The organism is Paenibacillus sp. FSL H8-0457 (genome assembly GCF_038051935.1).
Taxonomy (GTDB): domain Bacteria; phylum Bacillota; class Bacilli; order Paenibacillales; family Paenibacillaceae; genus Paenibacillus_AQ; species Paenibacillus_AQ lautus_A.
Genome location: NZ_CP150293.1, coordinates 1060001 through 1117671 on the forward strand (window position 1 = coordinate 1060001; position 57671 = coordinate 1117671).

Here is a 57671-nt window from a genome sequence, read left to right on the forward strand (position 1 = left end):
AAGAGTGCAAAGGCATAAGGGAGCTTGACTGCGAGACCTACAAGTCGAGCAGGGACGAAAGTCGGGCTTAGTGATCCGGTGGTACCGCATGGAAGGGCCATCGCTCAACGGATAAAAGCTACCCTGGGGATAACAGGCTTATCTCCCCCAAGAGTCCACATCGACGGGGAGGTTTGGCACCTCGATGTCGGCTCATCGCATCCTGGGGCTGAAGTAGGTCCCAAGGGTTGGGCTGTTCGCCCATTAAAGCGGTACGCGAGCTGGGTTCAGAACGTCGTGAGACAGTTCGGTCCCTATCTGTCGTGGGCGTAGGAAATTTGAGAGGAGCTGTCCTTAGTACGAGAGGACCGGGATGGACGTACCGCTGGTGCACCAGTTGTTCCGCCAGGAGCATGGCTGGGTAGCTACGTACGGACGGGATAAGCGCTGAAAGCATCTAAGCGTGAAGCCCCCCTCAAGATGAGATTTCCCAATTCGTAAGACCCCTTGAAGACGACGAGGTAGATAGGTTGGAGGTGGAAGTGCAGCAATGCATGGAGCTGACCAATACTAATCGGTCGAGGGCTTATCCAAAAACACCCCAAAAAGTGAAGCGAAGCTTTTGTAGCAACGCCGAATACTTTCTGGGGACCCCGATACCACATCGGGTGAATGCTACGGATTCTAATGTGCTGCAAATATCGTTTCGTATCTAGTTTTCAGGTGATCAAGCATCTGAACCGTTTGGTGGCGATGGCGGAAGGGTTCCACGCGTTCCCATACCGAACACGACCGTTAAGCCTTCCAGCGCCGATGGTACTTGGACCGAAGGGTCCCGGGAGAGTAGGACGTCGCCAAGCGAACAACCATAAAGACCGTTATCGAGTAATCGATAGCGGTCTTTTTTGTTATACAATCATGAATCATTAGAAAGTAAAATTGCGGGATCCCCACATCCAGATATATTCCATGTCGATTGGTGAGGAAGTCTGTTTCTGATTCTAATTAGAGAACCTTTATCGCTTCAGCGATAAAGGTTTTTTCATGTAAGAGGGACCACGTGTTTAGATGGGGGCGAAGATGGTGAAGGCTGTAATAATCATATATAAAAATAAATTAGTACCAAGTCCTAATACTTGGTGTTATAATGGTTATAAAATTGGAGGTGGGAATGATGAGCCAATCGAAGTCGAGAATAACGGCAATCGGGACGTACGTTCCTGAACGGATCTTAACGAATGCGGATTTAGAGAAGATGGTGGAAACGAGCGATGAGTGGATCGTCCAGCGAACAGGCATGCGGGAACGCCGGATTGCGGCTCCCGATCAGTACGTGTCCGATCTTGCCATTAAAGCTGTGGAGGATATGGTTGAACGGTATGGCGTTACCGTGCAGGATGCAGATATGATTCTTGTGGCCACGAGCACGCCGGAGTACTCTTTTCCCAGTACCGCTTCCCGAGTGCAATCAAAGCTGGGCATCGCAAGCACGGGTGCGATGGATCTGAATGCCGCCTGTGCGGGATTCGTATATGCGCTGCAGATGGCTGACGGATTGATATCCGGGGGAGCCTACCGTAAAATTCTGGTTATCGGCGCGGAAACGTTATCGAAGATTACGGATTACACCGACCGAACGACATGCGTATTGTTTGGGGATGGCGCAGGTGCCGTATTGTTGGAGAGAGACGAGTCTTCGGCTGGGATCATCGCTTCCGTCTCGGGCACTTTTGGCGAAGGCGGCATTCATCTGTATAAAACCGCGCTCTCCGAGCAAATGGACGGTACGGAATTAAAGAGCGGATGCCTTGTCCAAAATGGCCGCGAGATTTATAAGTGGGCCATTCGGAACATTCCGGACGGCGTCCGGGCCCTTTTGTCCAAAGGGGGCATGACCGCGGACGAAGTCGATTGGTTTGTTCCGCATAGCGCCAATCTCCGCATGATCGAGGCGATTAACGAGCGGGGGCCGTTTACAATGGACCGCACCTTGACCAGCGTCGAGTACCGGGGGAATACGTCGGCAGCTTCCATTCCGCTTGCGCTTCAGCTGGCCGTCGACGAAGGGCGCCTGAAAGCGGGAGACCACGCACTGCTCTACGGATTCGGCGGAGGCATGACCTACGCGGGTTCCATCGTCAAATGGACGATATGACAAATCTAAGCTATTTAAACCGCTATCGATAATCGATATGCGGTTTTTTAGTGCTGCGATTTTTCGAGATGTACGTGAATCGTAATATATTCAACTCAAATTCGAAAGTTTGCCTCCTCAAAATTTGGCTCCGCTTTCATTAGACTAAAGAAGAAAAATACGTTCCATGGAAGAGGGGTAGAAGAATGAAAAGGTTTAAATCATGGAGCTTGCTGCTCCTGAGTGTCATCATGGTATTCACGCTGGCCGCATGTGGAGGCGGTGGCGGGAACGGAAGCAGTACGGCTGAATCTCCGGGGGGAGGCAGCAGCAATGAAGGGACGGACAATACGAAAGAAGGAACCGAATCCACAGAGAAAATCGAGCTCTCCTTCTGGTCGCTCGGAACGACCAACTATGAAGATCTAGCGAAGGAATATACGAAAGAGCATCCAAACATCACGTTCAAATTCCAGAATACGTCGGACCAAACGGCGCACCACAACAATCTGACGACGGCGTTGTCCGCGGGCTCTGGCGCACCCGACATTTTCCAGCTGGAAATTGCCTTCATGGAGCGCTTCATTAATAACCAGGATAAGTTCTATAACCTGTACGACCTCGGCGCCAAAGACTTAGAGGGCAACTACCTGGAGTGGAAATGGAAGCAGGCCACATCGGTTGACGGCACCTTCCAACTCGGGCTGCCAACAGACATCGGCCCTACGGTCGTCTATTACCGTACGGATCTGGCAGAGCAAGCAGGACTGCCAACCGATCCGGACGGCTTCAGCGCTGCGATCGATTCATGGGACAAATTCGCCAGCGTGGCCAAGGATTTCACAAGCAAAACAGGAAAGCCTTTCGCCGATTTGACGGACCTGGTCTACAACGGGGTGCGTGACCAATCCCCGGATCAAATCTACTTCAACAAAGAGGACGGCTCTTTTATCGGAGATACGAACCCGCAAGTGAGAAAAGCTTACGACTTTACGGTAAAAGGAATTCAGGAAGGCTGGATCGGCAACTGGATTCTATGGTCTCCTGAATGGCAAAAAGCGATCAATGACGGCGACTTCGGCGTCATGCTCGGCCCGGCTTGGATTGCCGGTACCATCCGCAATGCGAAAGACACTTCAGGCAAATGGCAGATTGCCCAGCTTCCTGAAGGAGCAGGCAACTGGGGCGGTTCGTTCCTGACCCTGCCGAAGGAAGGCAAGCATTCGAAGGAAGCTTACGAATTCATCTCGTGGGTGCTGAACAAGGAGAATCAGCTGAAATCGTTTAAGGACAGCGGTTTGTTCCCGTCCATCCCGGCGGTGTACAGCGAGCCTTCGTTCACGGAAGAGAAGGACGAATTCTTCGGCGGCCAGGTCATTTCCGAAGCGTATGCCAAATCGGCGGAACGCATCAAGCCGGTTTACTACGGACCGCTTCATGACCAGACCGACACGATCATCAAAAACGCGCTCAAAAACGTGCTGGAGAAAAAGGCCGACCCGCAAAAAGAATGGGAAAGCGCAATGAAGCAAATCAAGACGCTGGTCGATCGCAGCTAGCTTAAACAGACGGATCATTCCAGCTAGCCCGTTCATATCCAATAACCGTCCGAACCCGAGAAGGGATAAAGCGCCCTTCGCGCGGGTTCGGATTTATCCTTACCTACCTGGAGGTGCATCATGGCTGACACAGCAACGGCAGAATCGCCGCAGCCGGTGCCGCAAAGGCGGCGCTTGTTGACGGAGACCGTGCGAAGCCGGTTTACGGCTTATACGTTTATATCGCCATTCTTTATATTGTTCGCAATCTTCGGTCTGTATCCGATCCTGTTTACCATCTATTTGTCCTTCTTCAAATGGGATGCGCTCGGACCGATGAAATACGTCGGCTTCAAGAATTACGAGCTTATTACAAGCGACCCGACCTTCTGGATCGCATTTAGCAACACGCTCATAATGGCTCTGATGGGAACCGTGCCGCAGCTGATTGTGGCATTATTTGTTGCGGTTATGCTCAACTCGGCCTTGAACAGATTCAAGAACACGTTCCGCATCCTGTATTTCATGCCGAACATCACCTCCATCGTTGCGGTGACGCTGGTGTTCAGTACGATGTTCGGAAACAACGGGATGGTCAACTGGCTGCTGAACACCTTTGGTGCGGAAAGCGTGCCGTTCAACTCCGGCTGGTGGGGAGTCAAAATCGCAATATCGTCCATGGTCATGTGGCGGTGGATGGGCTATAACGCCATTATTTTTCTGTCGGGGCTGCAGAGCATTCCGACCGATATTTATGAAGCGGCCAAAATCGACGGGGCCACCCGAGGCCAGCAGCTGCTCTATATCACGCTGCCGCTTCTTCGCCCATTCATTCTGTTCGTCACCTTGGTATCGACGATCGGCGCGCTCCAATTGTTTACGGAGCCTTATGTATTCCTCGGTCAGTCCGGCACGGGTTCTACGCGTCAGGAAGGGGTCACGATGGTCACCTATTTGTATAACGAAGCATTTAAGAACGGATTCTTCGGTACGGCTGCGGCAACGGCGGTTCTCTTATTCATCGCCACCATTCTGTTCTCGGTATTAAATATGATATTGGGCCGCGAAGGCAAAGATTCGGGAGGTAAAAAAGCATGAGCACAGTCGCCATAAGCCGAAAAAAGCCGGATGAACCCGGTGTTGTCGCGAAATTCTTTTTCTATCTTTTCATGGTCCTTGGCGCGCTGGTCTCGGTCTTCCCGTTCTACTGGATGTTCGTCGTGGCTACCAATGACAAGGATGCGGCATTTCACATTCCGCCGCTGCTTACGCCCGGCACGCAGTTTTTCGATAACTTCGCGCGCGTGCTGGAGCGGACGGATTTTTTCAGGGCCTTGTTGAACTCGGTGGTGGTGTCTACGGCCGTGACCTTGTCCGTTGTGTTCCTCTGCACGCTGGCGGGTTATGCTTTTGCCAAGTATGAGTTTCCTCTGAAAAAGACGCTGTTTGTTTTTGTCATTGCCACGATGCTGGTGCCTGCCCAGCTGGGCGTGCTTCCACAATACGTCATCATGGCCAAGCTGCACTGGATCGACAGCTACAAAGCGCTGATCGTGCCGGCCATGGTCAATGCCTTCGGCATCTTCTGGATGCGGCAGTACATCGCCTCTGCCGTTCATACCGAGCTCATCGAAGCGGGGCGGATCGACGGCGGCGGACATTTCCGGATCTTCTGGAACATTGCCATTCCCGTTGTTACCCCGGCGATGGCCACGCTCGGGATTCTGAACTTCATGAACGTGTGGAACGATTTCTTCTGGCCGCTCGTCGTATTGAAAAACAGGGAGAATTACACCATTCAAATTGCGCTGCAGCAATTGTTCACCAATAAGGACGGCCTTGATTTCGGCATGATCATGTCGGCCACCTTCACGGCGACGCTGCCGCTTCTCATCGTATTTCTGTTGTTCAGCCGATGGGTGATCGCCGGATTGACATCAGGCGCCATAAAAAGTTAACAAGCAAGGTGAAGTCGACAAGGAATGCGGCCTGTCATGAAGAATAATAGACATAGTAGAGTGGAGGGAGGAAGGATCCATGAAACTCCGCCGAAAGATATTGCTGGCTATTATTCTTCTGGTCTTCATTCCGGTCATCGCGCTGGGCGGGGTATCCTATTACAGCTTTTCGGAAGCGATGGAGAAGAAGTCGAATGATTTCTACTGGATTTCGCTCCTGGAAACGGATCGGAAACTGAAGTTCGCCTTGAACGAAATCACGACGATTTCGAACTCGGCGATTACCCAGCAATCGGTTCAGCAGATGCTGAAACAGCCGGAATACGCGGTTACCTATGAACGGCGGCAGGAGATCAACAATCTGATCAATCATCCGATGATTGCGTCGTTTGCTTTTTATTCGAATGACCGGTTGATGTATAACACGAATGGCGGAATGGAGCTTCAGGAACTGAGGCAGCAGGCATGGTATGAAGCGGTGGAGAAGGCGGAGGGGCGTCCCGTATGGGTCGGACCCGGCGAGAACGGCTCCGCGGCTGACGGCGCTCCCGTTTTGATTCAATCCAGGGTCATCAAGGACTATTACTCGCTGGAGGATATCGGAACCGTGGTGATCTACGTGAAGCCGGATCTCCTGGATCAGGTGTTCTGGGAGGCGGCAACGCTGAAGCAGGGAGATATTTTGCTGGTCAACCAGCAGGGGCACATCGTGTTCAGCAAGTCAGGCGGGCATATCGGGGAGCGGACGGAATTCCCGTTTCTCTCGGATAGTTATAAGACGAATGGAAAAGGCTACTACATCGATCAATATGCAGGCGAAAAATCGCTGATCACATATTCACCTTCCCATAATAAAGATTGGTTTCTGGTCGCCATCACGCCAAGCAAACTGATTTCGGCCGAATCGGTCCCGATTCGCAACCTGGCCTTGATCCTGGGACTGATCTCGCTCGTGTCGGCGTTCCTGTTCGACCGTTTTTTTGTGCGCAGAATGGTGCGCAGCATCATTAGCGCGGTGAACGGGATGAAGCGCGTCAAGCAGGGCATCTTCGTTCCGATCCCGTCGCATAACGTGGCGGAGGACGAGACGGATTTGTTAATCGACGGCTTTAACCGGATGAGCACCCAGATCCAGGAGCTGATTGGGCAGGTCGAGACGGAGCAAGCACGAAAAAAGGAAGCGGAGCTGCAGGCGCTGGTCGCTCAGATCAATCCGCACTTCATCTATAATTCACTGGAATCGATCAATTCGATGGCCGTGCTTCAGGGCAATAAGGATATCAGCAAGATGGTAGTTTCGCTTGGAAAGCTGCTGCGTATCAGCATCAGCGAGCATCATGAGCTTATCCCCCTCAGCATGGAGCTGGAGCATGTCCAGCATTACATGCGGATACAGAAATTCAGGTTCGAGGAAAAATTCGATTACGGCATTGAGCTTCCGAATGAACTGAGGCACTACGTTACGCAAAAGCTGATCGTTCAGCCGATTGTTGAGAACGCTTTATATCACGGGATCGAGCCGATGGAGGAGAGCGGACTCATCTCCATCCGGGTGTCCGAGAACGGCGAGGATATCGTGATTGACGTGGAGGACAACGGTCCGGGCTTCGATCCGGAAACGCTGATGAAGCTGTGGAATTCGGATCCGGGACAGCTCAAAAAGTACCGCGAGAACGGGGTCGGATTGAAGAATGTCCATGAAAGGCTGCGGATCCGGTTTGGCAGCCGTTACGGCCTGATGATCTGTTCCTCCCCGGGTTACGGCTCCTTGATACGAATTCGAATACCGAAAATACTGACATGACAGGGGGGGCTGCAGGGTGAGATGGTTTTGGAATTGGGGCTGGATCGTCGGATATGCCGCTCTGTTGGCGCTGTCTGTCGTGTGGGTGACGGTACAGAATCAGGGACCGGCCCAGGAGGAACAGCCCGAGAAAATCACGCTAACGTTCCGGCATTTCTGGAACAAAGAGCATGACAAGCCGGTGCTGGCCGTATTCGAGAGCATCGTCCGCACTTATGAGAAAGCGCATCCAAACGTAAAGGTGAACTTCGAGAGCATCGATCAGACGATTCACCGGGAACAAAAGCTGAAGAGCGAGATGGTGACCGGCACGCCGCCGGATATGTTTGTTTTGTTCGGAGGGGCCGAGATCGTGCCTTATGCCAGATCCAACCGGTTGATGGATTTAACGGATTTTTTGCAGGATACCGGATTGAAGGAGCAGTTCAAGGATCTGCACCATTGGACCTTCGAGGACCGGATCTATGGCCTGCCCTTCGAGGGACACGCAGAGCCGATCTATTATAACCGAGCTTTATTCCGGCAGCTGAAGCTGGAACCTCCAAAGACGCTGGGAGAGATGGACGAAGCTATTCGTGTCCTTCGGGAGAACGACATCATCCCCTTTGCGGTCGGCAACGAAGACAGGTGGCCGGCGGGAATTTTTGCCCATTATTTCATGGATCGCTACGCCGGGCCGGAACTGATTGACCGCCTGGTTGAAGGCGATGATCAGGCCAGCTTTGTGCAAGAGTCGTATTTGGAGGCGTTTGAGCACTTGGAGCTGTGGATCGAAGAAGGGGCGTTCAGTCCGAACGCAAACGATCTTTCCACGGAAGAAGCGATTGCCCAGTTCACGGAAGGAAAAGCGGCGATGTATATGAACGGCAGCTGGGATATCACGCTGCTGCAGAATGAGGATTACCCGGATTTTCAGAATGAGATCGGCGTCATTCCCTTTCCGTCGCTTTTTCCCGGCGAAGAACGCTCCTTGGCAGGGGGATATACGATCGGCATCGGGCTGTCATCGGACTTGGATGAAACGAAAAAGCAATCGGCTCTGGAGCTGCTGGGCATGTTCTATACCACGGAGGTGCAGACTCGGCTGGTGTATGAAGGGCTGCGCGTCCCTTCGATGAAGATTGACTATGATTCGAAGAAAACCGGGCCGGTTTTTGCCCAAGTCACGGAATTGATGGAGGAATCCGCGAGCACCTTTCTGCCTTACGACAACACGTTATCACCCGAGGTGAACAGTTCGTTCCTTAAGGTGATCGAGGATATGATTGGAGGACGGATCGATGCTGCCGGCGCATTGGAGCAAATTCAGAAGTCCTCGGTAAGGTATTGGAAGCTTAGGCGGAATACGGCAGCAGAGTAAACAGGAGACAGGGGGGAACGTCATGGGCGGATCGGAAGGCAAATTCAGAGTCATGCTGGTCGATGATGAGCCGATCATTCTGCGCAGCCTGAAGGCGGCTATTCCATGGGATGAGCTCGATCTGGAGGTCGTTGGGGAGGCCAAGAGCGGAGACGGCGCATTGAAGCTGGCGCGCGAAGTATCGCCGCATATCATTATCAGCGATATTCGGATGCCGGGGATGGACGGCATTACGCTCATGAAGGAACTGAAGGCGGATCAGGCAAGGCGAATCATTATTTTCATCAGCGGGTACGGCGAATTCGAATACGCGAGGGAAGCGCTGCGCGAAGGGGCTTTCGATTATTTGCTGAAGCCGATCGACCACGATGAACTGACCGAAACGATTGCCAGGGCGGCCAGAACCCTGGAGAAGCAGATTGCGGATGACCAGATGCTCCACTCGATCAAGGTTCTGTCGCTGCTCGCCCGGGAGCGGATGCTGACCGAATTCATCGAAGGGAACCGTAGTCCCCTGCAGCATATGCAGTGGCTGGAGGACAGCGAGCTGGAGCATGGATACACGATGGCCGTCATTCAATTGGATCAATATTTGCGGCTTAACGAGCTGTGGAGCATGGACGAGAAGCGCCTGTGGCTGTTTGCCGTACGGAACGTCCTCGAGGAGTGGTCCTTGCAGCATGGCGGGCTGACGGTATTTCCTTTCCGCAGCGGGGAATGGGTGCTGCTGTTTCCGAACCTGACGAAGGAGCGGCAGGAGGATATCGGCCGGGATCTGGTGCAATTGATCAAGCGGAACACGAAGCTTTCCTGCTCGGTCGGCTTCAGTCCCAGCATGGCCGGGATCGACCGACTGGGAACGGCTTACGAGACGGCCGTGCGCGCATTGTACCAGCGGTTTTATTCCGGGGAAGAGGGCGTGTTTCTCGGGACGCCCGATTCGGTGCTGGAAACGGCCAGCGAAGCGAAGTATCCGAAGCATCTCGAGTCGCTCATGGTGGAAAGCATCCGCACGCTTCATAAGGAGCGGCTTTTGGAGCTTTTTGACGAAACCAAGGCTTATATCGAGGAGCATGCGTTCAGCAGGGAGATGACCGAGCGGGTGCTGCTGGAGATGAGCGTCGTGCTGTATCGGCAGTTTGAGCATATGAAGGTGCTGTTTGAGTGGTCGCTGGAGGAACTGCTGCAGGAGCTTCATGCATCCGGCACGCTTCAGCAGCTGATGGACGTCATCAAGAGCCACTTTAGCAAGTGGATTGCCGAAAGCCGGTCCGGGCAGGCCAAAGACAATGTTCAAGCCGTGATGGGCAAAGCCAAGGAGTATATCGCGGAGAATTACCAGAAGGATCTGACCATCGAAGAGGTTTCGGAGCTGGCGGACTTAAGCATCAGTCATTTCTGCACGCTGTTTAAGGGAACGACGGGCTATACGTTTCTGGAGTACCTAACGGAGTGCCGGATCGAGAAGGCCAAGAGCATTCTGCTGAATACGGACGTGAAGGTGTACCAGGTAGCGCCGCTGGTAGGATATCAGGATCCGCGATATTTCACCCAGGTATTTAAGAAAATCACGGGGAAAACGCCATCCGAGTATCGGGAAGAGGCGGTCTCCAAGACATAGAATGAACCTTGATCCCATGATATCGAAATCGGATATTTTGCGGATAGGGTTTAACATAGGAGGGAATGAATAACAGATCATTTTTCCGGGTTCGATCGGGGAAAAGGAGTTCTGTTATTTTTATTTTAAATATCTTAATATTAAGACTTGACGATTTAAGGTTTAAATACTAAACTGAGATTAAGCAAACGTAAAGAAGCCAGCGAAGAACGAAGCTGCTCCCGAATCAGACGGCAAATATGAATATTGAAGATGGTTAACATGCTATTAATAACGAAAAAAACGATAAATGGAGGTTGAAGTCATGAAGTTTAAAGGAATTCATCACGTATCCGCCTTAACGGCTGCGGCTTCGCGGAACTTCGAATTTTATACAAAGGTTCTGGGCATGCGATTGGTCAAGAAAACGGTGAACCAGGACGATGTGTCGGTGTACCATCTGTTTTACGGCGATGAAAAAGGAAATCCCGGCACGGAGCTTACCTTCTTCGAAATTCCGATGGCCGGCCGGACCCGTGAGGGAAACAACAGCATATCGGCGACATCCCTGCGCGTGCCGAACGACCGCGCCTTGGAATATTGGACCCGGCGGCTGGACGAGCACGGCGTAGAACGCGAGGAGATCAAGGAACGTGCGGGCCGATTGACCCTTCTCTTCAGGGATTTCGAGGGCCAGCGCATCATTCTCGTTTCGGATGAACATAACGAGGGAGTTCCAGGCGGCGTTCCATGGGAAAAGGGGCCGGTTCCGGCGGAATACGCCATCATCGGTTTAGGCCCGGTGCAGCTGACCGTGCCTAATCCCGTGCAGACCGTGAAGGTATTGACGGAGCTGATGGGCTTCCGCTACAAAGGGCACTATGCTTCGCCAGTGGACGGGCAGCCGGATATCCTGGTCTTCGAGACGGGAGAAGGCGGTACGGGAGCGGAAGTGCACGTGGAGGAACGAACGGATCTTCCGCAGGAGCGGCTTGGCCGCGGCGGCGTTCATCACGTTGCATTCCGCGTCGAGGACGAGGAAGAGCTTCGGTCCTGGATTGACCGGATCGGCGATGTGGGCTTTTCGAATTCGGGATTTGTCGATCGCTTCTACTTCCGTTCCTTGTATTTCCGGGAGCCTAACGGTATTTTGTTCGAGGTAGCTACCGATGGTCCGGGCTTTGACACGGATGAGCATATCGACCATCTCGGCGAGTCCCTTGCGCTGCCGCCGTTTCTGGAGCCGAAGCGGGAACAGATCGAAGCCAGCCTGAAGCCTCTCCATACGATTCAATGAAGATGGCGCACATCGCGCAGGCAATACACACGACACCGGGTAATCCTCTGTTTTTGGGGCGATTGCCCGGTGTTTTACTTTGATCTATTCATATAGCCGCGATATGGCATTTGCCGCCATGCTGACATGCTCCCTAAGCTCTTGGGGAGCCATCACCTCGATTTCCGCACCGCAGCTTAGAAGAAATGCCGAAGCCGATTCCAGGGTGTTGAACTCCAAATCGGCCGTTATCCACCCGTCGTGCTGGTTATCCGTATCGCATCGGAGTATTTTTACGTACCGCTCCCGCTCAAAGCGTTTGATCAGATCGACGGTCATGCGAACCTGTGCGGGATACTGCGGGAGATTTTGCATGAACCGTGCCAGCGACTCCTCCCAATACTCGGCTAGATTAAAACCGGCCGGACGCTGGAATGTATCCTCGGACATGACGGCATCCACGATTCTCGATACGCGATAGGTTCGCAGCTCGCCTTGGGATTCGGCCACCACATACCAGGTGCTCCGTTTGGCAACCAGCCCGAGCGGATGAATCCTTCTTTCGACTCGTTCCTCTCCCTTCATGTATTGGATATCCATGATGCGATCCAACCACAGCGCCTCCTGCAAAACCGTAAGATACGGATGCGATTCGCGGTAGGAGTGCCAGCCTGCGCCATCGATATGGATCTTCTCCCGAATGATTTCGGCATCCTGCCGAATGGAGCGCGGGGAGGAAGCCAATAATTTTTGATAGGCAGCATCAAACTGTTTACGGATCCCCAAATCCCCGATCAGCGGGCTGTGGCTGGAAACCAGCAGGGAGATGATCTCGTCCGGCTTCATGCCGGTCAGGTTCGTTCGATAGCTCTCCTCCAGCACCCACCCGCCCTGGGATCCTCTTTCCGCATACACGGGGATGCCCGCCGAGCTCAAGCTTTCCATATCGCGTATAATCGTTCGCTCCGATACCTCAAGCTGCTCCGCCAGATAACGGGTGTTCTTCTTCCCCCCGTTCTGAAGCATCAGCATAATGGATAATAGACGATCCGCCCTCAAGTTATGTCACCTCTCTGTATCTATAGAAGTTAATTGTATTGTAGCATGGATATAAGACAACGGATGTCATATATGTCTGATACGATGAAGGCGTTGAGATACTTCAGTATATAGTTGGAGGTAGCGCTATGAATAAGAATGATCCTAAGCCATTGCAAGGAAAAATCGCCGTCGTGGCCGGAGCGACCCGGGGAGCAGGCCGCGCCATTGCGGTGATGCTGGGTGCCGCGGGGGCAACGGTGTATTGCACGGGACGGAGCGTACGCGGCCAAGCGTCGGATATCAAGCGTACGGAGACGATTGACGACACGGCGGAGATGGTGACGGACCGGGGCGGCACCGGCATTGCCGTGCAATGCGACCATACCGTGGAAGAGCAAGTGAAAGCGTTGTTTGAACGCATTCGTGAAGAGCAGCAAGGCCGGCTGGACATCCTCGTCAATGATATATGGGGCGGCGAGAACCTGACGCATTGGAATATTCCGTTCTGGGAGCAATTTCTGTCCGATGGACTGCTGATGCAGGAGCGAGCAGTGACAACGCACATGATCACCAGTTATTACGGCGTTCCGCTGATGGTGGAGAACGGCGGCGGATTGGTCATTGAGGTCACGGACGGCTCGACGTACCGGTATCGCGGGAATTTGTATTACAGCCTGGCAAAAATTTCGGCGATTCATCTGGCGGCAGCCATGGCGGAAGAGCTGCGTCCCTATCAGGTAACCGCACTATCCGTGACGCCGGGATTTCTGCGCTCGGAGCAAATGCTGGATCACTTCGGCGTTACGGAAGAAAATTGGCGGGATGCCACGGCACAAGAACCGCATTTCATCGAATCGGAGACCCCATATTTTCTTGGGCAGGCGGTTGCGGCGCTGGCAGCCGATCCGGATGTAGCCGACAAGAGCGGGAAGGCGCTGACCAGCTGGGACTTATCGGATGAATACGGGTTTAGCGACATTGACGGGCGTAAGCCGCATTGGGGCAATTACGCGAAGAAGCAGGGACTTCCCATTACTTAAACATGTAAAACAGGGTGACCTATGCCATGATGGCGAATAGGTCACCCTCTTTGGTTACGGAAATTGTCCGTTGCACTTGCGAATACCGCTGTAAGTACGTCTAAACCATGTCATAGCGGAACATCGCAGAAACTACGCATCAACGTTCAATTTCAAGTGGTTATGAGCGGCCGCGTCTCATCGAACCCATAATCAGGCTGACGATAAAGACCAGGATGACGGCACCGATCAATGCAGGCAGGATGTAGAATCCACCCATTTCCGGTCCCCAGGATCCAAGCAGAAGACCGCCCAGCCAAGCACCGACGAAACCAGCAATGATGTTACCGATGATACCGCCGGGGATGTCTCTGCCCATAATCAAACCAGCAATCCATCCAATGATACCGCCAACGATTAATGACCAAAGAAAACTCATGTTAATCACCTCGTATAAGTTATAGTTGTTTGTGCCTTACTATTAACCAAAGACGTGACTTTTAAACCGGGTTGACCAGCAACTTGGATAAAATCATTATTTTCCATTGCAATGATATGCCTCTTCGTTCTTTGATAAATGCGATTTTTTTGATTATGCTTGAAGAGAGTGGTTAGGTTGAGAAAATAAAGGAGCTGGCATGGAACTCATGATAGACAAATGGACAGAAGAATATACAATTCAATCCGTTGACGCAGACTTTAAGGGAGACTGCCGATGGTCTTCGCTGCTCAGTATTTTGCAGAGAGCGGCTGACCGGCATATTGAGGCGCTGGGGATCAGCCGCGAGGAAATGATCGAGCGTGGCATGGGCTGGATGCTGATTACGCTGGAGCTTGAGATGCGGCGGATGCCAAGGGATATGGAAAACGTATATGTGGACACCTGGAGCCGCGGGTCCAAAGGGGCGCTGTGGCATCGGGATTATCGGATCAAGAACGGCGATGGGGAATTGCTGGGCGAGGGCCGCTCGGTATGGGCGCTGGTGGACATTCATAAAAGGAAAATTCTGCGTCCGTCCATGTTTCCGTACGAGGTGCCGATCGGTCAGGAAACGGTTGGAGAGCTGCCAAGCAAAGCCGTATTGCCGGAAGGGGTACAGCTTGATGATGCGTATACGTATTCGGTCCGGTATAGTGGAATCGATACGAACGGCCATTTGAATAACGCCCGGTATGCGGATCTGTGCTTTGACGTGCTGGATGAGCAGGAACTTCGGGAAGGGCTAGTGACCGGCTTCAAGATTACATACCTTAACGAGGCCAGACTGAAGGATACGATGCTGATCAAGCGTTCGGCCGAGGAGAACAATCGGGTGTACGTGCAGGGCACATCGCCGGACGGAACCAACTTTTTTGAAGCGGCTATCGTTAGGGAATCATAAACCATCAGGTTGTTCTTTCGGAGGGGAAAGAGCGGCCTGACGCTTCATGGAGGGTGAACGGATGTACAAAATCATGATCGTTGAGGATGACCCCAAGCTGGCGGGGCTGCTGCAATCGCATATCGAACGGTACGGAAATGAAGGAAACATCGTCGAGGATTTCGATCATGTGCTGGAGCAGTTCCATAAGATGAAGCCGCATCTCGTTCTGCTCGACGTGAACCTGCCAAGCTTTGACGGATATTATTGGTGCCGCCAGATCCGGTCGGTATCGACCTGCCCGATTATTTTCATCTCGGCCCGTAACGGGACGCCGGATCAGCTCCGGGCCTTGGAGAACGGCGCGGATGATTATATCACCAAGCCGTTTGCTTACGATATCGTCATCGCCAAAATCCACAGCCAGCTGCGCCGCGTATACGGCGACTATGCGGCAGCATCCGCCGAGCGTACGGTGGAGAAGGACGGGCTTGTCCTCTATCCCGAACGGATGGAGCTGACTCTTCACGATCAGACATCCGTGCTCACGAAAAAAGAAACGGTCCTTCTGGAAACGCTGCTGAGCCGGAGCCCCCGGCTTGTGACGCGCGAGACGATTCTGGAGAAGCTGTGGGACGATACGTTCGTGGACGATAATACGCTCAGCGTGAATATTAACCGGGTGAGGAAACGGTTAGGGGAGTTAGGGATTGAGAATGCGCTGGAAACGATTCGCGGTTCGGGGTACAGGCTGCATACCGTATGGAAGAGGTAGGTTATGAAGAAGCTGTTTTGGCGTGAGCATTTGCCCCTCATTCTGTTTGTAACCGCGGCCTTGTTCGTGGTGCTGCTCGTTTTCTGGTATGACGGCTATGATCATCCGGTGACAGCGGCTTATGCCGTTTTCCTCGGTCTGACTATTCTTGGCGGGTACTTGGCATTCCGGTATTTCACGCACCGGGATTTCTATGAGCGGCTGTCGCAGCCCATCAGGTCGTTGGAGGAATCGATCAAGCATAACGAGTCGGCCCCGCTGCCTACGGCCCTTAGCGAACTTATGGAAGAGCAGTACCGTCAATACCGCACGGTCATGGAAGAGTGGGAGCGCCGGCGGAAAGAGCATATGATCTTCATGAATCAGTGGGTGCACCAGATGAAAACGCCGCTGTCCGTCATTGAGATGATCACGCAGGAGGATGACAACGACGCCTTCAAGAGTTTATCCGAGGAATCCGACCGGATTCGGCGCGGGCTGGAGATGGTGCTCTACATGTCCAGGCTCGAAACCTTCGAGCAGGATTTCAGCGTGGAGCCCGTGAAGCTTCAGGAGGCGGCAGTCGAGGCGGTGCACGAGAACAAGCGTTATTTTATTCACAGTCATGTGTATCCGGAGGTCCGGATCGATTCATATCTCACCGTTCAGACGGATGCCAAATGGCTTCGGTTCATCATGCTGCAGCTGCTGTCCAACGCCATTAAATATTCTGCCGGAACCGGGCTTAAGGTGACGATGCAGGCCCGCCGGACGGAGGACCACCGCCATGTGGTACTGGAGATCACGGACCGGGGAATGGGCATACCGCCATCCGACATGAAGCGGGTGTTCGACCCGTTCTATACCGGGGAAAACGGCCGCAAGCTGAAGGAATCCACCGGCATGGGCTTGTATCTCGTCAAAGAAGTGGTCCATAAAATGAACCACCAAATCGAGCTGGAATCCGAGCCGGGAAGAGGAACGACGGTGAGGCTGATTTTCTCGGGGTGAGATCTGCTTTGTACAGACGTCTCATGGAGGCAGAGTTCAATTATGGCTGTTGTAGGTGACATTCACGACATTGAAATTATATAAGGCAGTAAAGCATGGGCTGGTAAGATTTGGTTTAATCTCTTATTGAACTTTGGATTGAATCACCTAAATACGTTACCGAAAGCACCTTATCACGGGCTTCATGATGGATGTTGACCCATCATGAAGCCCTGAGGTAAGGTTCTTTCTTTTGTTTTAAATAATGAGTAGGTATCGGCACGCACCAGCGAAAGAGGACGAAACGATTCCGAAGAAGCGAAGCGGTCGCCTTTGCCCCCGAATTTTCACCTCGGTGTAATCGTTCAGAAAATTTGGGGGCAACAGCGATCGTAGGAACGTTACGTACTCGTAGCGGCCTGAGAATCGCAACAGTGACATACTCGTAGCGGCCTCTAGAATCGCAATCGTGACGTACACGGAGGACCTTTAGAATAGCAACAATGACGTACACGGAGCACCTCTGGAATCGCAACAATGACGTACACGGAGCACCTCTGGAATCGCAACCGTTACGCACTCGAAGCGCCCTTTAGATTGCGACCGTGACGTACCAAGAGCGGGTCTGCGCATGAATCTTACACCGATGTAAGGTTGGCGAAAGAGTGATCGATAGGAGATGGCCCGCCGGATGCTATACACTAACCTTACAGGAACGAAATAACGAAAGTGAGGTTTACAACAAGATGGAAATACTAAACGTGCGCAATCTGGGCAAAGTCTATAAGGCCGCAGTGTCCCACGAGGCGCTTTCCAATATCAATCTGAGCATCAACCAAGGGGAATTCGTCGGCATCATGGGCCCCTCCGGCAGCGGAAAAACGACGCTGCTCAACATGATCTCCACCATCGACCGACCTACGTCCGGGGAGATCACCATCGGCGGGGAGGACCCGTTCCGATTATCCCAGGATAAACTCGCCATGTTCCGCCGGCGTGAGCTGGGGTTTGTCTTCCAGTCCTTTAACCTGCTGAATACGCTGACGGTGAAAGAGAATATCCTGCTCCCCCTGGCGCTGGACGGCGTGGATCTGGATGAGATGAACCGCCGGGTCGGTATTTTGGCCGATAAACTGGGCATCACATCGATACTGGATAAGCGGACTTATGAAATATCGGGGGGACAGGCGCAGCGGACGGCGATAGCGCGGGCCATGATCCACGTACCGAAGCTGGTTCTGGCCGATGAGCCGACAGGCAACCTGGACTCCAAGTCGGCCCGCGACGTCATGGAAATGATGGACCGGAGAAACAAGGAAGACCAAGTGACGATGCTGCTGGTCACCCATGACCCGGTTGCCGCAAGCTACTGCAATCGGGTGGTGTTTATCAAGGACGGGCAGTTGTACAACGAAATCACGTACGGCGACAGCCAATCGGCCTTTTATCAAAAAATCATCAATGTGTTATCGCTGCTGGGAGGTTCGGGACATGAATTTTCGCCAGTTCGCCATTAACAATGTCCTGCGCAGCAAGCGCACATATATTGCCCACTTCCTGAGCAGTGCTTTTTCAGTCATGATTTTCTTTACCTACGGGCTGCTATCGTTTCACCCACAGCTGAAGGACGGCCTGGTCTCCTCCAGCGGTACCATGTCCATGCTGGGTACGATGGGCATGACGGTATCCCAGTACATCGTATTCGTTTTTTCATTTTTCTTTCTGCTGTATTCGGTGGGGGCTTTCATCAAGGTCCGGAAAAAGGAGTTCGGCATTCTGCTGATCCTCGGCATGTCCCGCAAGCAATTGAACCGGATGCTGTTCATCGAGAATATCCTGATTGGCGCTGCAGCGATTGTAGTCGGCATCGGAACGGGATTGCTGTTCTCCAAGCTGATTCTGCTAATCAGCGCCAAGCTGCTGGCCGTGGATAAGGGACTTCCGTTTTATTTTCCGCTCGAATCGCTGATCATTACGGCTGCGGCTTATGCCGTTTTGTTCCTGCTGATTGCGTTGTTTTCCTCGTTCATGCTGCGGAAGGGCACGCTGCTCGCCCTGGTGAAAGCAGAGGAAAGCCCGAAGCCGCAGCCCAAAGCATCGCCTTGGCTGGCCGTGCTGGCTGTCCTGCTGATTGGAACCGGATACGGCATGGTGATGGCTTTTGCGATTCTCCAAATTTTCAATCTGTTCCTGTTGCTTGGAGGCGTTGTATTCGTCATCATCGGCACTTATTTTCTCTTCACCCAGTTCAGCGTGTTTTTCATGCGGTATCTGCAGAGGAAAGAACGGTTCTTCTTCCGCCGAACCAATCTGCTGACGATCTCGGAGCTGCTGTACAGAATCAAGGACAATGCGGTGATGTTCTTCCTCGTATCGGTCATCTCGGCATCCGCCTTTACCGGGATCGGAACCACGCTTGCGATCGGAGATCCGGGCCTGTCGGCCATGGAAAATCCTTATGCCTATACGTACACCATGTATGAGGAGGACGCTGATAAAGGGAATCGTCATCTTGATATGATCAGGGAGGAGCTCAAGAAAGGCGGATTTCAGTACAAGGAGGCGGAGGTTACTCCGATATTCTCGGATAACGGGGTGAAGCTGATCAAGCTTAGCGAATATAACAGTCTCATTCAGTCGCTGGGTTACCCGGCAGAAGCATTAGACGACCTGGAAGGGATCTTGACTCCGGGAACGGTCTCGGAGAAGAACAGCTACCGAATAGACGGTCCCTTAAATGATCAGTTCGAGGTAGTAAACGGCAAGAAATCGGAAATCGTCAAGGTGCTCAAAGCCGAAACGTTTATTGCCGTACCCGCGACCTACGGCGATACGCTGGTCGTATCCGACCGCTTGTACGAGGATGTGTTCCAGACACAACAGGATCAGGAATACGGTTATGCGGCATTCCATACGTTTTACGTTCAGGATTGGAAGAATACAGGGGATGTGTCCAGATCGATTCAGGAACGTCTTAAAGAGCCGGAAGACTACAGCTATTATCTCAAGTCATTGTACTTGGATTGGAAAAGCGCTCAGCAGCAGAACGGCATTCTGCTTATGGTTAGCGGCCTGGTCGGCATCGTGTTTTTTACCTTCGCGGCAAGCTTTGTATATTTCCGGCTATACGCGGATCTTGCCCGGGACGAACAGCAGTATCGCATGATTGCCAAGGTGGGACTCAGCAAAAAAGAGCTTGGCACCATCATTACCAAGCAGCTTGTCATTATGTTCTTTTTGCCGATGTTAATCGCACTCATCCATAGCGGCGTTGCCTTTGTTGCGCTTCAGCAGCTGGTAGACTTCTCGATCGTAGGGCATAGTTTGAAGATCTTCATCTTCTTCCTGAGCATCCAGATCATGTATTTCTTTATTACTCGCTGGCGTTATCTGGAGCGTCTCAACAAAATCATTCAGTAAAAACCGCCATTTCTTCGTTGAAAAGGGCCAAAACGGGTATGTTATTACAAGAAGCACTTCACAACGAGAAATGGGGGCGATTCCATAATGAATGATCACAGCATGTTAAAGACGGGTGCCGTAGAGACCGAAGAGGTTACGACCGATATTCTTTCCTTGCGTACCGTCATGGTGAACGTCCAAATGATCGGTACGCCGGGAACCGGTGACTGGGTGCTGATTGATACGGGACTCGGAAATTTCGAAGGTTCCATTGCGGAAGAAGCGGAGAACCGATTCGGCAAGCCGCCGGTGGCCATCGTGCTGACGCATGGCCATTTCGACCATGTGGGCAATGTGAAGGAATTGGCCGATCGCTGGAACGTTCCCGTCTACGCACACCCGAGCGAACTGCCGTTTCTTACGGGACAAGAAGACTATCCTCCGGGGGATCCGAGCGTAGGCGGGGGATTGATGGCCCGCGTTGCTCCCATGTATCCGAACAAAGCCATCGATCTGGGATCGAGGATACGACCGCTGCCGGAGGACGGAAGCGTGCCCGGTCTTCCCGAATTCAAATGGCTGCCGACGCCGGGTCATAGCCCCGGACATATCTCCCTGTACCGCGAACGGGACCGGGTCCTCGTAGCGGGAGACGCGGTCATTACGGTGAAGCAGGAGTCGGCGCTTGCCGTCATCGGGCAGGAGAAGGAGCTTCACGGTCCGCCGATGTATTTTACTCCGGATTGGGATCTGGCGCGTGAATCGGTTCGCCGCCTGGCAAGCCTGAATCCCGAAATTCTGGTCACGGGGCACGGCGTCTCCATGCGCGGTGAAGAGCTAACGACTTCGCTTTCGCGGTTGGGCCGGGACTTTGACCGTTTGGCCGTTCCCGAGCAAGGTCGGTATGTGGATAAGGAACCAAATTGAATGAGAACGGATCAATCATCCGTTTCATGATATGATCGTTTTATAGGCTGAACGAGACACCGTGAGGGCGATGACCTTGCGGTGTTTTTTATATGAGACAGATGAACAGACCGGCAAAGTTAATCGCGTATTTTTTATTTTATCGATATAATTCTTATACTAGGCATGCGAGAAGATCTTATATTCATAGCTACGGAGCTTAAGAACTTGTAATACTATATGACCGTATTACAGGGTTTGAACTCGGCGCGGATGATTATATTATTAAACCTTTTGAAATTTTGGAGCTGCTTGCACGCATAAATGTGGTTTTACGTCGAAACACACAAACAACGTTTGGTGATTTATCACAACCACTAGCCTCGGGATCTATGGCTAAGTTGGATGTTAGTGGTCAACCCAATGTATCGGAAGTGAGATATTCGTTATTTAATCGTGATCCAGATCAAATCAGAATCGTCATTGAAATGAATCGAGATAGTATAATTCAAGTTAATCATGAGTTTATCGGTGATCAACTGATTATTGATTTAAATGATACATGCGATTTCGATTCTCCTATTCAAGAACCCTTGGCAGGTGAGCGGGGGAAAAGGATTGTAGTGATCGATCCTGGACATGGAGGGAGTGATCCGGGAACGACAAGTATTTCTAATAAATATGAATAAGATTTTAACCTTGCTTTATCTCTAAAAGTGCAAGAACTCCTGTTGAAGGAGCCTGAAATCGAAGTATTGATGACCCGCGATAGTGATGTGTACCCTACCCGAACAGAACGTGTGCAGCTTGCCAATACATTAAATGCCGACGTATTTGTATCTATACATGGAAACAGTGTTCTTGAGTCACCTCAAGCCAATGGTACAGAGACTTATCAGCGAAGCAGCAGTAAACAGCTGGCTAACGCTACTCACAAGCGCTTAATCAAAGCAATGGGGCTGAAAGACCGCGGTGTGAAAGATAAAATAAAAGTTTCCAAGTCATTAGAGAAACGAAAATGGCTGCGGTCCTATTGGAAATTGGATTCCTGAGTAATATCTCCGATTAAAAAAGCAATGCTATCCAATACCGTACAATACAAAGCTGCTCAAGCTATTGTCGATGGAATTAAAGAATATCTGAGCCTCAAGTAAGGAAAACTGACGGGCTGCCATGGATCATTCAGTAAGGAGTGATACACATTAAGGAGTTTATTTCTTTACAGTATAAGAAGTTTGGACATCCTCTTGAAGTGTTGGAATTAGAACAACGAGTAGACGATAAACAACTTCAGCACGACGAAATAGTGGTTCGAATGATTCTTAGTCCAATTAATCCTTCTGACCTAATTCCGATTCGGGGTGCCTATAAACATCGAATTCAGCTGCCAGCAGTACCAGGATATGAAGGGGTTGGTGTTGTTGAAGCTGTTGGTTCATCCGTAACAGCATCCCTTTTAGGTAAACGGGTACTGCCTCTACGTGGTGAAGGAACTTGGCAACAGTACGTGAAAACGAAAGCCAATCTTGCAATTCGGGTTCCCGTTGAAATTGATAACGAAACAGCAAGCCAAATGTACATTAACCCTATGACAGCGTGGCTTATTTGTGCAGAAGAATTGCGGTTAAAGTCTGATGATGTGTTGATTGTAAATGCTTGCGGTTCTGCTATAGGACGTATTTTTGCACAGTTTTCAAAGGTGTTTGGATACAGATTGATTGCGGTGGTAAGAAATGATAGCCATACCCAGGAACTGTATTCGCTTGGTGCTTGGGCGGTAATTGACACGTCTAAAGAATTGCTTGTCCATCGAGTTTTGGAATTGACCTGTGAGATGGGGGCGACGGCGGGTATTGATAGCATTGGCGGGCAAGATGGACACGACCTGATTGAGTGTATCCGTCCAGGTGGCACAGTATTAAATATTGGTCTTATGTCAGGAACTCAATTGAATTGGGCTCGGATACACCATAAACATTCTAATATCAGAGTGAAACCATATTGGCTTAGGAGATGGATTGAAGGTATCTCCGATGTTCGGTGGCATGAAACTTTTGGTGATGTATTCCAATTGGTGATAGATGGGGAATTGACTATTCAAGCACCAAGAACGCGTTTTAGTCTACGGGAATATGAGAAAGCAATTATAGAAACACAACAAAGTGGTCACACAGGGAAAGTGATTTTGGAACCATTTTCATTCAACTAACGTGCGAATGGTCTTCGAACGTTTCGGCTGTCAATATGGAAATTAACGGATTTGTGCGAAAATGAAAGTGATGGAAACACCAGATTTTTTAAAAAAAGATGAACTGGCGTGAACCTAAGCACGCTCTCAGGCATCTAACTTATGTAAGGCCAAGGAAGTGCTGCAAAGGAGGTCTCCCAATGTGAACAAGAAATCCAATATAGAAGGCGATGTCCAGCTTGCCAAGCATGGGGATCGCGAAGCCTTTAGCAGGCTGATCCACGCTTGCGAGCGTAATTTGTATGGCTTAGCCCGTTTGTATCTGAGGCGGGAAGAGGATTGCGCGGATGCCGTACAGGAAGCGATCGTTAAATCCTTCGCAGCGATGTCGACCTTAAAGCAGCCTGCTTATTTTAAAACATGGCTGTCCCGTATCCTTATTCATGAATGCCTGCAACTGCTGCGCTCCCAGCAGCGGCTGCGGACGGTTGAACTTGCCAATGGGGGTGCCGATGCACTGCCGTATGAAGCGATCGAACTCAACGAAGCCGTGACCCATCTGGAAGACGATTTACGCAGAGTTATTCAGCTTCACTATTATCGGGATATACCGATCAACCATATCGCCAAGATGATAGGTATACCGGAAGGAACGGTGAAATCCCGGCTGTACCGGGCGCGTGCCATATTGGCGGAAAAATTGGATCCTTCCACGGAAAGGAACGTGAGCCATGACCCGATAGTATGTAAGGAGCCGAGTCTGAAGAACTTTGCTCCTATACGTATGGCGATTCCGGCGGGAAGGCTTGCCGACTTCAACATGATGCAAGGATCATGGGGGGCAGCCGCTTAATGGGAAAGAATCCGAATGTCAGATGGATGGACGAATCCGATCTTGTGCCATGCTCCGAGCTGATGCTCAAGGTGTTTAACGGCGAACCCTGGTTCGACCAGTGGGACTCCGTGCTGCATGTACAGCAATACCTCAAGGAATTTATGGACAATTCGGTGTTCCTGGGATTCGTTATCGAACAGGAGGGCAGCATCCTGGGAGCCTCCTTTGGCCATACAAAGAGCTGGTACAGCGGCAAGGAGTACCATATCCAGGAATATTTCATCGATACCGGTTTGCAGCGCAGCGGTTTAGGCTCGGCGCTCATGAATGGAATGAAGGCCTACTTACATTCGATGAACATTCATTGCATGGTGCTGCTAACGGGAAAGGGGCTTCCGGCCGAAGATTTTTATCGGAAGCATGGTTTTGAAGTGAAGCAGGACATTATTTTTATGTCCAACAAGTTTTAAGCGGTTTGATATTTCGATTGAAATAGGGGAGTTGTCTTGATGTCGGTGCGTGTTCTTAACTAACCAAATTTTATAGGACTCTGGCAAGCGCTTTGCGAAAAAACCTTACTTATGCGAGGTTTATTTGCGATGGCTCGAGCTGGAGTCCACCTGGTTAAGAACACAACAGCCATCCATAATCATATTGACTGTACATAACCGTACCCTTGGTACGGCTTCCCGCTGAAGGGGCAGAAGGTGGACGATGGTTCATGGACTTCTGTCCCTTTTTCATGTCGGTTTATCAGCACGCAGGGGGTCATGTGTGTTCTTTTCCAGGGAAATGCAACCCATACTCAGGAAGAGAGCGTGATTTCACATGATCCAATATATAGAAGAGGTAAAAAAGAAGGTTTCCCTGCAAGAAGGTACCCAGGTGATCGAACAGCTGCTGACAGCAAGTTATATGCGCCCGGGCATATCCACCAAAGAGCTGGCACGCCATACCTGTCTGCCGATTCCGGTCGCTGCGGCGATCAAGAAGGAGCTCATCAAAGCCGGAGCACTCGTTCAAGAGCGGGGAGTACGCTGCACCTCTGCCGGAAAGCTCTATGTCGAACGAAAGCTGGGATACGAAGGCATCGATATCGATCTGTATCATACGCTGCTGGCCGGCGAAGCCGATTGGCGGACGGAGCTTTCCGATGTGCTGGCGAGGCTCACGGAGATTCTGAACCAGCGCCCGCAGGTCGATGTTCAAATCGACCAATCCCAATGCACGGTCGAGACGAGTCTCCGGAGGGCGATTCTGTGCCTGAGGGAGCACAGCCTGATCGGAAAAAACATCCTGTGCGTGGGCGACGACGATCTCGTGAGCATTTCGCTCGGCCTGCTGCTGAAACGGCTCTTCCCGAACGCGAAGGAGCAGAGAGCGGGCCTTACCGTGATGGATATCGATGAACGCTTCCTGCGGTTTATCGGTGACGTGGCTGCAAGGGAAGATGTATCGGTTACATGCAGGCATGTCGACCTCAGACAGCCTCTGCCCCAGGAATGGAAAGGGCAATACGATTGCTTTTTCACGGATCCGCCGTATACGCTCCAAGGCTTGACCTTGTTCTTGTCCCGTGGCCTCAGCGCGTTGAAGCCTGAGAAGGGCTGCCCCATCTTTCTCTCGTTTGCGCATAAATCACCCGACTTCACATGGTCCATGCAGCGCGAATTCGTCCGCATGGGGTTGTCGGTCAGACAGGTGCAGCTTCATTTCAATCAATATATCGGAGCGCAGATGATCGGCAATAGCGGCCAAATGATCGTGCTGACAACGACGGAATATACGGATCCGCCGATGAAGGGTTCTTTTGAGGATGAGCTTTATACAGGCGAGGTTCGGCGGACCGTCCGAACTTACCGATGCACCCAATGTCAGAGCGAGCTGCAGGTAGGCGTGCAGGGCGATTTTACCACGATTGAGGATTTGAAGAAGCAGGGCTGTCCGGCATGTGCCCATCATGCGTTCACCCGGCTGGCGAAGAAAATGATCTGATTCGTTTTTGTGGAATCAATCGCTGGGAGGTTATAATAGGGGAACAGAGGAAGGGGAGGGCTATGAAAGTATTAGTATTGGCTGAGAAGCCGTCCGTTGCGAAGGAAATTGCGAGAGTGATGGGCAGCCGCGAGAAGCAGAAGAATTATTTTGAAGGACCGAAATATATTGTGACCTGGGCGCTTGGACATTTGGTGGGGCTTGCCGAACCCGAGGATTATGATAAGAAGTATCAGACCTGGGCGCTGGAGGATCTGCCGATCCTGCCGGACAACACGAGGCTTAAGGTGTTGAAGGAAACAAGTCACCAGTTCAAGACGGTGCAGCATCTGATGAAGCGTTCGGACGTCGGCGAGATGATTATTGCCACCGATGCCGCCCGCGAAGGGGAACTGCTTGCGCGCTGGATCCTGAAAATGGCGAAGTGGAACAAGCCGTTCAAACGGTTATGGATTTCTTCCCAGACGGATAAGGCAATCAAGGAAGGTTTCGCATCCCTCAAGCCGGGGCAGCAGTTCGACAGGCTGTACGAGTCCGCACGCTGCCGGGCTGAAGCGGATTGGATGGTTGGACTGAACGTGACGCGCGCGCTGACGACCAAATTCAATGCGCAGCTGTCCGCAGGCCGGGTTCAGACGCCGACGCTCGGAATGATCATGGACCGCGAGAGGGAGATCGTGAATTTCCGCTCACAGGAATATGAGACGCTGCAGGCGGATCTCGGAAGCTTTGAGGTTTCGTGGCGTCCGGCCGGCGGAGACGGCCGTTTATTCGAGAAGGACAAGGCCGCCAAGCTGAAGCAGAAGCTGGAAGGCAGCACGGGAAAAATCGTGAGCGTGAAAAAGAGCGAGAAAACCGAACCGCATCCGCTGGCATACGATTTGACCGAGCTTCAGCGGGATGCCAACCGCCGATTCGGGTTCTCGGCCAAGCAGACCTCGAATGTGCTGCAGCGCCTGTACGAGCAGCATAAGCTGGTCACCTATCCGCGCACGGACAGCCGTTACCTGACATCCGATATGGTCGGGACGTTGAAGGAAAGGCTGTCGAGCATTGCGATCGGACCCTATGCGTCCATTGCACGCCCGCTGCTTCGCAAGAATTTGTCGCCAAGCAAACGGGTCGTGGACGACAGCAAGGTTACGGATCACCATGCCATCATTCCTACCGAACAGACCGTGCTGCTGAATCAGTTGTCGGTCGATGAACGCAAGCTGTACGATCTCATCGTGCGCCGGTTCATCAGCTTGTTCTATCCTCCTGCCCGTTACGATAACGTATCGGTAACCGTGCAGATTGAAGGTGAGCAGCTCTATGCGAAAGGGACAACGATCAAGGACAGCGGATGGCGCGAGGTGTATGGCGGCGACTATGAGGATGACACGGACGACGAGAGTGACGATGGTCAGGGCCCATCTTCTTCGGGCAAGCTCCTGCCGGAGCTGAAGGAAGGAGAATCGGTGAAGGTGGTCCGCTGCGTGCTGAAGCCGGGACGGACCCAGCCGCCGAAGCGGTATAACGAGGCGGCGCTGCTCTCCCAGATGGAGAAGCACGGCCTTGGAACCCCGGCAACCCGGGCCGACATCATCGAGAAGCTGGTCAGCTCCGACACGATCGAACGGCAGGGGCAAACCCTCCATCCGACAGGCAAAGGCAAGCAGCTGATCGAGCTGGTTGCTCCGGAGTTGCGGACGCCGGAGCTCACGGCGCGGTGGGAAGCCGAGCTCGAGCGGATCGCGAAGGGGCAGGGCAAGCCGGAACCGTTCCTGCGAGGCATACGGGATATGACCAAGAAGCTGGTCACGGACGTGAAGGGAAGCGAAGCGGAATATAAGCCGCATAATGTTTCGAACAGCCACTGTCCGGATTGCGGCACACGGCTGCTCGAGAAGAAGACCAAGCGCGGCAAGCTGCTTGTCTGCCCGAGTGACGATTGCGGGTACAAGCGCTCAGGCGAGAAACGCCTGTCCAACCGCCGTTGTCCGCAGTGCCATAAGAAGATGGAGATGAAGGAAGGCAAGGCGGGGCTGTTCGTGCAGTGCCTCGGCTGCGGCATTACGGAAACGCTGAAGAAGGATGCCAAGCACGTGAACAAACGCGAGGAGCGGAAGCTCGTGCAGCAGTACAGCAAGCAGGAGTCGATCGGTTCCAATCTGGGTGATCTGTTGAAGGCAGCGCTCGAGCAGAAGGGGAAGGAATAGTCTCTCGAGCGTTAATCTCATAGAGCTAAGATGGATTGCGTTTTTCTTGCCGTTGTTAGCATAACCTCGGGTGCAATGGCCCATTCTACGGACAGGGGGTGATTTGCATGCCGAACCATAAAGCGAGAAAGACCGAAAACCAGCAGAATAAATCAAGCATTCTGGAGGAGAGCAAAACCCTCAAGCCGAAAAAGGCTGCAGACTATGTTCCGAGCCTGAACGAAATATCCAAGAACGAATCTTGATGGCTCGTGGCGGTTAAGAAATGTTTGGGTTGTCATTATGCCGGGCACGGGCCCGTCGGATCTTACGACCGCCGGCCGGTGTCCTCGTAATGGCATCAAGGACAGCGCTTGTCGTCATGCCCCTAGGGCATGGCCGGGCATTGTCTTCATCAGCCTGCGGTTTTATAATAGCGGTAGAACGTATAGCTAATGGCTGATTGGCAAGATCGATCAGTTGAAATGGGGGTGCGTGAACCAACGTGAGACCTGCACTGATCGTTTGGTTTATTTTTATCAATGCGGTAGCCTATCTGGTCATGTCCGAGGATAAGCGGCGTGCCCGGCTGGGACGGGATCGCGTTCCGGAGAGGACGCTTTTTCTGTTGGCCGCCATAGGCGGGGCTTTGGGCGTATGGATCGCGATGTACCGCAAGCGTCATAAGACGAGGCATTTATCATTTAAAGTCGGAGTACCGCTGCTGCTAGTCGTAAACGTTGCATTATATACGTATTTCTGGGGTTAGCCTCATTGCCATGATTTACATAGGGATGTCGCCGACAGTTAGTCGGCAAGCTCGTTTCATACCGGTATGAAGCTGTTTAATAATAAGTAGTAGGTCTTTTAACAACAGAAAGAGGTGGCCTGTATGCTTTTTACTAAAATTCTTCTAGCTTACGACGGCTCCAAAGCAGCGAATAAAGCGCTCGGACGTGCGGTGGAACTTGCCAAGGTAACGCCGGGAGCAACGCTGGATGTCATTCATGCTTACGATTTTCCTCGTTTCTTCGTTGGGGAAGGGCTTGCCCCGATTCCAGCTTCACTCAATAAAGATGTTTACGATCTGGCCGTGCAGACGACGGAGGAAATCCGCGAGCGGATCGAAAATTCGGGCGTTAACGGTCAAGTGGAGATGATCCAGGGTCCTCCGGCCGAAGTCATCCTGGAGTATGCGGATCAGAACGGGAGTGACCTGATTGTCATCGGCAGCCGCGGTCTTGGGGGCATCCGCGAGTTCGTGCTGGGCAGTGTCAGCCATAACGTGGTGCAGCATGCAACGATTCCGGTACTTGTCGTAAAATAATGGGGAAGGGACGCGAAGGCGTCCCTTTTTGATAGGAACGTATACACTTCAGTCGACTCACCCTCCTGATCTCGCAAGAAAAAAATTCCGTCAAATGCGGTCTATCTTCTTATGAGATCCGTCGATCGATTTTTTTCTTATAGCGCAGTTCATGTTGGGTGTTCGTTCGTGATTATTTGGTCAGAGGAGGCTCCTATGGAAATTATACTTCTTATCATCTTGGTCGTTCTGGTCGGACTTATGGCTTCCAGCCGAATGACGGACTTGGAGAAGCGAATGAAACGGCAGCAGGCCACGTTGAACCAAATCTCAAGCCATTTAGGAATACCCGAGCGGCCGGTGCCTGCGGAAGTCAAACGGCTGGTGCAGGATGGGCAGGATATTAAAGCAATTAAAACCGTAAGAGAAGAATTGGGATTGTCTTTGGTTGAAGCCAAACAATATGTAGATGCCATCAAGCATGGGGAACGGTAGAACAGGCATGACGGAAAATGTCCGATGCTCGATTACAAATGAGGGGTTGCATTCTCCATGGTAAGCTCCCATCGCCCGTCGCGAGACTCGATTCGGTGCAGCCCGGTGTTCGCCGCCGGAAAGAACGGATTCTTATTGGTCCATGCCATATCCTTGATTAGATGATAAATGATGTTAATCACTCCGCCGTGAGTAACCACCAATACATTTTCATGATGATTCGCCGATTCCTGATCCTGGCATAGTTTGGTGAAGGTATCCTTGATCCGCTGGAAATTTTCTAGCGGGCTCTCACCTCCAGGGTATTTCTCGTCCATCCGTAAGCTGGAAAAATACAGCCCGGGAAATTTCTCTTCCGCTAATGCGTGGGGCATTCCGGCGAGCAGACCGTTGTTGGTCTCCCGCCAATCCTCGGAGCCGCTCAAGGGCAGGCTAAGTTTATCAGCAATGATTGCGGCTGTCTGACAAGCCCTTTGCAGATCGCTGCAAATGATCCGGTGGATATTAAAATCATGCTTGTGTTCATCCAAGTACTGCCCCAGCTTCTCCGCTTGCCTGATCCCTTCATCGATGAGCCCGCGCTGGCTCCATCCTCCGCGATACCCTTCTTCGTCCTGACCATGCCTTACGAAATAGATAGCCATTGGTTCCTCCTTAGAAAATAGATTCTGATTTTGCGAGATTCAAATTTAAACGTCGGATAAGATGATTCGTCGTATTAAATTCTATTGACGGATGTTAAGATTTCGACACTCGACTCCATCTTCCTTGCAAGTAATTACAATTAGAGAGCAGAATCCGATCTTATTTTATTCTGCGATAATACTTTTCCCTTACCCTCAATGCAGCAGCAAAAAAGGTTCTCGCTCCAGCGGAGCGGACGAATCGTGGATGGAGAAGCGCCAGCGTTCGCCTTTAAACACGGGAAACATCCATTATAGTTCAATCCAGTTTCCCGTGTTTAACAGCCGATCGGAATCACGATGCGTCAGCGCAGCGCCGACTATGCTCCACATGCACAGCTCATGCCCTTTAATGTTCAGTAGTTGTCTACGTTTTTTAATGCCGCTGTCTCCCGGAAGTTTTGAATCAGCGGCTTTCATCTGCACATACTTTTTGCTGCTGCATTGCTCACTTGCCAGATACGAACATTATTTTTTCTGTAAATCCGATTGTTCGTGTTTAGGTTGACATTAGGTGTCAGAAATTGATAAACTGAGGATGTTGAGGTTCAAAATAACTTATGAAGCATGATTGATGAAATTGAATATGTCTCGTATAAAGCCGGGGATATGGCCCGGAAGTCTCTACCCGAAAACCGTAAATTTTCGGACTACGAGGGAATACAAACGGTGCGGCAACGACGGGGCTTGGCTTCATGTTTGCTTCTTAGGCGGCGGATGCGCAAGGCTCTTCTGCTTGACGCAGGCGGCAGCGTTCGTAATCCTTGTATGTCCGAGACCTGCACAGAACTTTGTGTTTACGGGATCGGACTTTTTTTTCAGCAGTCATATGAATGTCGAATTTCGCAGAAAGCGGGGGTAACTCATGACAGCACAAGTAGGAGTCATTATGGGAAGCCAATCAGATTGGGATACGATGTCCCATGCATGCCAGGTGCTAGACGAGCTTGAAATTCCTTATGAGAAAAAAGTCGTATCCGCTCACCGGACGCCGGACCTGATGTTCCGTTATGCCGAGGAGGCGGAGGGCCGGGGGCTTCGCGTCATCATCGCCGGAGCCGGCGGAGCCGCCCACCTGCCCGGGATGGTCGCTTCGAAGACGGTGCTGCCGGTCATCGGCGTTCCGGTTAAATCCAAAGCGCTGAAGGGTCTGGATTCATTGTTGTCGATCGTGCAGATGCCAGGCGGCATTCCGGTAGCAACCGTAGCGATCGGCAAAGCGGGAGCCACGAACGCGGGGTTGCTCGCAGCGCAAATTCTCGGCACCTCGGATGCAGGGATTCGCGAAAGAGTGCAGGCGCGCCGGGACCGGATCCGGGACGAAGTGCTGGAAAGCAGCGATAACCTATGATGGAGAACGGAGCACAGCAGACGCGAGCATCCGGCAGAAAGCTTTTGCCGGGTTCGGTCATTGGCGTACTCGGCGGCGGGCAGCTCGGACGAATGATCGCGCTGGACGGAATCCGGATGGGATATTCGTTCGTCACCCTTGATCCGACGCCGAACTCTCCGCTCGGCCAGATGGCCGAGCAGGTTACGGCCCGTTACGACGACGTCGAGGCTGCCCGGCAGCTCGCGGCGAAGGCCGATGTCATTACCTACGAATTCGAAAATGTCGATGCGGGCGTGGCCCGGCTTCTGGAGGAGCAGTCTTATGTTCCTCAGGGAAGCAAGCTGCTGTACACTACGCAGCACCGCTTGCGCGAGAAGGCCGCGATCGAAGCGGCCGGCGTGCCGGTTGCACCGTATCGTGAAATAACAAGCTTGGAAGATTTGTTGTCCGCCGCCTCTGAACTTGGACTTCCGTGCGTGCTAAAGACCGCCACGGGAGGTTATGATGGTAAAGGGCAAGCGGTTCTCCGCAGCGAAGATGAACTCGAATCGGCTTACAAGGAGCTGGCTGCCAGCGGGACTGAGCTGGTATTGGAGAAATTCGTCAAGTTCGCATGCGAGATCTCCGTCATTGCGGCGCGTACGCCCAGCGGCATCGTGAAGAGCTTCCCGCCGGCAGAGAACGTGCACGTCAACAATATTTTGCACTTGTCGATTGTGCCTGCGCGCGTGCCGAGCGAAGTAAAGCGCAAAGCATGTCAGCTCGCGGAACGCGTGGCAGAAGGTTTGGGAGCTGTCGGCCTGCTGGCCGTCGAGATGTTTGTGACCGAGCAGGGGGAGCTGTTCGTGAATGAGCTTGCGCCTCGTCCGCATAACTCGGGGCACTACACGATGGAGGCATGCTCAACCTCTCAATTCGAGCAGCATGTGAGAGCGATTTGCGATCTGCCGCTCGGGGATACGACGCTGCTGAGCCCGGTCGTCATGGTGAACCTCCTGGGGCAGCATCTGGAGGAAGCGGTACGGCGTTTTGGAGAGCACGACGCGCTTGCAGAGTCTCTCGGCGTTGTGCCTAAGCTTCATCTTTACGGCAAGAGCGAGGCGAAGGCTAACCGCAAGATGGGACATATCAACCTCTTGTGCGGGGACGTCGATGACGCGCTCGAATGGGTAGAGAAAATAAATATTTGGAGGCAGGATTAAACGATGATTGAACGTTACAGCAGACCGGAAATGCGGGCGATTTGGACCGAGGAGAACAAGTTCAGAGCATGGCTAGAAGTGGAATTGTGCGCATGCGAGGCATGGGCCGACCTTGGCGTCATTCCGAAGGAGGACACCGTTAAGCTTCGCCAGAATGCGACCTTCAATATAGATCGGATTTATGAAATCGAGCAGGAAACCCGCCATGATGTCATCGCTTTTACCCGCGCCGTGTCGGAAAGCCTTGGCGAGGAGCGCAAATGGGTCCACTACGGCTTGACTTCGACGGATGTGGTGGATACCGCGATGGGATATCTGCTCAAGCAAGCCAACGATATTTTGGAGCAGGACATCCTGCGCTTTATCGGTATTTTGAAAGAGAAGGCACTGGCTTACAAGCATACCCCGATGATGGGCAGAACGCATGGCGTGCATGCAGAGCCGACGACCTTCGGTCTGAAAATGGCGCTGTGGCATGAAGAAATGATCCGCAACCTGGAGCGTTTCCGCCATGCGGCTGACGGCGTGCAGTACGGCAAAATTTCGGGTGCTGTCGGCACGTATGCCAATATCGATCCTTCGGTCGAAGAATTCGTTTGCCGCAAGCTCGGCACGAAGGCGGCGCCGATCTCGACCCAGACGCTGCAGCGTGACCGTCACGCGGAATATATGGCGACGCTTGCCCTTATCGCTACTTCGCTCGAGAAATTCGCTACCGAAGTACGCGCGCTCCAGAAGAGTGAGGTTCGCGAAGTAGAAGAGGCATTCGCCAAAGGACAAAAGGGTTCCTCCGCGATGCCGCATAAACGGAATCCGATCGGTTCGGAGAACATCTCGGGCCTTGCCCGCGTCATTCGCGGCCACATGGTTTCCGCTTACGAGAACGTGTCGCTCTGGCATGAGCGGGATATTTCCCACTCCTCGGTAGAACGTATCATCCTGCCGGACGCTACGACGCTGCTGAACTACATGTTGAACCGCTTCGGCAACATCGTGAAGAACCTGACGGTCTTCCCGGAGAACATGAAGCGCAACATGGCTCGCACGTTCGGCGTTCCTTTCTCGGGCCGGATCCTGACGAAGCTGATCGACAAGGGCTTCAGCCGCGAGCAAGCGTACGATACCGTTCAGCCACGCGCCATGCAGGCGTGGGAAGAGCAGCGTCAATTCCGCGAGATCGTGGAATCCACGCCTGAGATCACCGAGGTGCTCAGCGCCGAAGAGATCGAAGATGCCTTCAATCCAAGCTGGCATCTGAAGCATGTGGATACGATTTTTGCCAAGCTGGGGTTGGAGTAGGGTTAGAAACGGATAAATCCGCATTCATAAAAGATCTTGAGAAGATCATTTTCTGCAACGGAGAAGGCGGAATTATTTTGTAGAAGCGTTAGCGGTCCCCTTTGCCCCCGGATTTCAACATTTGAATCATATTTTCAAGGGAATCTGGGGGCAACAGGGATCGGATAAATAATCCGCATTCGTAGTGATGATATGCAGACAATCTCTAGTCTAAGGGGAGGAACTCATGACATTACCGGCATTATCGACCGCCACTCATCTGGTCAACGTACCGCTGCTGTACAAGGGCAAGGTTCGTGAACTGTACGACCTGGGCGAGCACGTACTCATTGTAGTAACCGACCGCATTTCCGCTTTTGACTATGTGCTGGAGCCGCCCGTGCCGGCTAAAGGAACCGTGCTGAACAAGCTGAGCGCCTTCTGGTTCGAACAAACGGAGCAGCTTATCCGCAATCATGTCGTGCATACCGACGTGAACCTGCTGGGCGATGCCGTCAAGGACAAGGACCTGCTGGACGGACGCATCATGGTGTGCCGGAGGGCCGAGCGCATCGATATCGAATGCGTCGTGCGCGGGTACATCACCGGCGGAGGCTGGAGGCAGTATCAGTCGTCGGGGGAGGTCAACGGCATTCAGCTGCCGGAGGGCCTGCGCAAGAACGAGGCTTTTCCGGAGCCGATCTTCACGCCGGCGGCCAAGAACGATGTCGGTCATGACGAGGACATCCCGCTTTCCCGCATGAAGGAGCTTGTCGGCGAGGAACTGGCATTGCAGCTGCAGGACAAAAGCCTGATGCTGTACAAGTTTGCCCGCGATTACTGCCGCAAGCAAGGCATTATTTTGGCCGATTGCAAGTTTGAGTTCGGATTGATCGACGGAGAGATCGTTCTGATCGACGAGATCTTCACGCCGGATTCCTCCCGTTTCTGGGATGAGAAGAATTATGCGCTCGACATTGAGATCGACAGTATGGATAAGGAGCCGGTACGCACGTATCTTGCTTCGTCCGACTGGGATAAGAACAGTGAGCCGGATCCGCTGCCGCAAGCCGTGGTGGAGGAGACGACGCGCCGCTACAGCGATATTTACAGCCGAATCACGGGTGTTAGCCTGTAAGCTTTGATAAACCATTTCATTCATATATACCGAGGAGGAACAGGATACAATGTTGAAAGCAAAGGTCTACGTCACGATTAAGCAGAGCGTATTGGACCCTCAAGGGGTAGCGGTGCAGGGGGCGCTTCATTCGATTGGGTACAAGGAAGTGGAGAGTCTGCGGATCGGTAAATATATGGAACTTGAGCTGGGTACGGACAACCGTGAGGAAGCCGAGCTGCGAGTGAAAGAAATGTGCGAGAAGCTTCTGGCCAATACGGTGGTAGAGAACTACCGTTATGAATTGGAGGGCTAAACCAATGAGATTTGCAGTGCTGGTCTTTCCTGGCTCCAACTGTGACATTGACTGCTATAAGGCGGTAGAAGAGACGATCGGTCAGCCGGTGGATTATGTATGGCATACGGCAACGGACCTTTCCCCATACGATTGTATTTTGGTGCCAGGCGGATTCTCCTATGGAGACTATCTGCGGTGTGGTGCGATTTCCCGGTTCGCCCCGGTCATGAACGAAGTGGCGAAAGCGGCGGAAGAGGGCAAGTATATTCTGGGCATTTGCAACGGATTTCAGATCTTGACGGAAGCCGGACTTCTTCCGGGAGCCCTGCGGCGCAATGATTCGATGAAATTCCGCTGCCATGACACGGTGCTTAAAGTGAACAATAATACAACGCCGTTTACCCGCGATTACGCGGAGGGACAAGAGATTGTCATTCCGATCGCGCATGGCGAAGGCAACTATTACTGTGATGAAGAAACGCTTCAAAAGCTCCGGGACAACCGGCAAATCGTATTTACGTATCAAGACAATCCGAACGGCTCGATCGAGGATATCGCGGGCATCTGCAACGAGCGCGGCAACGTGATCGGCATGATGCCGCATCCGGAGCGCGCGGTGAGCAGCCTGCTCGGCTCGGATGACGGTAAAGCAATGTTTACATCCATATTACAGGCATGGAGGGATACTCATGGCGCAGCAAACGTCCGTTAAGGAACCGACGGCAGAACAGATCGCAGAGCATCAGATTTACAAGCAGATGGGAGTTTCGGACAGCGAGTATGAGCTGATCTGTTCCTTCATGGGACGCAAGCCGAATTACACGGAAATCGGCGTATTCAGCGTCATGTGGTCCGAGCACTGCGCCTACAAAAACTCCAAGCCCCTGCTTCGCCGCTTCCCGACAAGCGGCCCACGGGTCCTGATGGGACCGGGCGAAGGCGCAGGGATCGTCGATATCGGCGACAACCAAGCGGTCGTATTCAAAATCGAAAGCCATAACCACCCTTCCGCTGTAGAGCCTTACCAAGGCGCAGCTACGGGCGTAGGCGGCATAATCCGCGATATTTTCTCCATGGGGGCAAGACCGGTAGCGATTCTAAACTCGCTTCGTTTCGGCAAGCTGGAGAGCGATCGCGTTAAATATTTGTTCGAACACGTGGTATCTGGCATAGCCGGCTACGGAAACTGCATCGGAATCCCGACGGTAGGCGGCGAGGTGGTATTCGACGAGAGCTACGAAGGCAATCCGCTGGTCAATGCGATGTGCGTAGGCGTTATCGACCATGACAAGATTCAGCGCGGCGTTGCAAAAGGGGTAGGCAATCCGGTCTTTTATGTCGGACCTCCGACAGGCCGAGACGGAATTCATGGAGCAACCTTCGCTTCCGTTGAGCTGACGGAGGAATCCGAAGCGAACCGTACGGCCGTTCAGGTCGGCGATCCGTTCATGGAGAAACTCGTGATGGAATCCTGCCTCGAGCTGATCGATTCCGGCATCGTGCTGGGCATTCAGGATATGGGCGCAGCCGGACTGACTTGCTCCAGTGCCGAGATGGCAAGCAAAGCAGGCAATGGCCTGGAGCTGTACCTGGATCAGGTGCCTCAGCGCGAAGAGGGCATGACGCCTTATGAAATGATGCTGTCGGAATCCCAGGAGCGCATGCTGTTCGTCGTTGAGCCGAAACATGAAGCGCAAGCGCGCGAAATCTTCGAGCGTTGGGGCGTTATCTGCGCCAAAGTCGGCAAGGTAACGGACGATGGCCGCCTGAAGCTGATCCACCACGGCGAGGTGGTTGGCGACATGCCGGTTAAAGCGCTCGTCGACGAGTGCCCGATTTATAACAAACCATCCCAAGAACCGGCTTATTATCAAGAGCAGGCTGCGGTGGATACGCTCCGTTATGAAGAAGTGAAGGACTTGGGCGGCGCCCTCAAGAAGGTGCTCGCTTCGCCAAGCCTTGCGAGCAAAGCATGGGTCTACAACCAATACGATTATATGGTTCGCACCAGCACGGCCGTTCGTCCGGGCTCGGATGCAGCCGTCGTAACGGTGCATGGAACGCGTAAAGCCCTGGCGATGACAACGGACTGCAACGGACGTTACGTCTACCTCGACCCTGAGCTCGGCGGCAGAATCGCGGTCAGCGAAGCGGCGCGCAATATCGTGTGCTCCGGTGCCGAACCGCTGGCAATTACGGATAACCTGAACTTCGGAAGCCCGGAGAAGCCGGAAATTTTCTGGCAGATGGAAAAAGCCGTGGACGGCATGGCGGAAGCTTGCCGTGAGCTTGAAACGCCGGTCATCGGCGGAAACGTCAGCCTCTACAACGAGAATGCCAAAGGCGCGATTTATCCGACGCCGGTTGTCGGCATGGTCGGCCTGATCCATGATACGGATCATATTACGACGCAAGCCTTCAAGGCGGAGGGCGATGCCATCTACGTTCTGGGCGATACCCGTGCCGAACTGGGAGGCAGCGAGTTCCAAGCGATCCTGCACGGGGTGTCGGAAGGCAGACCGCCGGAGCTGAACCTGGATACCGAGAAGAAATTGCTCGGCGGCGTACTGAAAGCCATCCAATCGGGTCTGGTCCAATCGGCGCATGACGTGTCGGAGGGCGGACTTGCAGCAGCGCTTGCGGAAAGCTGCATCAGCGGAGGCATCGGCGCGAGCGTGAAATGGGCAACCGATCTGCGCAACGACGTGGCGCTGTTCAGCGAGAGCCAATCCCGGATCGTGCTGTCCGCGTCTCCTGATGACAAGAATGCGCTGGAGAAGCTCCTGCAAGAAGCGGGCGTTCCATTTACCGCGCTTGGCGTAGTCGGCGGAAACAAGCTTAGCATTAACATTAACGGTGCTTCTGCGCTGGAAGAATCCGTGGAGGCTTTGAAATCCGTCTGGGAGGATGCCATTCCATGTCTCATGAACTGATACCCGAAGGACTGTGGACAGGGGATTACTACAATGAGGGAACAGGTCAGAGCGATATTTTCGATACCTTAAAAGAAGAGTGCGGCGTATTCGGGGTGTTTGGGCATCCCGATGCCGCCTCCCTTTCCTATTACGGGCTTCACGCCCTCCAGCACCGCGGCGAGGAGAGCGCGGGAATCTGCGTGGCCGACGGCGAGAATTTCAATTATCACCGCGGTATGGGGCTGGTAAAAGAAGTGTTTGATAAAGACAAGCTGGAATCGCTGCAGGGCAGCATGTCGATCGGGCATGTCCGGTATTCGACCAGCGGGGACAGCAGGCTGACGAATGCGCAGCCGCTCGTCTTTAAATATCGTGAGGGCAATCTGGCGATTGCTACGAACGGCAACATCGTAAACGAGCCGAAGCTTCGGCGCGAGCTGGAGATGGAAGGCTCCATTTTCCAAACGACCAGCGATACGGAGGTCATTGCGCATCTGATCGCGCGTTCGCCGAAGGATTTTGTCGAGGCTGCCAAGGATGCCTTGCAGCGCCTGGTGGGCGGCTTTGCGTTTCTGCTCATGACCAATGACAAGCTGCTCGTCGCCTCGGACCCGAACGGACTCCGTCCACTCACGATGGGTCGTCTGGGCGATGCGTACATCTTCACCTCCGAGACCTGTGCGCTTGAAGTTATCGGAGCTGAGGCGATTCGCGACGTCGCTCCCGGGGAGCTGCTGATCCTCGATCGGAACGGGCTTCGGGAAGAGCGGTACACGGAAGCGGGACGCAAAGCGTTGTGCGCGATGGAATATATTTATTTTTCCCGTCCGGACAGCGATCTGAACGGCTCCAACCTGCATTCGGCCCGCAAACGGATGGGCAGCAAAATGGCCCTGGAATCGTTCGTGGATGCGGATGTGGTCACGGGCGTACCGGATTCCAGCATCTCGGCCGCCATCGGTTATGCCGAACAGACGGGCATTCCTTACGAGCTGGGATTGATCAAGAACAAATACACGGGCCGGACGTTCATTCAGCCGAGCCAGGAGCTGCGCGAGCAGGGCGTGAAGATGAAGCTGAGCGCGGTACGACGCGTGGTCGAAGGCAAACGGGTGGTCATGATCGATGATTCCATCGTACGGGGAACCACGTCCCGCCGGATCGTCAATCTGCTTCGCGAAGCGGGCGCGACCGAAGTGCATGTGCGGATTACGTCGCCGCCGTTCAAGAATCCATGCTTCTACGGCATCGACACGCCGGATCGCAGGGAATTAATCGCCTCCGAGAAAAGTGTCGAGGAAATCTGCCGGGAGATCAATGCGGATTCCCTGTCGTTCCTGAGTCCGGAGGGACTGATATCCGCCATTGGCGGTTATGATGAGCACAGCCCTAAAGGCGGCTTGTGCATGGCATGCTTTGATAATGAGTACCCGACGCAGATTGATTTCAACGGGGAAGAGAAGATGGGCTGCAGCTGCTGATTCTGCAGCGGACAGCCATTTTTTCTCGGATACACCCATTAAGTGCGTGTTCAAAAAGGTCGGTTTTCAGCACCGAGAAGGTTGGTTTGAACAACCTCTTTAAGCTGATTATTGATTAAGCCCATAAATGATGTGTGAACTGAACTGATACTTTCGTCATAACGAAAAAGGAGTGTTGAGCGCGTGTCTGATACTTACAAACAAGCAGGCGTGGATATCGCTGCAGGCAACGAAGCGGTAGAGCGGATGAAAAAGCATGTCAAAACGACTTTCAGGCCGGAAGTCATGACGGACCTCGGTGGTTTTGGCGCACTGTTCAAGCTGAATAAAGACCAATATGAAGAGCCGGTACTCGTCTCAGGCACGGATGGCGTCGGCACAAAGCTGAAGCTTGCATTCGCGATGGACCAACATGATACCATCGGCATCGATGCGGTAGCGATGTGCGTGAACGATATCGTGGTGCAGGGCGCAGAACCGCTCTTTTTTCTCGACTATTTAGCGTGCGACAAGGTCATTCCGTCCAAAATCGAGTCCATCGTCAAAGGGATCGCCGACGGATGCAATCAGGCGGGCTGTTCCCTGATCGGCGGGGAAACGGCGGAGATGCCGGGCATGTACAGCGAAGGAGAGTATGACATCGCGGGCTTTACCGTGGGGATTGTCGACAAAAGCAAAATGATCAACGGGTCGAATATCGCGGCAGGCGACACGGTGATTGGCTTAGCATCCAGCGGCGTGCACAGCAACGGCTTCTCGCTCGTCCGCAAGCTGCTTCTGGAGGATGCCGGCTACTCGCTGCAGCAGGAACTCCCGGAACTGGGCGGACGTCTTGGCGACGTACTGCTCGCACCAACCAAGATTTACGTGAAGCCGCTGCTCGAACTGATGAAAGAGATCGAAGTAAAGGGCATGGCGCATATCACGGGCGGCGGATTTATCGAAAATATTCCGCGCATGCTGCCGGATGGCGTCAACGTCGATATCGAATACGGCTCTTGGCCGATTCTGCCGATTTTTAAGCTGATGCAGGAAAAAGGCGACATTTCGAACAAGGACATGTTTACGACATTTAATATGGGGATCGGCATGGTGCTTGTCGTTAAGGAGCAGGATGCAGACGGGGTGCTTCAATTCCTCCGCTCCGCAGGCGAAGAGGCTTATGCGATCGGCCGCGTGACCGAAGGCGAGCGCATCGTAACCTTCACGGGAGCTGAGGTGTAATGAGAGCGTTTCGGATGGCGGTGTTCGCTTCCGGAAGAGGCAGCAACTTTCAGGCTTTGGTCGATGCGCAGCAAAGCGGAGTCATGGGCGGCGAGATCAGCATTCTGGTATGCGACAAGCCTCAGGCTCCCGTAGTGGAGCTGGCTAAAGCAGCGAAAGTGGATGTATTCGCCTTTCAGCCGAAGGAATATGCCTCAAAGGAAGATTACGAACGGGAAATTGCGGCAGAGCTTCAGCAGCGCGGTGTCGAATTAATTGTCCTTGCAGGATATATGCGGCTATTGAGTCCTTCCTTTGTCGAGTTCTATAACGGACGGATTATCAATATTCATCCTTCGCTCCTGCCTGCTTTTCCAGGCAAAGACGCGATCGGCCAAGCGCTTGCGTATGGCGTGAAGATGACCGGCGTCACGGTGCATTTCGTGGATGGCGGCATGGATACCGGGCCGGTTATCGCTCAGAAAGCCGTTGAAATCAAGGACGGCGATACGGCGGAAACGCTGGCAGAACGCATTCACGCCGTGGAGCAGAAGTTATACTCTGAAGTCGTTTCCTGGTTTGCCCAGGGGCGGATTTCGCTGAACGGGCGGAATGTGACGATTGCCTAATAGGCTTTTGTAATAAAAGCGGACAAGGTCTTACAGTGAATCGACATGTTCGATATTTCTCGGGAAATAATTTGCAATTATGGATCTTCGACAGCATCTACGGTATCAAGACAGGCCTAACTTAGTAGATTTTCATTCAAAATAGGGGGTATGAACGTGGGTATCAAAAGAGCTTTGGTCAGCGTGTCGGATAAAACCGGCGTCGTGGAATTTTGCCGCGAGTTGTCTTCATTGGGTGTAGAGATCATTTCGACAGGAGGGACGAAGAATCTCCTAGCAAAAGAAGGCGTTCCTGTCATCGGCATTTCCGATGTGACCGGATTCCCGGAAATTCTGGACGGACGCGTCAAAACCCTCCATCCAGCGGTGCACAGCGGCTTGCTTGCCATTCGCGACAGCGAGGAGCATCAGCGTCAAATGCAGGAGCTGGGCCTCGATTACATCGATCTGGTCGTGGTGAACCTGTACCCGTTCCAGGAAACGATCGCGAAGCCGGATGTCGAGTATGAAGACGCGATCGAAAATATCGACATCGGCGGGCCGACGATGCTGCGTTCGGCTGCGAAAAACCATGCTTTTGTGAGCGTGGTTGTCGATGCGGCGGATTACGGCAGCGTGATCGAGGAAATCCGCGGCGGCGGCGATACGACGCTGGAAACCCGGAAGCGCCTTGCAGCCAAGGTATTCCGTCATACGGCTGCCTACGATACGCTCATTTCCGATTATTTGTCGAATGTGACAGGGGATCCGCTTCCTGAGCGCTTTAGCGTCACCTACGAGAAGATCCAGGATCTTCGCTATGGCGAAAATCCGCATCAAAAGGCGGCATTTTACCGGAAGCCGCTGGCTCCTGCGGGAACGTTGACGACCGCCGAGCAGCTGCACGGCAAAGAGCTCTCCTACAACAATATCAATGACGCAAACGCGGCTCTGCAGATCGTGAAGGAATTCGACGAGCCGACCGTGGTGGCCGTGAAGCATATGAATCCTTGCGGCGTCGGCATCGGGACGAATGTATTGGAAGCTTATCAAAAAGCTTACAATGCGGATCCGACGTCCATCTTCGGCGGCATCGTGGCCGCAAACCGGACGATTGACGCTCCGACGGCCGACCTGCTGAAGGATATTTTCCTTGAAATTATCCTGGCACCGGACTTCACGCCGGAGGCACTGGAGATTCTGACGAAAAAGAAAAACATCCGTCTGCTGAAGATGGGCGAGTTCGGCTCGGCCAAGGAGCGCCAAAGCACGCTTGCCGTAACAACCATCGAAGGCGGCATGATCGTCCAAGAAAGCGATGTGCATTCCCTCGATGCGGCTGACCTGAAGGTCGTGACGGACCGCGAGCCGACCGAAGCCGAACTGAAGCAGCTGCTCTTCGGCTGGAAGGTGGTCAAGCACGTCAAGTCGAACGCGATAGTACTGGCGGCTGACGACATGACCGTCGGCGTTGGCGCAGGCCAAATGAACCGTGTCGGTTCCGCGCGCATTGCGGTGGAGCAGGCGGGAGAGAAAGCCAAAGGCGCCGTTCTTGCTTCCGATGCCTTCTTCCCAATGGGCGATACCGTGGAGCTTGCGGCGAAAGCCGGCATTACCGCCATCATTCAGCCGGGTGGCTCCATTAAGGATGAGGAATCCATTAAGGCTGCCAACGAATACGGGATCGCCATGGTCTTTACCGGCGTGAGACATTTCAAGCACTAATTCATGAGCATATAAAGGGAGCTTTGCTACAGCCGTCAGGCTGCTGCTGAAGGATCACCTTTGATTCAGCAACATATAGAGGCGACGCCGCGCTTAGCGCGCGCCGCCTTTACGTTTAAGGGGCGAAAGGTCGACTTATCGCTTTGCCCCGTAAATGATTCATGCGGTGAAACGATATCGCGGGCAATATGAAATGATTCGGGAGGGGTAAACCATGGATATTTTGGTTATCGGAGGCGGCGGAAGAGAGCATGCCATCGTATGGGCACTGGCAAAGAGCCCGAAAGCAGGCACCATTTACTGTGCGCCGGGCAATGCCGGAATCGGGCAGCTGGCCGAAAACGTGCCGATTGCGGTATCGGAATTTGATAAGCTGGCGGCTTTCGCCGTAGAGAAGCAGGTGGGTCTCATTGTTGTCGGTCCGGATGATCCGCTGGCGGAAGGCATCGTGGATGCGTTTGACGCTACGGGCATCCCGGTATTCGGTCCGCGCAAAAACGCGGCCGAAATCGAGGGCAGCAAAACCTTCATGAAGGATCTGCTCCATAAATACAGCATACCGACAGCGGCTTACGCGAAGTTCGACAATTACGAGGAGGCGCTTGCTTACTTGCGCCAGCAAGGCGCGCCGATCGTCGTGAAAGCGGACGGGCTCGCAGCAGGCAAGGGCGTTACCGTTGCGCGGACCATCGAGGAAGCCGAGCAGGCACTCAGCGACATCATGCAATCGAAGGTGTTTGGCGATGCCGGAAGCCGCGTAGTTATCGAGGAGTTCCTGGAAGGCCAGGAAATGTCGATCCTCGCCTTTGTGGACGGAGAAACCGTGAAGCCGATGGCAGCCGCGCAGGATCACAAGCCGGCCTATGACGGGGACCAGGGGCCAAATACCGGAGGAATGGGAACGTATTCGCCATTGCCTCATATTCAGCCGTCCATCATCGAAGAGGCCATTGAGACGATCATCAAGCCTACGGCAAAAGCGATGGTTGCCGAAGGACGTCCGTTCCGCGGCGTTCTGTTTGCCGGATTGATGATCACGCCGGACGGCAGACCGAAGACCATTGAATTCAATGCCAGATTCGGCGATCCGGAAGCGCAGGTTGTATTGCCGCGCCTGAAGACCGATCTGCTTGACGTTTTCCTTGCTGCCGTGAACGGAACCCTGGCTGATCTTGAGCTGGAGTGGGGCGATGAAGCAGCCGTATGCGTCATTTTGGCTTCCGGCGGTTACCCTGCATCGTATCCGAAAGGAATCGCGATCACTGGTCTGGACAATGAGCAGGACGGGACGATCGTATTTCACGCGGGCACTTCTCGTGATGCTGATGGAACCTGGAGAACGAACGGGGGACGTGTCCTGGGCGTTGTCGGTTTAGGCGCAGATATCGCTGCGGCACGCGCGAAAGCCTATGAACGGGCAGAAGCGATTGCGTTCGAAGGCAAGTTTAACCGGACGGATATTGCACTGAAAGCACTGCAATAAGCAAGCTCATTCACTAACAACCATACGTAAAAATAAAGGACTGCCGCAGATCGGTTTCTAAAGATCACAAGCGGTAGTCCTTTCTTGCTGTTATCGGAAATGCATGGGGAAGCCAAGCTTAGAGGCAAGATCCGCTCATGGCAGACCCGGGCACATCTGTTTCTATTTCCCACTATTGTGCAAACGTTTGTTCAACAAGCAGGCATTTATGATGGCTTCTTGTCTCAAATAACGTGCAGAATGACCGGATTGCACAGTATCTGCACAACTATTTTTATGATAACTTACGAAATACAGTGAATACCGAAGGTAATAGAAGATTATATGCCTAAAATGGGGAAAAATGATCTGTGCAAACGTTTTTACATTCGATATTAAATGTTGTATGATGTTTTCAGTGAATGAAGCGCTTTCTCAACGAGATTTTTCCTAAGTATCTCGCCAGATGCTACATAGAAAAAGAGACGCTGAAAATTTTCTGAAATCGTTTGCGCAGATTTCCAACATTTTCTGATCATTTATTGAGAGGGGTAATCATGGAATGAAGATGAAGAAGTTACTTACGCTAGCTGCAACCTTCACGTTGGCGTTCTCCATTACAGCGTGCGGAGGAAATACGGCCGCTCCAGCTACGGAGGCACCTGCTGAGACTCCGCCAGCACAGGAAACGCCGGCCGAAAATACAGAGACACAGGAACTTAAGCCAGAAGAAGGCGCGAAATTGGTCGTATGGGAAAGCCGGGACGAAAGAGCTTACACCGATGCGGTCGCCAAAGAATTTACCGAGAAATACGGCGTTGAAGTGACCATTGAAGAATTGTCCCCAACTGATCAAGTAACCAAGCTTGCGCAAGACGGACCATCCGGCTTGGCTGCCGACGTTGTACTGTTCCCTCACGATAACCTGGGTAAAGCCGTAGCGACAAACCTGGTTCTGCCTAACGATTTTTATGAAGAAAAAACGAAAAGCAACAACACGGAAGCAGCCATCCAAGGCGTAAGCTATGACGGCGTTCTGTACGGATACCCTCGCGCTGCGGAAACTTACCTGATGTACTACAACAAGGACTTGGTAAAAGAAGTTCCGACAACGATGGAAGAGGTTATCGAATTCAGCAAAACCTTCACCGACAAATCCAAGAACAAGTATGGATTCATGTTCGAGACAGGCAACCTGTACTTCGCTTATCCGTTCCTTGCTTCCAACGGTGGATACATCTTCGGTAACGGCGGTGCCGACGTCAACGATATCGGCTTGAACAACGAAGGCGCAGTGAAGAGCATGGAAGTATATGCAAGCCTTAAGGAAATCCTTCCGGTTAAATCCGGCGATATTACGCCTGATATCAAACGCGGATTGTTCACGGCCGGCGATCTGGCGATGGACATTAACGGACCATGGGAGCTTGGCGGATACAAAGAAGCGCTTGGCGACAAGCTCGGCGTTGCTCCAATCCCGACGATCGGCGGTCAGCCTGCCGTATCGTTCTCCGGTATCAAAGCTTGGTACGTAAGCTCGTTCACGAAGTATCCGCAAGCAGCTCGTCTGTTCGCCGACTTCGCAACGTCCAAAGAAGCACAATTGCAATTGAGCGCATTGGTTGGTTCGGTTCCGACCAACAACGAAGCTCAAGAAGACGATCAAATCAAGAACGACGAGTATGTATCGGCATTCACGGAGCAGTTCAAATCTTCCCAGCCGATGCCGTCAGTACCGGAAATGGCTAACGTATGGTCTCCAGTAGGCGCTGCGCTGGCTGAGATCTGGGACAACAACAAAGACGTGAAAGAAACGCTGGATAAAGCTGTAACTCAAGTGAAAGACCTCAACAGTGGTGGAGCTGGCGAGTAATAGCGTTCTTATATAATACGAGACAGATGAAGAAGTTCACCCGCCGAACAACCGGCGGGTGATTCCTCGATTATACGGAGAGGAGAATGGAGGGAGCATGCGTCAACATCGTATCACAGCGGCCGTATTATCAGCCATCTGCATGGGTCTGGGTCAGCTTTACAATCGGCAATGGATCAAAGGCGTTATTTTACTTATCGTAGGCGTATTCAGTCTGTATTACTTCATTAACAACCTGGGTGATGCCATCTGGGGAATGGTAACATTGGGAGAACAGGGGAGCCATTTAGAAAAAGTCAACGGCTTGACCCAAATGGTAGCGGGTGACCATTCCATCAATCTCCTGATTGAAGGACTTATCACCTTAATTATGTTTGCGCTCTTTCTTATTGGCTACTATGCCAACATCAAAAACGCATATAACGCTGGAAAACTAAGGGAAAAGGGTGTAACGCCCAACAATTTCAGACAGACCCTTTACTATATTTTCGAATGGAAATTTGCGCAATCTTTCCTGACACTGCCGGCGATCGGTATTTTGTTTTTTACGGTCATGCCGATCATCTTCATGGTCCTGCTGGCGTTTACGAACTATTCCGCTCCAAACAATCTGCCGCCTGCAAGCCTGGTGGATTGGGTTGGCTTCAAAACCTTTACCAATCTCGTTGCACTAAAATCGTGGAGCCACACCTTTTTCGGGGTTCTGACCTGGACGATCATCTGGGCGGTGCTCGCAACGGTTACCACGTATTTCGGCGGCGTGCTCGTGGCGCTGCTTATCCAACAAAAAGGAATTCGCTTCAAAGGCGTATGGCGCGTCATCCTGATCATTCCATATGCGATCCCGCAGCTGATCTCGCTGCTTGTCATGCGTAATATGTTTAACGGACAGTTCGGCCCGATCAACCAGTATTTAAGGTACTTCGGTTTGGAAGGACTGCCTTGGCTGACCGATCCGGTCTGGGCTAAAGTGACCGTTATTGTCGTTAATATGTGGGTCGGTATCCCTGTATCCATGCTTCTCGTGATGAGCGTTCTGACCACGATTCCGAAGGATCTCTATGAAGCGGCGGACGTGGATGGAGCGACCGGCTTCCAGAAGTTCAAGATCATTACCCTGCCGATGATTTTGTTCTCGACGGCACCGGTACTGATTACGCAATTTGCCGGTAACATCAACAACTTTAACTTGATTTTCCTCCTGACGAACGGTAACCCGGTGGTGGGCGACTATCAATACGCGGGAGCGACGGACCTGCTCGTCACCTGGCTCTATAAACTGACGCTGGATCAGCAGCGTTACAGCATGGCATCGGCCATCGGTATTATCATCTTCATGATTATTGCGACCTTCTCGATTTACAATTATCGTCGTACCAGATCATTCAAAGAGGAGGATATGATCCAATAATGGGAATTAAAATGAGAAACGCGATCCGCCTGACGGCAAGCTACATCACGCTTGTCATCATCGCGATCGGCTGTATTTACCCGGCGCTCTGGATTGTTCTGGCCTCTTTCCGTCCCGGAAAGTCGTTGTACAGCAAATCCTTGATTCCAGAATCCTTCACGCTCAGTCATTATAAAGAGCTGTTTACGTCCCAAAGCTTCCTGTTTGGCACATGGTACATGAACACGTTGAAAATTGCGGTGTTCTCCATGATTATCGGGACCATTCTTGTCCTGCTTACTAGTTATGCGGTATCCCGCTTCCGGTTCAAAGGCCGTCAGAATGCGCTATCGGTCATTCTCGTGCTGGGGATGTTTCCGGGCTTCATGAGTATGATCGCCCTGTATATCCTGTTGAACTCCCTCGACCTGCTGAATACGCATGCCGCGATGATCATCGTGTATGCGGCCGGGGCGCCGCTTGGCGGAACCCTCATCATGAAGGGCTTCCTGGATACGATACCGCGAAGCTTGGATGAAGCGGCGAAGATTGACGGAGCCACCAACTTCCAGATCTTCCGCAAAATCATTCTGCCGTTGTCGAAGCCGATGATCACGTATATGGGCCTGACGCTGTTCGTCGGCCCATGGGTAGACTTTATCTTTGCCCGACTCGTGCTCCGGACCAAGGAAAACTGGACGCTTGCCGTCGGTCTGTGGGACCTCGTCAACTCCACCCAGGACAGTAACTTTACGTTATTCGCGGCGGCATCGGTGCTGATCGCACTGCCGATCACCCTGCTGTTTGTGTTCCTGCAGCGTTTGCTGGTCGACGGCATGACGGCCGGCGCAAGCAAAGGGTAAGCCCAAAAAACGGATAGCCCAACGCACCGATTTCATCATAAGACACATAGATAGAGAACAGCGAAGAGACACAGCCGGTAATTGCCTTGCTGTGTCTTTTTGCATGTATGCATGCAATCAGGGGGTACATAACATGAACATGACAAAGCGTTTTCAATTCAAGGCGGTCGGCATGAAGCTGTTTGTTATCTTTTTTACAACGATCGTGCTGTTATCTTCGGCGCTGGGGTTATTGTCGTATTCGATCTCCAAGGACACGGTAATGGATCAGGTATCCGAAGCGACCTCGGGGCAGATGATGCAGGCGGCGGACAAGCTGGATTTTCTGTTAGCCCAGTATGAAGCCGCCTCTCGCCAGTGGGCGCTGGACACGGTGCTTCGCGAAGATCTGGTGACGGTCAGCACGGCGGATATCGGCATTCGGGATAAAACCCAGGCCGAGAACCGGATCCGTGAGAAGCTGAACGGGATGGCATCTTCGGATAAACGTCTGCAGGGCATGCGTCTGGTCGCGCCCAATCTTCAGGCTCAAAGCTCCTATAATTCCACGGGCTATTCCGGAATGTCTTCTTCGGACGGGGTGAAGGCGAAGATCGACCGGATTATTCAGGCCGATGGCGAACCGGTATGGTTCCCGACAGAGATAAAGGGTTTTATGGAGAATGAGAATACCGCCACCATGACGATGGGGAGATTGCTGAAAAACCTGAAAAATCCGAATGCGCAGTACGTCCTGCTGATGGATGTCAAGGACGAAGCGGTCGGCGAGGTGCTGGCGAATCTAAAAATAGGGAATAACGGACAGATGCGGATCGTGGCCGAAGATAACCGGATCGTGCACGACATGGACCCGGCCCAGCTGATGCAGCCGTCCGCCATTACGGTTCCTTCAGACGCCGAGGAAGGGGGGATCTATTATACCGCCGACGAGCAGATGGTGGTATATACGCCTTTGAAGACCGCGCCATGGCATATGGTCGGCTTTGCTCCCGTTAGCGATTTCGTGCAGGCCACTGACAAATTGCTTGCCGTGACGCTTGCGGTCATTGTGGCAGCGGTTCTGGTTGCTGTTCTGATCGGCTACTATATGATGCGTACCGTCGGCCGACCGCTGAACCAGATGTGCAGCCTGATGGAAGAGGGAGAGCAGGGGAACTTAAGGGTGCGGACGGAATTCCGCCGTGCCGATGAGATTGGCCGTCTGGGTCAGAGCTTCAACCGGATGATGGGGCAAATCTCCGCTTTGGTCGATCAGACGAATGCGTCGGCGAAGGAAGTGCTGGTTACGGCCGAGGAATTGGCCGAAGCCTCAAGAGGAACGTCGCTTACGGCCGGCGAAATCGCGGCCGCCATGGAACAGATTGCCCAGGGAAGCGGAAGCCTGGCCATGGAGGCCGAACGCGAGAACCAGCTGGCCGAGAACATCGGCGTCCGGATGAGCAAGGTGTCCGATACGAATCAGGTGATCGCGGCCGCGGCGGATCGCGTGCTCCGGGTAACGGGAGAAGGCGCGCAGCATATGGACAGCCTGGTGGAGAAATCGACGCGGATTAACCAGGTGAACCGGGCGATCGTCCAGAATGCGGAGAAGCTGAAGGATAATACCGCATCGATTCACAAAATATTGGAGCTGATGTCGGAGATCACGCATCAGACCAACGTGCTGTCCATTAACGCGACGATTGAAGCGGCCCGCGCCGGAGCGGCAGGCAGCGGCTTCATGGTGGTTGCCAATGAAGTGCGGAGCCTCGCGGATCGTTCCAAGGAGTCGATCCAGACCGTAGGCGCGATGATTCTGGACATTCGGCGCGAGGTGCAGGGCTCCGTGGATGCTTTGACGTCGGCATCGCCGCTCTTTGACGAGCAGCTGCATTCGGTGCAGGAAGCTCAGGGCGTCTTTGATAACGTGCGTCACGAGATGGATGCGCTCTTAACCGAGATCAGCGAGTCTACGCATGCGGTGGAGGTTCTGATCGATTCCCAGCTGGCGCTGACCGACTCCATATCGGAGGCGAGCTCGATTGTCCAGGAAACCAGCGCCGCCACGGAGGAGGTCGCTTCGATGTCGTCCGAGCAGTTCAAGGTGAGCGAGAAGCTGGTCGGCCTGTCGTCGCGATTGGAGGAGCTGTCGGAGGGCTTGCGTAAGTCTTTGGTGATGTTTAGGACGTAAATGGTTTTCTCTATAGTGAGACGCTGCGAGTACGTATCGTTCCTCCAATCGCTGTTGCCCCCAATTTTCTTTGAACGTTGATTTTTCGGTAGAAAATCGGGGGCAAAGGCGACCACTATCGTTTTTCCGGAATCGATTCGTCCTCTCCGCTAAGTCGTGCTTTGCGAACAACCATTTACGCTATAGTTGGGGGATGGAAAAAAGCCGATGAAGGGGAACATCTTCATCGGCTTTTTTGCTGGTGTGCGTGGTGCTCGGATGGCTGGAAATTAGCGCGGGTCCGTTGAGTTTCCTCGTGCGCTTGGTGAGTTACTACCTGCTGAGCACGCTCACCCTTTGGGAATCGCTCATGCAGTGCAGAGGAAATGTTGAGGTGCTTCCTGCGTAACTAGCTACTGCCTGCTGGAATTATGAACTGCATGAATAAAAACCAGCTCCGGGATCATATCCGGAGCTGGTTTTGTTTAGGTGCCGCTCTTCTATAAGAGCTAGATGTTCTTGTACTTATGGCTGCCAGTTTACGTTAATGGTGGCCGTGCCGCTCGTTGGTGCGGTAAAGGTATGGTTCGAGCCGCCTTCCCATGTTACCGTCGAGCCCTGTTTTTTCAGGAATTTGAATTCGATGGTTTTGCCGGCGGGAACGCTGACGTCATAGTACCAGGTTGGGTATTGGTAGATGACCTGGTTGTACAACGGACCGATGGCTTTGGCCGGGTCCCAGTTGCCGAGCTCGCTTACGCTGCCTGCCAGGTACACGTTCTGGCCGAGCGCGGTGGTGGCGTTGTTCACCACAAAGCGCACGCTGACTTGATCCCCTGTCAGCACTTCGAAGTTGTCATGCACATTGCTTGAAACACCGGCGCTGTTGGTGATTTTGATGTTATATATGCCTCCGGCAACGGCAGGGATTTTCACTTTGATCTGCGTGTCTTCCCAAGCCGTAATGTTAGCGCCGGTAACTGCCGTCGTGCCAAAGTATACCGTGCCTTTGGTTGCTCTGAAACCGCGGCCGTCAATGGTGACGGTTGCGCCCGGTTTAGCCATCATCGGTCCTACGTGCCCGATGGTTGGCGTAGTCACGGCCGTGGTGTACTGCCATACGGCCGTACCGCCCGCTGCCAGCGTGAAGTTGGAAGCGGATCCGCCGGAGCCGACGGTCAGGCTGTTACCGTTCAGGAGGCCGCCCAGCACGTCGGTGTAGCTGCCGGCCGGCAGTGAGGTTACCAATCCCGTAATAGACGCCGGCGTGTTCACGTTGCGGTTGACGGCGATGACGGCCACGTTGTTGCCGAACTTGCGCTCGTAGATCAGCACGTCGTTGTTGATCCAGCGCTCCTGCGTCGTTCCATAGGCAATGGCCGGATTGGATTTGCGCAATGGCGCCAGCTTTTTAATTACCTGATAAGCCGTAGTCGTGGTAGAGAAAGAAGGAATTCGGGCCCGGTTGTCGGGATCGTTCCCGCCGGACATGTATTGCTCGGTTCCATAATAGATGGCTGGCACGCCGCGGGAAGTGAGCGTGAAGGCGAGCGCTTGCTCCAGCTTCCGGCGGTTGGCGCTGTTATTGTGGAAACGTTCCATGTCATGGTTATCGATGAACGTGACCTGATCCTCCACCTGGAGGTAATCGGCCGCAGAGCCCTCCAGCATGGATTTCAGTCCGTACATATTGTCGGTGTTGTCCCTGAATACCTGGCGAACCTTCTGCGCGAATCGGAAATCCAGCAGGCTCATGCCGGATTCGTTGGCGAACTTATGGTTCTCGGCACTCACTTCGTTCACCCCGAGGAACCATTCGCCGAAGGTGAAGACCGGCTTGTAATTGTTGACGGTGGCCATGAAGCTCTTCTGCCAGCCGAACGGCATATGTTTTACCGCATCCATCCGAATGCCGTCAATGCCCAGATCAAGCCACATTTTAATGGCATCCTTCAGGTAGGTATCCACCGTGCTGTTGTTGTGGTTCAGATCGGCAAGATCGTACAGGTTTTTGTAAATCCCGTTCTCTGTCGTCGAGAAATCGGTTCCCCCGTTATGATGGAACAAATTCTGCGTATCGCCCGTGTATCCGCCGAGGAGGGTGCCGTTGTTGTACAGCTTGCCGTTCTCCGCGAACGACGGCTGGTCCGAGGAAGCGGGAGACGTGTGGTTCGGCGCGAAGTCGATGATGACTTTGATGTTCTTGGCATGGGCGGCAGCGATGAGATTCTGGAAGTCGGCGATTGTGCCATACGCCGGGTTCGTTTTTTTGAAGTCTCTGGCCCAATAGCCGTGGTATGCGGTGTTGTTCACGCCGGAATAGTTGATGACGCTGTAGATGTTCTCGACCGGCTGGGAGATCCAGATGGCGGTAACGCCCATGCCGGTCAGGTAGCCGTCGTTGATTTTGTTGATGATCCCTTGCCAGTCGCCGCCGCAGTACAGCCGCAGGTTGGTGCAGGTGCCGTCAAAGGCCGGGCCGGTCGGGTTGTTGGCAGAATTGCCGTCGGAGAAACGGTCCGTAAAGATTTGATAAATGACATCCGTGCTGAAATTTTGCTTGTTGGATACCGAGGTATCCGGAGCTGCATGGGCTGGGCCGAGCAAGCTCAGCGCCAGGGACAAGCTAAGGGCAAGGGCGGTTGTCAGTTTGTAGAATTTTTTCATCGTATTCCTCCTATGTAACAGTTATTGAATGGGGGGTGGTTCAATGAGCAAACCGAAGCTGCGGGGAATCACCTCCTGTACCAAAGATAGGGCAACAAAAAACCCCGGCATCTCCTGAAGAGAAACCGGGGTTGTTCCATACCGGGTGTGCGGTGACGGAATGCATAGCCCTTAAATTATGCGAGTGTTTGATTTCAACAATATTGTAAATGAAAGCGTATTCAGGTGTCAATATGTAATATCCAAATAAAAGGAAATTAATATTTTATGATATGAAATTAAATTTTATAGTCCTTATTTATTATTGAAACAAAATTTTACAGGCCATATAATAGGTTTAGCAAGCGTTTACAATTTGAAGATCAGTTCAGGCGAAACTGGCGTGTTTGTTGTTCAGTTGATCCAACTCAAGGCTTGGAAGCAAAGGAGGGAAGTTCAGTGGAGACTCATGTGAAGGCCGGTGCAGAGCAGCTGGGCTTGGGAATCAAGGGAGTGAAGGCGGCGTGTGCTGCCATTGAACGCGAAATAGCCGCGGGTACGATGCCGGGTGCCGTACTGGGCGTTCTGCATGAAGGCAGGACATGGTTCTACACAGCAGGTTATGCCAATCCTAATCCGGTGCAGGGCCAGCCTGTGCCTGTTTGCGAGGATACGTTGTACGACTGTGCATCCTTGACCAAGGTGGCGGTCACGCTCCCGTTGATTCTGCAATTGATCGATGATGGAGTTCTGACCTTGAGCACAAAAGCGAGCGATATGCTGCCTTCATTCGGAACGGCAGGCAAAGAAGAGATAACGGTAGGCCAGCTGCTGACGCATACTTCCGGGCTCCAGGCGGATATGAACCTGCATTCCCATGGCTGGGACAGGGAGCAGATGTGGGATGCCGTTTTTTCAGCGCCGCTTGCAGCCAAGCCGAATACCGAAGTGATTTACAGCGACTTGGGATATCTGACGCTTGGTCGCATCATAGAACGGTCGCTCGAACTGCCCTTGGACCAAGCGTTTAAGCGATGGGTGGCGGATCCGCTGGGCATGCATCACGCAACGCTGACTCCTTCGCCGGGTCAGGCGCACCGTTATGCCGCAACGGAGCATGATGAATCCATCCAGGATCATCTGTGCGGGATCGTCCATGACGAGAAGGCGCGGGCTTTGGGCGGCGTGTGCGGCCATGCGGGATTGTTTGCCACGGCAGGGGACCTGCTGCAGTATGCCCGAATGTGGCTTGCACAGGGCGCGGTTCCGGCGGTGGAAGCTGCGAAGGCGAAAGCCGGCGAACCGAGGCTCCTATCTCGGGCTGCGGCGGCTACGGCCACCCGTCCCCATACGAGTCATATTCAGGGCTCGAGCCGTGGTTTGGGATGGGTGCTGAAAGGGGATAAGATGGACGCCTCGGGAGATTGGATGAGCCCATACTGTTACGGGCATACCGGCTTTACCGGAACCAGCCTGTGGATCGATCCCGAGTCTGATCTTGCGGTCGTTCTGCTGACCAACCGCGTATATGGGGGGCGAAGCAGCAGCGTGGCTCAGCTGCGCGAACAGGTCCACAACGCTTTGAAGGGAGCCGTGTCATGGTAAGACTGGAATACGGCATATGGTTGTCCAGCCATGTCCAGCCATCCAAGCATGCCCCGACTGACGTACCGTTTGCATAGAGAGCAGTGCGCACGATGTACAAAATATGTGTCGTTCGATTCCGCAGCGGCAGCAATCCGAAGCCGAGCTAACGCCGGATGGACATTAAGCAACACCACCTGATGTCGGTACATTTATGGTAACTGCTGCATAGATATTCCGTCCAGCCTGGAGGATTGGTGAATGGAGATCAACCGGTCGCATGCCGTTAAGCGGCAATCGCTGCCGATCCAAGATTTACGACTATAAGGAGGGATAACGCAATGGCGAGTTTAACCTACAGGTCTTACCGGCCTGGAGACGAGGAAGGGATAACGGCTCTGTGGAACGCCTGTCTGCCGGGAGATCCCGTCACCCGGCTTCGTTTTCGAAATCTGGTGCTGCTCGACCCGAACTTTGATCCGCAGGGACTGCGGATCGCGGAGCAGGAGGGCCGCATAGTGGGCGTCCTGTATGCGGTGCGCCGGAGATTGCCGATGATCGGCACCGAGCTGGACCCGGATCACGGCTGGATCACCTTCTTCTATACCGATCCATCGGTTCGAAGATCGGGGGTTGCGTCGCGGTTGCTGCAGGAAGGCGAAGATTATCTTCGTCATCATGGGCGCAGCAAAGTCTTTTTCTCCTCGTATGCCCCGAATTATATCGTTCCGGGCATTGATGGGGAGCGCTATCCGGAGGGCTTGGCATGGCTTGCGGCCAGCGGGTTTACCCGCAATTACACGGCGGTTGCGATGGACCGCTCCCTGGTTGGTTTCCATATGCCGCCGGAGGTTGCGGAGCTGAAGCGGCAGCGGGAGCATGAAGGCTTTACTTTCAAGCCGGCTCAGGACGGCGATCTAGTGGAGCTGATCGAGTTCGCGACGGACGTGTTTAACCCGGATTGGGGCCGGGCGATTCGCGAAGGATTGCTGCAGCGATTAACAACGGATCAGATTCTGATCGCGCGCGATCAAGGGAAGCTGGTGGGCTTCTGCCTGCATGGCGGATATGAGGGCGTAGCTGAACGATTCGGTCCGTTTGGCGTGGATCCGTCGATGCAAGGGAAGGGTCTCGGAAAAATTCTCTTGTATGACTGCCTTGCCCTTATGCGTGCTCAAGGACTTCACGGTGCCTGGTTCCTCTGGACGGGCGAGCAGAGTCCCGCAGGCCATCTGTACCGCAAAGCTGGCTTCGACGTGACGCGCCGGTTCGATATTATGAGCAAGCCGCTTCAATAGATAGCTTCGACTACATGGATATACAAAGGAGAGATTATATTGACGGAAGCAAAGCAGCATCACATTTTGGCGATTGGCGGGCATGCGGGCGACATGGATCTTACGGCAGGGGCCGTGATCGCCAAATACACGCAGGCTGGCCACAAAGCGACGTTTCTTCATCTAACGCCGGGAGAGAAGGGACATCCCCGTCTGACGCCGGAGGAATACGCAAAGCAAAAGATTGACGAAGCTCACCAATTTGCCGATATCGTCGGCGCGGATGTGCGGTTCCTTGCTTACAAGGATGCCGAGCTTCCGCTGGACGAGGAAGTGAAGTATCAGGTCGCCGACGTCATACGGGAAGTGAAGCCGGATATCATCATTACGCATTGGAAGGAGAGCATTCATAAGGATCATTCCAATACGCATTATATCGTGGAGGACGCCCGCTTCTACGCGG

48 protein-coding genes, 2 rRNA genes, 1 pseudogene and 1 riboswitch (2 of these 52 running past the window's edge) are annotated in these 57671 nt (G+C 53.0%); of the genes and pseudogenes, 47 read left to right on the forward strand and 4 right to left on the reverse strand.

Annotated features, from left to right (window positions below):
* From MHI43_RS04595 to MHI43_RS04640, 10 genes are all read left to right on the forward strand, one after another.
* Nucleotides 1–573 (forward strand): 23S ribosomal RNA (locus tag MHI43_RS04595); it begins 2354 nt to the left of the window's first position.
* Nucleotides 574–722: 149 nt separating this feature from the next.
* Nucleotides 723–839 (forward strand): 5S ribosomal RNA (rrf, locus tag MHI43_RS04600).
* A 314-nt stretch (nt 840–1153) separates the two neighbouring features.
* On the forward strand, nt 1154–2134 hold the full coding sequence (locus MHI43_RS04605) for a ketoacyl-ACP synthase III (protein ID WP_200868611.1): 981 nt from the start codon (nt 1154–1156) through the stop codon (nt 2132–2134).
* Nucleotides 2135–2319: 185 nt separating this feature from the next.
* Nucleotides 2320–3672: an extracellular solute-binding protein gene (locus MHI43_RS04610; protein ID WP_012819067.1), complete on the forward strand. Its 1353-nt coding sequence runs from the start codon at nt 2320–2322 to the stop codon at nt 3670–3672.
* Nucleotides 3673–3792: 120 nt separating this feature from the next.
* Entirely contained in the window at nt 3793–4749 is a 957-nt protein-coding gene (locus MHI43_RS04615) for a sugar ABC transporter permease (RefSeq protein ID WP_009592284.1), read from the forward strand.
* A complete protein-coding gene (locus tag MHI43_RS04620) occupies nt 4746–5609 on the forward strand; it encodes a carbohydrate ABC transporter permease (protein WP_036661989.1) in 864 nt (287 codons plus the stop codon). Before MHI43_RS04615 ends, MHI43_RS04620 begins: the two co-directional genes overlap by 4 nt.
* A gap of 79 nt (nt 5610–5688) precedes the next feature.
* On the forward strand, nt 5689–7413 hold the full coding sequence (locus tag MHI43_RS04625; protein WP_036661988.1) for a sensor histidine kinase: 1725 nt from the start codon (nt 5689–5691) through the stop codon (nt 7411–7413).
* Between the two features lie 16 nt (nt 7414–7429).
* Complete coding sequence (locus MHI43_RS04630; protein WP_036661987.1) at nt 7430–8773, forward strand: extracellular solute-binding protein; 1344 nt, start codon at nt 7430–7432, stop codon at nt 8771–8773.
* Nucleotides 8774–8795: 22 nt separating this feature from the next.
* Nucleotides 8796–10394 (forward strand): response regulator, encoded by a 1599-nt coding sequence (locus MHI43_RS04635; protein ID WP_036661985.1) that lies wholly within the window; start codon nt 8796–8798, stop codon nt 10392–10394.
* 304 nt (nt 10395–10698) lie between these two features.
* Nucleotides 10699–11670, forward strand: coding sequence for a ring-cleaving dioxygenase (locus MHI43_RS04640; protein WP_036661983.1), 972 nt, complete (start codon nt 10699–10701; stop codon nt 11668–11670).
* 84 nt (nt 11671–11754) lie between these two features.
* Here MHI43_RS04640 and MHI43_RS04645 read toward each other — a convergent pair whose 3' ends face one another.
* Nucleotides 11755–12708, reverse strand: a complete 954-nt coding sequence (locus MHI43_RS04645; protein ID WP_036661981.1) for a WYL domain-containing protein — start codon at nt 12706–12708, stop codon at nt 11755–11757.
* Nucleotides 12709–12836: 128 nt separating this feature from the next.
* Here MHI43_RS04645 and MHI43_RS04650 point away from each other — a divergent pair, with 128 nt between their 5' ends.
* Entirely contained in the window at nt 12837–13730 is an 894-nt protein-coding gene (locus MHI43_RS04650; protein WP_012819075.1) for an SDR family oxidoreductase, read from the forward strand.
* A gap of 160 nt (nt 13731–13890) precedes the next feature.
* On the opposite strand, the gene MHI43_RS04655 is transcribed toward MHI43_RS04650, so the two are convergent.
* Complete coding sequence (locus tag MHI43_RS04655) at nt 13891–14148, reverse strand: GlsB/YeaQ/YmgE family stress response membrane protein (RefSeq protein WP_009592319.1); 258 nt, start codon at nt 14146–14148, stop codon at nt 13891–13893.
* Between the two features lie 208 nt (nt 14149–14356).
* Here MHI43_RS04655 and MHI43_RS04660 point away from each other — a divergent pair, with 208 nt between their 5' ends.
* From MHI43_RS04660 to MHI43_RS04740, 17 genes and pseudogenes are all read left to right on the forward strand, one after another.
* Nucleotides 14357–15091 carry an acyl-ACP thioesterase domain-containing protein gene (locus tag MHI43_RS04660; protein WP_036662001.1) on the forward strand — a complete coding sequence of 245 codons (735 nt, stop codon included), beginning with the start codon at nt 14357–14359 and terminating at the stop codon, nt 15089–15091.
* Between the two features lie 61 nt (nt 15092–15152).
* The gene (locus MHI43_RS04665) at nt 15153–15845 is read left to right on the forward strand and encodes a response regulator transcription factor (RefSeq protein ID WP_012819077.1); all 693 of its coding nucleotides are present in this window, start codon (nt 15153–15155) and stop codon (nt 15843–15845) included.
* 3 nt (nt 15846–15848) lie between these two features.
* Nucleotides 15849–16835 carry a sensor histidine kinase gene (locus MHI43_RS04670; protein WP_036661979.1) on the forward strand — a complete coding sequence of 329 codons (987 nt, stop codon included), beginning with the start codon at nt 15849–15851 and terminating at the stop codon, nt 16833–16835.
* A gap of 725 nt (nt 16836–17560) precedes the next feature.
* Nucleotides 17561–18331, forward strand: coding sequence for an ABC transporter ATP-binding protein (locus MHI43_RS04675; RefSeq protein ID WP_012819079.1), 771 nt, complete (start codon nt 17561–17563; stop codon nt 18329–18331).
* Nucleotides 18306–20234 carry an ABC transporter permease gene (locus MHI43_RS04680; RefSeq protein ID WP_012819080.1) on the forward strand — a complete coding sequence of 643 codons (1929 nt, stop codon included), beginning with the start codon at nt 18306–18308 and terminating at the stop codon, nt 20232–20234. Before MHI43_RS04675 ends, MHI43_RS04680 begins: the two co-directional genes overlap by 26 nt.
* An 87-nt stretch (nt 20235–20321) precedes the next feature.
* Nucleotides 20322–21143, forward strand: a complete 822-nt coding sequence (locus MHI43_RS04685; protein ID WP_036661975.1) for an MBL fold metallo-hydrolase — start codon at nt 20322–20324, stop codon at nt 21141–21143.
* Between the two features lie 218 nt (nt 21144–21361).
* A pseudogene (locus MHI43_RS04690) lies at nt 21362–21463 on the forward strand (DNA-binding response regulator); the annotation flags it as partial.
* A 390-nt stretch (nt 21464–21853) separates the two neighbouring features.
* Nucleotides 21854–22174, forward strand: a complete 321-nt coding sequence (locus MHI43_RS04695) for an N-acetylmuramoyl-L-alanine amidase (protein WP_341283231.1) — start codon at nt 21854–21856, stop codon at nt 22172–22174.
* Between the two features lie 140 nt (nt 22175–22314).
* A complete protein-coding gene (locus MHI43_RS04700; protein ID WP_036661973.1) occupies nt 22315–23331 on the forward strand; it encodes a zinc-dependent alcohol dehydrogenase family protein in 1017 nt (338 codons plus the stop codon).
* 181 nt (nt 23332–23512) lie between these two features.
* Nucleotides 23513–24163, forward strand: a complete 651-nt coding sequence (locus MHI43_RS04705; protein ID WP_036661971.1) for a sigma-70 family RNA polymerase sigma factor — start codon at nt 23513–23515, stop codon at nt 24161–24163.
* Entirely contained in the window at nt 24163–24615 is a 453-nt protein-coding gene (locus MHI43_RS04710; protein ID WP_235201733.1) for a GNAT family N-acetyltransferase, read from the forward strand. The genes MHI43_RS04705 and MHI43_RS04710 overlap by 1 nt, the downstream gene beginning before the upstream one ends.
* 358 nt (nt 24616–24973) lie before the next feature.
* The gene (locus tag MHI43_RS04715) at nt 24974–26140 is read left to right on the forward strand and encodes a bis-aminopropyl spermidine synthase family protein (protein WP_036661966.1); all 1167 of its coding nucleotides are present in this window, start codon (nt 24974–24976) and stop codon (nt 26138–26140) included.
* A 62-nt stretch (nt 26141–26202) separates the two neighbouring features.
* Nucleotides 26203–28341 (forward strand): DNA topoisomerase III, encoded by a 2139-nt coding sequence (locus MHI43_RS04720; protein WP_036661964.1) that lies wholly within the window; start codon nt 26203–26205, stop codon nt 28339–28341.
* 107 nt (nt 28342–28448) lie between these two features.
* Entirely contained in the window at nt 28449–28586 is a 138-nt protein-coding gene (locus MHI43_RS04725; protein ID WP_012819087.1) for a hypothetical protein, read from the forward strand.
* A 239-nt stretch (nt 28587–28825) separates the two neighbouring features.
* Nucleotides 28826–29089 carry a DUF1294 domain-containing protein gene (locus MHI43_RS04730; RefSeq protein ID WP_012819088.1) on the forward strand — a complete coding sequence of 88 codons (264 nt, stop codon included), beginning with the start codon at nt 28826–28828 and terminating at the stop codon, nt 29087–29089.
* Between the two features lie 123 nt (nt 29090–29212).
* Entirely contained in the window at nt 29213–29647 is a 435-nt protein-coding gene (locus MHI43_RS04735; protein ID WP_012819089.1) for a universal stress protein, read from the forward strand.
* 195 nt (nt 29648–29842) lie between these two features.
* Complete coding sequence (locus MHI43_RS04740) at nt 29843–30121, forward strand: hypothetical protein (RefSeq protein ID WP_036661960.1); 279 nt, start codon at nt 29843–29845, stop codon at nt 30119–30121.
* A 32-nt stretch (nt 30122–30153) separates the two neighbouring features.
* On the opposite strand, the gene MHI43_RS04745 is transcribed toward MHI43_RS04740, so the two are convergent.
* The gene (locus tag MHI43_RS04745; protein ID WP_012819091.1) at nt 30154–30765 is read right to left on the reverse strand and encodes a histidine phosphatase family protein; all 612 of its coding nucleotides are present in this window, start codon (nt 30763–30765) and stop codon (nt 30154–30156) included.
* Between the two features lie 610 nt (nt 30766–31375).
* Nucleotides 31376–31477, forward strand: a riboswitch (purine riboswitch).
* A gap of 192 nt (nt 31478–31669) precedes the next feature.
* Between MHI43_RS04745 and purE the strand changes: the two genes are divergently transcribed.
* The 16 genes from purE (at nt 31670) to MHI43_RS04825 (ending at nt 51722) form a co-directional block, all read left to right on the forward strand.
* Nucleotides 31670–32155 (forward strand): 5-(carboxyamino)imidazole ribonucleotide mutase, encoded by a 486-nt coding sequence (purE, locus tag MHI43_RS04750; protein ID WP_009592351.1) that lies wholly within the window; start codon nt 31670–31672, stop codon nt 32153–32155.
* Nucleotides 32152–33339, forward strand: a complete 1188-nt coding sequence (gene purK / locus MHI43_RS04755; RefSeq protein ID WP_036661956.1) for a 5-(carboxyamino)imidazole ribonucleotide synthase — start codon at nt 32152–32154, stop codon at nt 33337–33339. Before purE ends, purK begins: the two co-directional genes overlap by 4 nt.
* A 3-nt stretch (nt 33340–33342) precedes the next feature.
* Nucleotides 33343–34638 carry an adenylosuccinate lyase gene (purB, locus tag MHI43_RS04760; protein ID WP_036661953.1) on the forward strand — a complete coding sequence of 432 codons (1296 nt, stop codon included), beginning with the start codon at nt 33343–33345 and terminating at the stop codon, nt 34636–34638.
* A gap of 226 nt (nt 34639–34864) precedes the next feature.
* Nucleotides 34865–35755 carry a phosphoribosylaminoimidazolesuccinocarboxamide synthase gene (locus MHI43_RS04765; RefSeq protein WP_036661950.1) on the forward strand — a complete coding sequence of 297 codons (891 nt, stop codon included), beginning with the start codon at nt 34865–34867 and terminating at the stop codon, nt 35753–35755.
* A gap of 49 nt (nt 35756–35804) precedes the next feature.
* A complete protein-coding gene (gene purS / locus MHI43_RS04770) occupies nt 35805–36050 on the forward strand; it encodes a phosphoribosylformylglycinamidine synthase subunit PurS (protein WP_012819094.1) in 246 nt (81 codons plus the stop codon).
* Between the two features lie 4 nt (nt 36051–36054).
* Nucleotides 36055–36744, forward strand: coding sequence for a phosphoribosylformylglycinamidine synthase subunit PurQ (gene purQ / locus MHI43_RS04775; RefSeq protein ID WP_012819095.1), 690 nt, complete (start codon nt 36055–36057; stop codon nt 36742–36744).
* Nucleotides 36722–38965: a phosphoribosylformylglycinamidine synthase subunit PurL gene (gene purL / locus MHI43_RS04780; protein ID WP_036661946.1), complete on the forward strand. Its 2244-nt coding sequence runs from the start codon at nt 36722–36724 to the stop codon at nt 38963–38965. Before purQ ends, purL begins: the two co-directional genes overlap by 23 nt.
* Nucleotides 38950–40428 (forward strand): amidophosphoribosyltransferase, encoded by a 1479-nt coding sequence (gene purF / locus MHI43_RS04785; RefSeq protein ID WP_009592356.1) that lies wholly within the window; start codon nt 38950–38952, stop codon nt 40426–40428. The genes purL and purF overlap by 16 nt, the downstream gene beginning before the upstream one ends.
* A 183-nt stretch (nt 40429–40611) precedes the next feature.
* Nucleotides 40612–41652, forward strand: coding sequence for a phosphoribosylformylglycinamidine cyclo-ligase (purM, locus tag MHI43_RS04790; protein WP_036661943.1), 1041 nt, complete (start codon nt 40612–40614; stop codon nt 41650–41652).
* Nucleotides 41652–42260, forward strand: a complete 609-nt coding sequence (purN, locus tag MHI43_RS04795) for a phosphoribosylglycinamide formyltransferase (RefSeq protein WP_036661941.1) — start codon at nt 41652–41654, stop codon at nt 42258–42260. The genes purM and purN overlap by 1 nt, the downstream gene beginning before the upstream one ends.
* A 156-nt stretch (nt 42261–42416) precedes the next feature.
* A complete protein-coding gene (gene purH / locus MHI43_RS04800) occupies nt 42417–43964 on the forward strand; it encodes a bifunctional phosphoribosylaminoimidazolecarboxamide formyltransferase/IMP cyclohydrolase (RefSeq protein ID WP_036661938.1) in 1548 nt (515 codons plus the stop codon).
* 214 nt (nt 43965–44178) lie between these two features.
* Nucleotides 44179–45447, forward strand: coding sequence for a phosphoribosylamine--glycine ligase (purD, locus tag MHI43_RS04805; RefSeq protein WP_036661936.1), 1269 nt, complete (start codon nt 44179–44181; stop codon nt 45445–45447).
* A gap of 541 nt (nt 45448–45988) precedes the next feature.
* Nucleotides 45989–47299, forward strand: a complete 1311-nt coding sequence (locus MHI43_RS04810; RefSeq protein ID WP_009592303.1) for a maltose ABC transporter substrate-binding protein — start codon at nt 45989–45991, stop codon at nt 47297–47299.
* 97 nt (nt 47300–47396) lie between these two features.
* On the forward strand, nt 47397–48710 hold the full coding sequence (locus MHI43_RS04815) for a sugar ABC transporter permease (RefSeq protein ID WP_009592315.1): 1314 nt from the start codon (nt 47397–47399) through the stop codon (nt 48708–48710).
* Nucleotides 48710–49552: a sugar ABC transporter permease gene (locus MHI43_RS04820; protein WP_009592355.1), complete on the forward strand. Its 843-nt coding sequence runs from the start codon at nt 48710–48712 to the stop codon at nt 49550–49552. The genes MHI43_RS04815 and MHI43_RS04820 overlap by 1 nt, the downstream gene beginning before the upstream one ends.
* A 133-nt stretch (nt 49553–49685) precedes the next feature.
* Complete coding sequence (locus MHI43_RS04825; protein WP_036661934.1) at nt 49686–51722, forward strand: methyl-accepting chemotaxis protein; 2037 nt, start codon at nt 49686–49688, stop codon at nt 51720–51722.
* Nucleotides 51723–52226: 504 nt separating this feature from the next.
* On the opposite strand, the gene MHI43_RS04830 is transcribed toward MHI43_RS04825, so the two are convergent.
* Nucleotides 52227–54368, reverse strand: a complete 2142-nt coding sequence (locus MHI43_RS04830) for an alpha-amylase family glycosyl hydrolase (RefSeq protein ID WP_036661932.1) — start codon at nt 54366–54368, stop codon at nt 52227–52229.
* Nucleotides 54369–54806: 438 nt separating this feature from the next.
* Between MHI43_RS04830 and MHI43_RS04835 the strand changes: the two genes are divergently transcribed.
* The 3 genes from MHI43_RS04835 to MHI43_RS04845 form a co-directional block, all read left to right on the forward strand.
* Complete coding sequence (locus MHI43_RS04835) at nt 54807–55952, forward strand: serine hydrolase domain-containing protein (RefSeq protein ID WP_036661931.1); 1146 nt, start codon at nt 54807–54809, stop codon at nt 55950–55952.
* Between the two features lie 320 nt (nt 55953–56272).
* Nucleotides 56273–57229 (forward strand): GNAT family N-acetyltransferase, encoded by a 957-nt coding sequence (locus MHI43_RS04840; protein ID WP_036661929.1) that lies wholly within the window; start codon nt 56273–56275, stop codon nt 57227–57229.
* A gap of 39 nt (nt 57230–57268) precedes the next feature.
* On the forward strand, nt 57269–57671 hold the 5' portion of the coding sequence (locus MHI43_RS04845) for a PIG-L family deacetylase (protein WP_009592358.1). It continues 305 nt past the right edge of the window; 403 of the gene's 708 nt are visible here — the first part of the coding sequence; its start codon is at nt 57269–57271; its stop codon lies beyond the right edge, outside the window.

What these genes read in the sequence shown, in the direction of transcription:
- MHI43_RS04605 (WP_200868611.1), top strand. Translation starts at nt 1,154, where the DNA reads ATGAGCCAATCGAAGTCGAGAATAACGGCAATCGGGACGTACGTTCCT.
- MHI43_RS04610 (WP_012819067.1), top strand. Translation starts at nt 2,320, where the DNA reads ATGAAAAGGTTTAAATCATGGAGCTTGCTGCTCCTGAGTGTCATCATG.
- MHI43_RS04615 (WP_009592284.1), top strand. Translation starts at nt 3,793, where the DNA reads ATGGCTGACACAGCAACGGCAGAATCGCCGCAGCCGGTGCCGCAAAGG.
- MHI43_RS04620 (WP_036661989.1), top strand. Translation starts at nt 4,746, where the DNA reads ATGAGCACAGTCGCCATAAGCCGAAAAAAGCCGGATGAACCCGGTGTT.
- MHI43_RS04625 (WP_036661988.1), top strand. Translation starts at nt 5,689, where the DNA reads ATGAAACTCCGCCGAAAGATATTGCTGGCTATTATTCTTCTGGTCTTC.
- MHI43_RS04635 (WP_036661985.1), top strand. Translation starts at nt 8,796, where the DNA reads ATGGGCGGATCGGAAGGCAAATTCAGAGTCATGCTGGTCGATGATGAG.
- MHI43_RS04640 (WP_036661983.1), top strand. Translation starts at nt 10,699, where the DNA reads ATGAAGTTTAAAGGAATTCATCACGTATCCGCCTTAACGGCTGCGGCT.
- MHI43_RS04650 (WP_012819075.1), top strand. Translation starts at nt 12,837, where the DNA reads ATGAATAAGAATGATCCTAAGCCATTGCAAGGAAAAATCGCCGTCGTG.
- MHI43_RS04655 (WP_009592319.1), bottom strand. Translation starts at nt 14,148, where the DNA reads ATGAGTTTTCTTTGGTCATTAATCGTTGGCGGTATCATTGGATGGATT.
- MHI43_RS04660 (WP_036662001.1), top strand. Translation starts at nt 14,357, where the DNA reads ATGATAGACAAATGGACAGAAGAATATACAATTCAATCCGTTGACGCA.
- MHI43_RS04665 (WP_012819077.1), top strand. Translation starts at nt 15,153, where the DNA reads ATGTACAAAATCATGATCGTTGAGGATGACCCCAAGCTGGCGGGGCTG.
- MHI43_RS04670 (WP_036661979.1), top strand. Translation starts at nt 15,849, where the DNA reads ATGAAGAAGCTGTTTTGGCGTGAGCATTTGCCCCTCATTCTGTTTGTA.
- MHI43_RS04675 (WP_012819079.1), top strand. Translation starts at nt 17,561, where the DNA reads ATGGAAATACTAAACGTGCGCAATCTGGGCAAAGTCTATAAGGCCGCA.
- MHI43_RS04680 (WP_012819080.1), top strand. Translation starts at nt 18,306, where the DNA reads ATGAATTTTCGCCAGTTCGCCATTAACAATGTCCTGCGCAGCAAGCGC.
- MHI43_RS04685 (WP_036661975.1), top strand. Translation starts at nt 20,322, where the DNA reads ATGAATGATCACAGCATGTTAAAGACGGGTGCCGTAGAGACCGAAGAG.
- MHI43_RS04710 (WP_235201733.1), top strand. Translation starts at nt 24,163, where the DNA reads ATGGGAAAGAATCCGAATGTCAGATGGATGGACGAATCCGATCTTGTG.
- MHI43_RS04715 (WP_036661966.1), top strand. Translation starts at nt 24,974, where the DNA reads ATGATCCAATATATAGAAGAGGTAAAAAAGAAGGTTTCCCTGCAAGAA.
- MHI43_RS04720 (WP_036661964.1), top strand. Translation starts at nt 26,203, where the DNA reads ATGAAAGTATTAGTATTGGCTGAGAAGCCGTCCGTTGCGAAGGAAATT.
- MHI43_RS04725 (WP_012819087.1), top strand. Translation starts at nt 28,449, where the DNA reads ATGCCGAACCATAAAGCGAGAAAGACCGAAAACCAGCAGAATAAATCA.
- MHI43_RS04735 (WP_012819089.1), top strand. Translation starts at nt 29,213, where the DNA reads ATGCTTTTTACTAAAATTCTTCTAGCTTACGACGGCTCCAAAGCAGCG.
- MHI43_RS04740 (WP_036661960.1), top strand. Translation starts at nt 29,843, where the DNA reads ATGGAAATTATACTTCTTATCATCTTGGTCGTTCTGGTCGGACTTATG.
- MHI43_RS04745 (WP_012819091.1), bottom strand. Translation starts at nt 30,765, where the DNA reads ATGGCTATCTATTTCGTAAGGCATGGTCAGGACGAAGAAGGGTATCGC.
- purE (WP_009592351.1), top strand. Translation starts at nt 31,670, where the DNA reads ATGACAGCACAAGTAGGAGTCATTATGGGAAGCCAATCAGATTGGGAT.
- purK (WP_036661956.1), top strand. Translation starts at nt 32,152, where the DNA reads ATGATGGAGAACGGAGCACAGCAGACGCGAGCATCCGGCAGAAAGCTT.
- purB (WP_036661953.1), top strand. Translation starts at nt 33,343, where the DNA reads ATGATTGAACGTTACAGCAGACCGGAAATGCGGGCGATTTGGACCGAG.
- MHI43_RS04765 (WP_036661950.1), top strand. Translation starts at nt 34,865, where the DNA reads ATGACATTACCGGCATTATCGACCGCCACTCATCTGGTCAACGTACCG.
- purS (WP_012819094.1), top strand. Translation starts at nt 35,805, where the DNA reads ATGTTGAAAGCAAAGGTCTACGTCACGATTAAGCAGAGCGTATTGGAC.
- purQ (WP_012819095.1), top strand. Translation starts at nt 36,055, where the DNA reads ATGAGATTTGCAGTGCTGGTCTTTCCTGGCTCCAACTGTGACATTGAC.
- purL (WP_036661946.1), top strand. Translation starts at nt 36,722, where the DNA reads ATGGCGCAGCAAACGTCCGTTAAGGAACCGACGGCAGAACAGATCGCA.
- purF (WP_009592356.1), top strand. Translation starts at nt 38,950, where the DNA reads ATGTCTCATGAACTGATACCCGAAGGACTGTGGACAGGGGATTACTAC.
- purN (WP_036661941.1), top strand. Translation starts at nt 41,652, where the DNA reads ATGAGAGCGTTTCGGATGGCGGTGTTCGCTTCCGGAAGAGGCAGCAAC.
- purD (WP_036661936.1), top strand. Translation starts at nt 44,179, where the DNA reads ATGGATATTTTGGTTATCGGAGGCGGCGGAAGAGAGCATGCCATCGTA.
- MHI43_RS04810 (WP_009592303.1), top strand. Translation starts at nt 45,989, where the DNA reads ATGAAGATGAAGAAGTTACTTACGCTAGCTGCAACCTTCACGTTGGCG.
- MHI43_RS04815 (WP_009592315.1), top strand. Translation starts at nt 47,397, where the DNA reads ATGCGTCAACATCGTATCACAGCGGCCGTATTATCAGCCATCTGCATG.
- MHI43_RS04820 (WP_009592355.1), top strand. Translation starts at nt 48,710, where the DNA reads ATGGGAATTAAAATGAGAAACGCGATCCGCCTGACGGCAAGCTACATC.
- MHI43_RS04825 (WP_036661934.1), top strand. Translation starts at nt 49,686, where the DNA reads ATGAACATGACAAAGCGTTTTCAATTCAAGGCGGTCGGCATGAAGCTG.
- MHI43_RS04830 (WP_036661932.1), bottom strand. Translation starts at nt 54,368, where the DNA reads ATGAAAAAATTCTACAAACTGACAACCGCCCTTGCCCTTAGCTTGTCC.
- MHI43_RS04840 (WP_036661929.1), top strand. Translation starts at nt 56,273, where the DNA reads ATGGCGAGTTTAACCTACAGGTCTTACCGGCCTGGAGACGAGGAAGGG.